The following is a 43,757-nucleotide window of genomic DNA, read 5'->3' on the forward strand; positions in this document are numbered from 1 at the left end:
GAATCGCTGTCAGAGTCTGAGTCGCTGTCGGATTCAGAGTCTCTGTCAGATTCAGAATCGCTATCAGAGTCAGAATCGCTGTCGCTGTCAGAGTCAGAGTCTGAGTCGCTGTCGCTATCAGAATCAGAGTCACTGTCAGAGTCAGAATCGCTGTCGCTGTCAGAGTCAGAATCAGAGTCGCTGTCGCTATCAGAATCAGAGTCGCTGTCACTATCAGAATCACTGTCAGAATCAGAGTCGCTGTCAGAGTCAGAATCGCTATCAGAGTCAGAATCGCTGTCTGAGTCACTGTCAGAGTCTGAGTCGCTGTCGGAATCAGAGTCGCTATCAGAGTCGCTGTCAGAATCGCTGTCAGAATCGCTGTCAGAATCGCTGTCGGAATCAGAGTCGCTGTCAGAGTCTGAGTCACTGTCAGAGTCAGAATCGCTGTCAGAGTCTGAGTCAGAGTCGCTGTCAGAGTCTGAATCGTTATTTAAATTATTATTTTTATCATCACTATCATGTGCCCACCACAAAATTCCTGCTGCGGTTAGCGGTACAGATAACCACGCCCATGGAGATGCAACTCCATCGTGATAAAGAAGCGGTTCTATACTATCAATATAACTATAAGTAATATTTTCTAATAATGCCCCGTTGGCATCAGTAAATTGTACCCAAATTAATTTATGATTGTTATCCTCAAAAACTAAGCTATTATCAGTTGAATAATTACTACCGTTAAAAAAATCAACTATTACTATTTGTTCACCATTTTTTAAAGTAATAATTGCATTTCGACCATCTTGTCTAATTTCGGAAACATCATCTTTATTTACTTTTATTAAAATAACAGATGCTTCGGAAAGAGAGACTGTATCCTTTGTCGTAATTTCTAAGGTTTCATGACTCTCCTTAGAAACCACCCTTATCTCTGACATATTTATTCCCCTTGTACAGGATTATTTAATTAAACCAATCCAATTTAAAGCCCTTATTTTTTGAAATAAGAAGAGCCCAAATTAAGGAATAAACTAGAGAAAACAAAAGCCAACCTCAACGCAAAAACCAATTATAAACATGAATCACGTCACGAAAAATGTGACAAAAATAAGTTTGTTTATTAACCAAATAAAAAATTAAAATAATAAATATTGTTTTTCAAAAACTTATAAATAAATAATACTCACAATAGTGTTTTAATTTTCTTATGTTTTAAAACATAAATAATAAAAACCACATATTTAAAACAAAAATTTTTATTATTAATATCTATATAGCTTTTAAATATTTAAAAGCTATATAGATTTAATTTTTTATCTTTCTCTCAAAGCTTCTTTGGCTTTATTAAATGGTTTAAGTAAGTAATCGAGTATTGTTTTTTGACCAGTACGAATATCTACTGTTGCCACCATACCCGGTGTAATACCAAACGCTTTACCTTCTTTATTGTAAAGTTTATCGGAATCAGTACGGATATAAACACGATAATAGAATTGGTCCTGTTTCACTTCATCACGAATCGTGTCTGGTGAAATAACCGTAACCTTCCCTTTTAAACCACCATAAATTGAGTAGTCATAGGCAGTGATTTTAACCAGTGCGTCTTGCCCCGGACGAATAAAGGCAATGTCACGCGGCAAAATACGCGCTTCAATCAGCAATTGCTCATCAATCGGTACAATCGTCATTAGTTTACCGTTTTGTGGAACAACACCACCATGGGTAGTGACTGCAATTTCTTTGACGACACCACGTACCGGTGCTCTGAACACTGCGCGATCTAAACTGTCACTACGACCCAGTACAATTTGTTGTTGCGTTTCGCTATCCGTATTCGCTTTAGATAACTCTTCACGCGCTTTCACATAGTACTGGTTCTGCGCATCATTCATTTTATTTTGCAAATCATTTGCTTCACGACGTAAACGTAAAACCTCAACCTCACTTGCTGCACCTTTAGCCACCAGCGGTTCTGTCATCGCCAGTTCTTGTTGTACTAACTGTAGAGCTTGCCTAAAACCCGCAAGGGTTTCTTCGAGATTGGCTCTACGAGATGTATACAATGCAGTTTCTTCCTGTACTAACTTTGGTTCTTTCATCACAATTTCAGGAAAAACCAAAGGTGTACCGTTTACTTCCGCACGCAAACGCGCTGCTGTCGCTTGAGCAGAGATCAGTAAAGATCTTGATTCACCAACATTTGATGCAAAACGGGTTGGATCAAGCTGCGCAAGAATTTCGCCCTTTTGAACGATGTCACCTTCTTGTACATTCAGCTTAGTTAAGATACCGCCTTCTAAAGACTGGATGACCTGCTCTTTAGATGATGGAATGACTTTACCTGTACCAGTAGAAACTTCTTCAAGTTTAAATACCCACGCCCAGATAAAGAAAATCACTAAACCAATACCGACAATCCAGATCACTAGACTGGCACGTGGTAAGGGTGGCTCACTATAAGATACATTCATTGAACGGGTGAGTTGTTGTTCTTGTTGTGGTTCGCTCATGAATTACCCCCTTGGCTCACTTGTTTTTGTTGGGCTGTTGATTGATTAAGTACCTGATCTCTTGGACCGTCCATCACGATTTTGCCTTCGTTCACGACAATAATACGGTCTACAAGTTCTAATACAGCACGGCGGTGAGTCGCAACGATCAAGGTCCGATGTGCCAGCCAACCTTTTAAATGATCAATCAGTTGTTTCTCTGCCACGTCATCAATGGCTGCTGTCGGTTCGTCTAACAATAAAATGTTAGGTTGACGAATCAATAGACGAGCCAGTAACAACGCTTGTTTCTGACCACCAGAGAAACCAACACCACCTTCTAAAATCAGGTGATCTAGCCCTTCTTTTTTCTCTTGAACAAAAGGTAATGCACCAGTCACTACTAGCGCACGAAGAATCTCTTCATCCGTTGCAAGCGGCGCACCTAAAGTGAGGTTTTCACGAATCGTACCGTAGAAAAGATGTGCATTCTGGTTAAGTAAACCCATATCACGACGTACATCAGACGGATCAATTAATGAAAGATCGAGACCATCTAAGTGTACTGCGCCTTGAGTTGGAACTTGCATACCCGATAGAAGCTGGAGCAGTGTTGATTTACCTGCACCGTTACGCCCCAATATGGCAATTTTTTCACCAGCACGAATTTTTAAATGACGGATTGCCAAACTTGGTTTCGGGTCTTCTTCGCCATATTGGAATAAGACACTTTTTAATTCGTAATCGCCATTTAAAACTGCTTTGTGTACCAGATGCGAACGGTCTGCCTGATCGATCGGACGTTGCATGAGTTCATCAAGGCTTTGTTTGGCAACTTTTGCTTGCTGTAAACGTCCTAACACACCTGTAATTTGAGCAATCGGTGCCAACATACGTGAAGATAAAATTGAACAAGCCACTAACGCACCTGTAGTCATTTCACCTTCCATCACGGCAAAACATCCGACCAACACCACAAGTGCGTAGGTTAAGCCTTGAATCTTTTGGGTCCATGCCATTAAGGTGCCGACAATTTTACGCTGTCTCATCCCGATATCGGCTGAAACCTCGTTCATGTGGTTCCACTGGTTCTGAAAGCGAGACTCAGCACGTAATAACTTAATGTCTTCAATGCCCTGCACCGCTTCAACAAGAATGGCATTACGGATTGATGACTCTCTCATGCCCTCTTGTGCGAGTTGAGCTAGCTTTTTCTGCACAAGAACACCCGGTAAAATCATAAGTGGCACAACCAGCAGCATCACCCAAAACAGTTTCCCACCAATAATCGCAAAAATGATCAGGAACAAGAAAAAGAACGGGAAATCGGCAATTGCACTAATGGTGGTTGAAGTCACCAGCTCACGAACACCTTCGAGCTCACGAATCTGGGAAATAAAACTACCTGTAGACTTTGAACGGTCTTTATTCTTGATGCGTAGGGCATGGCCAAATACACGGTCAGACACCCGTAAGTCAGCACGTTTTCCAATAATATCGGATAAATAAACTCTAGCTACACGTAAAGTAAACTCAAAAAGCGCTGCAATCAGTACGCCACCTGCCAACACCCATAAAGTCGGGATAGACTGTGAAGGTACAACACGGTCATACACTTGCATTGAGAAAATAATGGTTGCCAGTGCCAACACATTGGCAATCAGTGAGGCAAACATAATGTCAACATAGCGTTTCCAGTCTCTTAAAACAATAGACCAGAACCAGCTTGCTTCGTATGGTTTGATATATTCGTCAATACGCGCATCGGGAATAGACGTTTCAGGGCGCAAAATATAAATATTTTTGACCGTATCTTTCAAAGCACTTAAAGACGCATTTTGCGAAAGTCCCTGATCCCCACTAAACTGGATACTGACATTTCCTTGAGTATCGGCCTTATCAATTACACCGACCTGTCCGTCGTTAAACTCGACCATGACCGGTAAACGCCATGGATTAAGTAAATCTAATGAAAAAGGTACTTTACGCAAATGGAGTCCAACCTGACGGGTCATTAACTGCAAAACATCATCAAGGTTTTGATTTTGGTTCCAGTCAAGTTGTAAACGAATTCTTTCTTCTGAAGGCTCAATTCTATAATGTTTAGCAATCGTTAAGACCGCCTGTAACCAGGGCTGGTAGTTTATTTTTGTCATCATGGTTGTACTTCGAACCCCTGAATTGAAATATTATTTAAGCCATAAGCTTGGCGGGAACGTCCTGTTACTGCAATGTACTGAACAATACTGCTGTAGATGTCATAACGTGCAGTTTCAAGTTCTGAATTGGCACTATGAATCGCCTGTTCAGCATTCAATAAGTCAACCAATGAACGGGTACCGAGTTTGTACTGCTCTTGATAGAGTTCGCGTGTACGAACTGTTGTCGCTTGGCGGTTGGCTAAAACCTGCATTTGACGTTGTTTATTTTCAATTTGCTCACGGCTGGTTCTGATCTGATCGAGCACATCCAGATACACAGAATTCACTTTAGATTTAGCGGCTTCCTCTGCATAACTTGCCATTTTTACTTGGGAAGAAACTGCCCCACCTTGATAAAACTGACTGGTGGCTTCAAGCATGATGGAACTATATAAACCATCATCTTCATTATTGTTTGGGTTTCTTCCGTTAATAGCCTGACTCAAAGAGCCTTTCACTGCCAAAGTCGGATAACGACTCAGTCGGGTCTGTTCCTTTTGGGCTTTAGCCACCTCAATGCCTGCTTGTGCAGCGATCATTTTTGGAATGGTATTAAACTCAGGTTCACTATAAAGACCAGATTGTTTCACTAAATCGTCAGGAATGATCCATGATTTATTAAAAACATCTACGCCTACCAGAGTTCTTAAATGTTGTTGGTACTGACGTAGTAAAGATTGCTGTGCAATAAGTGTTGACTGCGCAGATTCTAAATATGTTTGTGCCTGAACTGGATCAGCTTGGCTACTAATACCAGCGTTTGCACGTAAATTAGCGATTTCCTGAATTCGCTGAATACCCGCAATTTGCTGCTCGGCAATTTTATTTAATTGGAGATAGCGCTGAATATTGATAATCGACTGAGCCACATCAAGTGCAATATCGTCAATACTGACCAACACATTCGCCTGCTCGACTTGGAGTTTAGCCTTCTCAACCGATACACCTGATTTGACTTTACCAAAATCAAAAAGCATTTGAGTTGCAGATAATGTGAGTAACTGCCTTCCCCGCTCACCACTACTCAAGTCACCTGTGGTAATACCACCTGAAATTTGAGGATAATAACCTGCCCTCGCAACATCAATACCAGCATTTTGGCCAGCTAAAGTTGAAATGGCTTGAGAAATGTTAGGATTTCGTTGAACTGCATATTGAACAGCATCAACTAAACTGACTTGATTATTCCACATCGCAGTAGAAGTCGGTAAATAATTCCCATCATTTCCAAACCGTTGAAATTGGTTCTGATCAAACCCTAAATTACTTAATTTTTGGAAGTCGATAGATCGATAGCTTTCATCCGGCGTGGGTTTAAAGAGCTGAGAAACCTTCTTTGTTAAGTTTTTTCCCGAGTTAGCAGACGCGGTCTCTGCTTTTGTGAGTGATATTGATAAACTAGAAGCAATACAAAAATATAAAAAAAACTTCGTACCTGATTTGATTATAAGTTGTAAATCATTGTGTGGAAGAGGCAATTTACTCATTAGAAGATCTAATCTCTTGAAATATTTTAAAACAATCCAAAACTTATTTAAAAGTTATTAACCCCACACATTAAACAAATAATTTTCAGAATAATTTTCTTTAAAAAAAAATAAAGCTAAAAATGATTATTTTTTAAAAACATTAACTAAATAATTAATTTTTTTAAAATTTAAATTATAAAAATAAGTTTTAAACACACAAATTTAAAACCTAATAAAACTATACAACTCAACAGCTATAGTAAAAATTTTAAATAAAAAAAACCTACCCCTTGGGGAAGTGGTAGGCTATAAACTCTAAAAAATCATATATTAAAGATATATCATTTATTTAAAAGCAGCAATAATGATTAATTTAAATAAATTTAAAACATATGATTAAAAACATATAAAATTAATAAAAACACTCCCCCATCTATTTTATAAACACAATATATATTTTGCGAAAAAGGATGCCAATAACAGCCCTTTTTTATATCTACAGATTCATAAATTAATAATATTACGTCAGATCCAAATAACTAAATACAGCCTTTTCAACTCGCTGCTGTAAATGGTTTAAATCACTTTCCCCTGCTATGCCTGCTGCGTTAATCATTCCTTTACTTAACGCAATTACATCTTGTGCGGCTGTCTGCTCATGTGAAATACCAGAACATATAAACAAGTCAGAAATTATGGTTTCAAGTTCGTGTTGAAGTACGCTTTCCTCAACATCTTTTCCAATCAGTTCTGAAGCAAACTCTAAAGTTCGTGCCAACTGCGGACGGCTCAATTGATGTTGCACAGCAGCCTGAATGATGAGTTTTAATTTTTCTTTTAAGTCTGCGGCTTCATGCTGCTGTATGGCTTCAACAATATGGGTTGAAAGCTTGGCGCGTTCACGTCGAATTAACTCGACGATTAAAGCCTCTTTAGATGGAAAGTATTGATATAGGCTACCAATGCTTACGCCAGCAAGTTCAGCCACGGCATTTGTGTTAAATCCAGCAAAGCCTAAAGACTCCAAAATGCGAGCAGCCGCCTCTAAAATAGCTTCAAAGGTAGCCACTGATCGTGCTTGACGTGGGCGTTTACGTGGGTCTGGGAGGGTTTCTGACATGGGTCGAAATGCGAGTATTTAATGTGAGTAATCACTCATATACTGACTGAGTCATGTTGATATGACAAGTAAATGCTGTCTTTTCAATTGAGCTACAACTCGGCCCAGTCATGGAGTGGTTATGTCTAGAACCTATACTTTTTTTATTCATTTAAGAGCTTTGCCTGCTTGGTTGGCGTTACCTCATGAAAAGCGGGCTGAGTTTAGTACACAAAAGCTTGAACCTATTTTTGAGAAGTACCCGACTGTAAAAGTTCGGTGGTATGACGTTGAAGCATTTAGCACTAAAGCCAGTGATATTGCTGTGTTTGAGACGACATCTTTGCAAGATTATTATTTTGTGATTGATGCGATTCGAGACTCTGAATTTTGTACAGTTCCCTACTTTGAGTTTGTAGAGATTATTCCTGCAATTGAAGATGGGTATGTAGAATATGAGAGTTCTTTATAAACTCTATTAATCTAGTTGATTACATACAATCAGTAGATATTAATTCATACTAATCAATGGAAATTTTAAATTTATAAATTTCGCAAAAACAAAAATTAATTAATTTTATAATTTACAAGAATAAATATTTACCAAATAAATAAGACCATTACTTAAATAGTAATGGCCTTATTATGAATAAATTATTTTATTTAAACCAGTGCGAAATCCATATTATAATATCATTAAAGACTTTAGTAATATCATTAAAGACTTTAGTAATAGCATCCCAAGCCATTTTTATCCATTCAACAATATTTTTAATAATACCAACAATATAGTCAACTATCTTAGTCAATAAATCATTAATAAGCTCATTAATTTTTTGTGCTGCAACGAGGATAAGATTTTGAGCTGCTGGAAAATCGTTACCGATCTTTTCTGCTTCATCAAACATTTTATCTATATTATCACTTGCTTTCTTCTTAGCATCCTCTCTAATTTTATTCAGTTCATCTTTAAATTTTGAGTGTAAACTATCAGAATTATCACTGTCTTTCAGTTCTTTAGCAGATTTTTTTAATTTTTCTTCGATAGTTGATGCAGTATTAGTAGCCAAAACCTTTGCTTGATTTCGTAAATCATTCAATTTACTTTGAACAGGATTATCTGCTAATTCACTATCATCAGCGACAAGATACTTATTCGTTGCCTGCATTAAATCTAAAGAATCCTCAACCAAATTAGGATAATATGGTATTGCTACACCAGTATTAATATTATTTTGGTAGTGATCACGCATTTCCTTTAGAACATCTACGAAGTTTGTCATATATTATTCCTATAATACTTTTTAATAATTAGTAAGATATTTATTATGATTAGTATAAAATACTCTTTTCATCACAATATGCAAGAGATTAACATAGTAAACCTATAAGTAAATATCCCATTCCACGTCAATTACAAATAAAAAACAATAAAATTATTATTAAATTAAAATTAAAAGCCATGCAAACATAATTACAAAAACAGTTTAAGTAACACTTTTTTGATTAGCAATTTTAAATATTTAAATAATCTAAACAGTTTTATTAATATTTTAATGTAGCAACCAACTCAAAATACTCATAAATATAGTTTTCATTATTTTCCTCTTTTTAAAATGGGTTCATCTAGTAACTCATTTAATACCCCCCTCCCCCAAAACCTCTCCAACACCACATCCCGTTCATCCACACGATTTGAACTTAAAACCTGTAGCATCAAGCCATCAATTAAGTTTAAAACCATATTGGCATCAGGTTTGAGTTTGTTAGTTTCCAGACTAAAAACTAAATCAAAAATTTCTTTCAATAGCCATTTTCGGTATTCAACTGCCATGCGGTAAGCCCGAGGATAAAGCAGTTTTAATTCAAAAATGGCTTTAAACAAAAGATGGTAAAGGCTATTCACATCGACATGTAAACGGACAATTTCTTTGAGTTTATCGGCTGCGGTTGGGTAGCGGTGTGAATAGACAATTGCTAGTACTTCTTCTTTAAGTCGGCTTTTTTGAAAGATTAGGCACATTTCAACAAGCCGTTCTTTTGAGTGAAAGTAGTTATAAAACGTGGCTTTTTGAATTTTGGATTTTTTGATAATCAGGTCTACGCCTGCATTATGGAATCCATGCGTGGTAAAGAGTTGGATGGCAGTTTGAACAACCTGTAATTTTTTGGAAGATCTTTCTAAAGTTGGCATCGTTTTACCGTTATAAATTCTTGTTGTTTCTAAATGAGATAAAAAGCCTGTGCCCTTTCTGGGAGAAAAAAAGGCACAGCAAAGCCGTAAGACGGTGCTTGGCACATCTCAAGTTTTATTGTTGATATAAGTTTTTAGTCGTGACGAGCTAAAGCTTTAAAACGTATTTTCAATTAAACAGTTTTAAAGATGAGCTAAACGATATCGGAATAAAAGGCTTGGCAATGGTTGCCAATAAAATAGAAATGTTGCGCATGAGCGACTCCTTAGGTAAAAGAAGTCCTACCGCATTACTGTCAAATAATGGTGGCAGAACGAAAGAGGGTTGACAGACTGAACCTAAGAATCAGCACACCCGAGGGTGTCCCCCTTCCGTCCTACCGCAACAAAAAAAGGGGGACGAACGAGTCTACATTAAAAAAACAAGTTTTTTCAATGTACTTAGGTTCTGGCCTGTCAAAGCCAGCTGGCAATGTAGGCCAGCACGCAAAGCATAATCTGAGTGTTTAGAGGTGTCAATGTAGCGTTTATGACAAGTTATTAAATTTCTTATTGTTTTTCATTAGATTAACTTAATTATTATTTTATATATTATATCTAATTGTATTTATTTATTTTTTAAAAAGAGTCAGATACGGTAAGCTAAACCACTTGAATTTTACTTTTTGATTTGGAATATTTTTTAGAACTTTACGAGAACATAAATGAGAAGACTATTTTCAAAGTCCATTTTAATATTAACCACTGGGTGTTTATTGAATGGTTGTAGCCAAGGCCCTCTTCCATTAGAGGTTACACTACATCAAGAGTATGTATGTGCCTTTACCAATAACCCTAAAAAAACGAACTATCCATTTGATAAAAAATTTATTATTTTTGTGGCGAAAGCTGACTATACAAACGGCTACAAAAGCACTTATGAGAAAGAATATTCAAATTTTCCTTTGCCAATAGAAGAGAAAGATTGTGTAAAAATTCCTCTAAAGGCGTTTGAAAAGAATGTAGCTTATGACATTACTTTGGATATATACAAAACTTTCGATACACGTATTTGTGTAGTAGAACATAACAATAAGCTAGAAATCCGAGAGCCTGAACCCGGTGAAACAACTTGTAAATAGGATTGTTCCTAGGCCCTCATTTCGCTATTGCAGAAACAACTAAACGCGTGGGTTTAGACAATCTCGGTCTGCCCCACTTGGTGATAAGCACGGTTAAAATAAACCAAACTTTGGTCATGTTGGCTTTGTTTAATCGCCACAATCGGACATATAAAAATCGTATGTGTGCCGACTTGTTGAATTTGCTCAATCTCACAATCGAAACTTACCAAAGCATCGTCTAATACAGGTGAACCCGTTTCTAACTCAATCCATGCGCCATGTTTAAAGCGCTCTTCTGGTGTGAGCTTAGATGAAAATACTTTTGAAATATGTTCGTGGTGTGCGCCTAAAACGTTCACCGTTAAAATTTTATTATCTAGGAAATGTGCATGCGAACTCGCAGATTGGTTCATACACACCAATAATGTCGGTGGTGTGTCAGTCACACTACAAACAGCAGAGGCAGTAAATCCAAAACGGCCAGACATGCCTGCCGTGGTCACAACACTAACTGCACTTGTGAGTAAAGACATTGCATTTCTAAAGTCTGTTGCTTGAACCATGACATTATTCCTAAATTGAACCGTACCTTGTCCTGTGTGTTTGCTATACCGCCCAACTCCATCAGGAAGGTACTATCGACATGCGATCAGATTAGAGCGACATGTAGTAAGTAAAATGAGGGTTACTTGTTTGATTATCAACTGCCATCAAAAAGTAACCCTTTATACCACTTATTAGTAAATATTAAGCAGTAAGATCATAACCAGTCAGTTCTCGGCGAACGATTTCTGCACCTGCACTTAAAGCATTTAACTTGCCACGTGCCACTTCACGAGAAAGAGGCGCCATGCCGCAGTTTGTGCAAGGGTAAAGCTTGTCAGAGTCTACAAACTGAAGTGCCTTACGTAGTGTATTGGCTACTTCTTCTGGTGTTTCGATCTGGTTAGATGCAACATCAATTGCGCCGACCATCACTTTTTTACCACGAATGAGTTCTAGTAAATCGATAGGCACATGTGAGTTGTGACATTCTAACGAGATGATATCAATGTTAGACGTTTGAAGTTTCGGGAAAGCTTCTTCGTACTGGCGCCATTCAGAACCGAGTGTCTTTTTCCAGTCAGTGTTGGCTTTAATGCCGTAACCATAGCAAATGTGCACCGCAGTTTCACATTTTAGACCTTCAATTGCACGCTCTAAAGTCGCGATGCCCCAGTCATTTACTTCGTCAAAGAATACGTTAAATGCAGGTTCGTCAAACTGAATAATGTCTACACCAGCAGCTTCGAGCTCACGCGCTTCTTGGTTCAAGATTTTTGCAAATTCCCAAGCAAGTTTTTCACGACTCTTGTAGTGACCATCGTAAAGCGTATCAATCATAGTCATTGGGCCAGGTAATGCCCATTTAATTGGCTGATTGGTTTGCTGACGTAAAAACTTAGCATCTTCAACAAACACAGGCTTTTGACGAGACACCGCACCTACAACGGAGGGTACGCTTGCATCGTAACGGTCACGAATACGTACAGTTTCGCGCTTCTCAAAATCTACCCCATTTAAGTGTTCAATAAACGTGGTCACAAAGTGTTGGCGGGTTTGTTCGCCATCGCTCACAATGTCGATGCCTGCAAGTTGTTGTTCGTGCAATGCCAAACGTAACGCGTCTTTTTTACCTTCAACTAAGCCTTCATTTTCAAGTTTCCAAGGCGACCAAAGCTTTTCAGGTTCTGCAAGCCAAGACGGTTTTGGTAAGCTGCCAGCAGTTGAAGTTGGTAATAATTTTTTCATGATCAATGACCCGTATGTTGATTAATTAGGAGCGTAATTAGCAGACCACTGCTCAAGAATCGCTTGGTATGGTTTGATAAATTGCTCTTCAACAAACTTCCCCTGCTCAATAGCCAAACGGCTACGTTCTTCACGGTCATACACAATTCGAGTAAGTGAATAATCTTCGTGTTTCAAGCTTGGTTGATAAGATTTTCCAGCCACTGAATTTGCGTTGTAAATTTCAGGACGGTAAATCTTTTGGAACGTTTCCATCGTACTAATGGTACTGATCAACTCAAGGTTGGTGTAATCACTCAACAAATCGCCTGTAAAATAGAACGCTAACGGCGCAACGCTATTTGGCGGCATGAAGTAGCGAACTTTTAAGCCCATTTTTTGAAAATATTCATCAGTGAGTGAATAGTCTTCTTGCTTGTATTCAACACCTAAAACTGGATGTTCGTTTTCAGTACGGTGGTACTCTTTAGTCGTCGAAACGCTTAAGCAAATCACAGGCGCCTTTTTAAAGTTGGCTTTATAAGTTTCAGAGTTAATAAAGCTCTTAAACAAGTTACCGTGCAATTCACCAAACTTCTCTGGCGTGCTAAAAGTCGACTTGTTTTTGTTGTGATCTAACAACAGCACACTAAAGTCATAGTCACGTACATAAGACGAGAAGTTGTTGCCCACAATACCTTCGATGCGTTCATTGGTTTTCTTATCAACAATATTGGTTTTCAATATTTCGATTAAAGGAAGCCCGCTGGTACGATTTTCGGCATCAATATTCATTTCAACTGAAATGATTTCAAGTTCAACGCCATAGCGGTCGCCTTTAGGGTTGTCCCAATGAGCTAAGGCATTGAAACGATTGTCGATCATCTGCAATGTATTGCGCAAATTTTCTTCGCGGCTCATCCCTCTTGCCAAGTTAGCAAAGTTGGTTGTAATACGTGTATTGTCTGCTGGACGATAGTTCTCATCGAAACAAATACTCTTAATCGTAAATGTAAATTCTTTACTCATTGTGATCAGTACCCTAATTTCTGAGATAAAACCTAAATAAAAACTTTTTGCTCTTTTTAAACTTTCCAGACTTGTCAGATTTGTGCCTTATGGTCTTATCAAAGTGAATTACTGGAGCGCTTCAGAGCATGAATAGATTTATACCGCAATCAGAACATGAATAAAAATGATTTAGTCTCATTACAAACTGAGTGAAATTCATGTTTAGGGTTTAACAAATAAGTATGAAGTTAAATATTTTTCATCTTAGGAAATTTTAGACAGCAGAAATTCAATATACAGCGCTCACACGGCACCTTAATTATTTTAAATATTCATTATTTTTTCAAATACTTATAAACAATTAATTAAGTTAAAAAGAATCAACCTAAAGTAATGTGTGCTGACTCTCATTCATCTCTGCTTTTAGCCATTCTAAAAATATGGTTTTACGTGAATCTTCCTCAAAAGCGCTATGAGAAAGTAAAAAATAGGCTGAATTATCTTGCACAACAGGTGAAATTCTTTTCAGTAAGTTCCATTCAAGCTCTTTTTCAATCATGTAAATTGAGATCACAGTTGCGCCAAGTCCTGCCAAACAACCTTCTAAACATAGATAAAAATGTTCGAGTTCAACTTTGGTGTAGCCTTTCAAATTTTGCTTTAACTCAGCAATGCGACTCATGCTTTTGAAAAAATTCGGTCTAGAGGTCGAAATGAGTAAGTCGTTTGTTTCCGATGGCTTGATTGCTTGAACTAGAGCGATATATTCATCAGCAATCTTTTCGCTATAAATATGCTCTCCCCAATCAAAGTCATTTCTGCGAATTGCGATATCAATATTATCTTTTTCAAAATCGACCACGCCACCTGCGGTAAGTAACACAACCTCAAAATCATGACCGAGCTTTTTAAATTTTGATAACCGAGGAATGAGCCATTTCATGGAAAGCGTCGGTTCACACGACAAGACCAGTTGCTTGTTGTGAGTTTTAGGCTGGCTGAGTTCTATTAAACATTCATCGAGTTGACCAAACACCTGATGGCAACAACTCAATAAAATTTCGCCCTGCTCGGTCATCACAAGTGTTTTATTTTTACGATCGAATAAAGTCGTATTTAAAGCTTCTTCCAAATTATAAATCTGTTTACTGACCGCACTTTGCGTCACAAATAATTTCTTTGCAGCTAAAGTCACACTGCCATACTTCGCCACAAAATAGAAAAATTTTAGTGAATTCAGCGATATTCTTTCAATCATTCCAAAAACTCATAAATATGTAGTCGTTTTTATCGATTTTTATTTTTAGATTTCTGTTCAAAATAAAAATCATCTTTATTAAACCCCATTTTAGATGATGAAAAACATATTGGATATCGATATCTATCTTCCCAAATGTAAAGCCCCTATCTTTCTCACGAAAAGAATAACAGCTTTAAGCAAAACAGCTCTCCTCTCAAATACATTCCAAAAAGTACAGATTAATCCCCTTGTTTTCAGTGAAGGGGCAAAATAATGGCAGAGTTCATTGCGGTTATTCTAATCACGATTTTGGCGGTGGTTAGCCCCGGCGCTGACTTCGCGATCGTTACGAAAAATAGTTACTTATACGGCAGAAAAATAGGTGTGTTCACTTCACTCGGCATATCGCTTGGCGTGTTGGTGCATGTGACCTATACGCTAGTCGCCGTTGCGTTTGTGATGACTTATACGCCACAAATTTTGAATATTGTTAAGTATATTGGCGCGCTTTATCTGATCTATATTGGCTATAAAACTTTTACTCAAAAACCAGTTTTAGACACTGCTGCTTTAAATTCTATAGGTACTTTGCAAGCCATAAAATACGGCTTTTTTACCAACGCCCTGAACCCTAAAACCACGCTATTTGTGATTAGCACCTATACGCAAATTGTGAGTTTAACTACACCTAAAACTATTCTTTTGGCTTATGGCTTTTTTATGTCTTTTGCCCATTTTGTATGGTTTTCACTGGTTGCTGTACTATTTTCATCCATGCTACTGAGACAGAAAATGTTAGCTAAGCAAGTACAGATTAATAAGGTGATTGGCTCTATTTTATGTGTATTAGGCGTGATTTTGCTTTTTACTAAGTTTCAGTAGAGCCGTTTAATTTTTTAATAATCTTTAGGGTGAATTTATAATTAATGGACTGAGTGCTTTGTACAGAACTCAGTCCATTTGAGCGAGATAAAAAGCTATATTTTAACTTTTTGACTCTGATAAATCATTTACGTTCCAACGATTTGCTCTTTTAAAAGTTCCGACATCGTTAAACCGTACTCCCATATCACGCATGACTTTATGGGCAACTGGTGCAGTCATTTGGCGAATGTAGAATGGTTCTTTCACCACAAAATGGTGGATGGCATGTGTTGAACCAAAGTTAAAGCAAAACAATTGGAACGGCATCATCCACCACGGCGTTAATACTTGAGTTTGTTGAATGACATTACCCAATTCGACATCACCGTAGTAATGCATATTACTAGTCACAAAGTGCAAGCAGAAGGTACGCAGCACATTCGGTGCGACCCAAACAACAGTCAAAATATTAACCACATGCATAATATTTAAAGTGGTAGCTGACCAAGCAATCGGTGCATTCGCCCAACCTGCAACAACATCAACTACATGAAAACCTAAAAAGATATACCACAGCGACCAGTGAATAATTCCTAACGGGAAATAAGCCATAAATGCACGTTTAAAAATGACTTTTTTAACCGTCCAATTGCTTGCAGAGATAATACGGAACAAGACCGCCAAGCCGTTATCACCAATCGCGATGAGTCGGCGTATGCTCCATTGCTCTCCATTGGTTAAAGCTCTTTCTTCTAAATCAACTTCGGTGCCCGAGTTTTTATGATGGTTAAAATGCAGCTCACGACGTTTCCACGGGTTAATGGTACTTGGTCGAGCTAACCAGACTAAGCTCATCATTAAATGATGTGCCCATGGTTTCTTTCTAAAATACATCCAGTGAATCAGGTCATGCTCTAACTCATGGGTGAGCGATGCAAAAAAAGCAATAATTGGAATTGCAAACCAAGCTGAAAGTTGATGATTTATATAGAGCACGGCAGTCGCTATCATGCCGACCAAAGATATAAATAGAATCATCGCCCCAATGGCATTTTGATGGTTCAAAATAGGATGGCGTTTGCGTAAAGCCACACCTTCTGCTGTTACTACTTTTTTAATATGTTCCGTTTTTTCGCTATCGGTCATTCCGGCAGGATTTTTATAAATATAAGTCATCCGTTATTCCTCAGTTTTTCATGCCCCTACTTTATTTAGATCACCCTAAGTGTGCTTAGCTCGAAACGCCAATCTATTGGCTATGGATGCCAAAATAAAAAGATTCAAAACAAACAAAAGATTTTTTAGTTTTGAATCTTTTATACTGTTCACAGGAATATGAATCACAAGTTATAGGACATAACATGCCACAGACAGCAACGGCACTGGCTAGCTGGGTGAAAGCGATTCAAAAAGCGCTCGAAAAAGCCGGTGTTGATAGTCAACCTTTATTAGAACAAGCAGGTTTAGATATTCAGGCTCTGAGTAATCCTGATGCACGATATTCATTAAAACAAACAGCAAATTTATGGAAATTAGCAGTTCAGAAAACTCAAGATTCATGTTTTGGCCTTAAAGTTGCCAGCCAAGTCAATCAAAATACTTTTCATGTGTTAGGACATTCACTGATTACCAGCACCACCCTAAAAGAGATGTTTCTAAGAATTATTCGTTATTTTCGTGTGGTTACGGATATTCCAGAGCTAGAGTTTTATGGGCAAGGAAATAATCATTATTTTGTTATTCATGTTCCCGACGAAGTTCAGCCCGAGTCAATAGATGCATTTATTTCCGTTTTTATTCGCTCAAGTCGTGCTTTACAAGGCTCTGTTTTTTCGCCATTACGCATTGAACTTAGACGTTCAGAACCTGAAGATTTAGAAACATTCCAGAGTATTTTAAAAGCTCCGATTGTTTTTAATGCAGCCAAAGACATGATTGTGTTTGACACAGCAACCATAGAACAACCACTAGAAGGTGCAAATCCTACTCTCACCCAAGAATATGATGAAATTATTAATCGTTATCTGGCACGGTTCGATAAAGAAAATATATTGGCACGTGTGAAAGTAAAATTAATCGAAAAATTATCTACAGGTGATTTCCAACAACAAGACGTTGCGAAAAGTCTGGGCTTAAGCATACGGAGTCTGCAACGCAAACTTTCTGCCGAAAACACCTCTTATAGTGAGTTACTTGATCAGACTCGGCATGAACTCGCCTTATCGTATATTAAAAACTCAAACCATAATATTACTGAGATTGCTTATATTCTTGGCTTTACTGATGTCAGTAGTTTTACCCGCGCATTTCGCCGCTGGACCGATTTATCACCTATCCATTATCGAGAAAAATATCTGGCTTGCTCTTAACTTTTAAAAAATTTAGGCAAAAAAGATGCATGTAAGTGCATCTTTTTTTTATGAGTAACTTATTTTTTAGTAAGTAGTTCTAGCATCGAAACTGTAGTGACTTTGGCTCCCACTGGTAAAGCTTTTAAGTCAACAATGTAGTTTGGACTATGTGGAATATAAGGCACAGGTTTGCCTTGCTTGACTGCATTTGCAAACACCACTGGGTCTGCCACACCAATAAACATAAAGTTAAAAGGAATGTCTTTTTGGTCGCCTAATAAATGATGAACATCTTCTGACCCCATAACCGCAGGATACTCAGTTAGAACATGTTTATCGCCCAATAGTGCTTTTAAAGGCCCATTTAAACGTGCCGAAAATTCTTTATTGTTAATTACAGGTGTGCTTGAACCTTTAAAAGTAAAGGTCGGCATTTGGTCTTTACCCATCCCCTGCATTTGAGACGCGCCTTCACTCATAGACTTAATGTTATTTAACATGGTTTCACGCACTTTAGGATCAAACCAGCGCAAGTTCATTTTGACCAATGCTGTAGAAGGAATCACGTTATTCGAATTTCCAGCCTGAATTGAGCCTATCGATAACACTGCCGCTTGTTGCGGGTCAACTGCGTTACCCATAATGGTTTGATATTGATTTACTGCATTGGCCGCCATGCTAATCGGGTTTTTGGTGAGCATCGGTAATGAGCCATGCCCACCCACACCTTTAAATAAAACATCAAGCTGATCGGTTCCCGCCATACGTGGCCCCGGTGCATTGATGACTACGCCTACAGGTGCAGGTGTGGTATGCACTGCAAAGAAATAATCAGGTTTTGGCAAGTTATATTTTGTCCATAAGCCATCGGTCACCATAGCTTTTGCACCTGTGATCGGCTCTTCGGCAGGTTGCGCGACTAAAATAATAGTTCCGCTCCATTCCTTTTTTAAAGCGACTAATGTTTTTGCCATGCTGAGCATCCATGTCACATGTGCATCATGACCGCACATATGTGCTACAGGTGTTTCAGTTCCATCATCAAGTTTTACACGCACTTTACTCGCGTATGGTAAACCAGTCGCTTCTTCAACAGTGTTGGCATCCATATCGGCACGGTACATGACTGTTGGCCCTTCACCATTTTTTAAAATGCCGACTACGCCTGTTTTGGCTATTCCCGTTTTAACGTCAAAACCCAGTGACTTAAGTTCTTTGGCAACAATTGCTGAAGTACGCGTTTCCATAAACCCAAGTTCAGGGTGTTCATGAATGTCTTTATAGACCTTATTTAACCACTCTGTTTGCCTATCAATAATGGTTAAGGCTTTTTGCGAAACCGCCGGCAAAGTTGTTGGACTTGCTTCCGCATGAAGGAGAGTTCCATAACCTGCAATGAAAGTCGATAATCCTAAAAATAGGCTGTCTTTAAAAAATTTGTTCATTATGTATGAAGCTCCGTTTTAATAATCTTTGCAGTTAATTAATAATTATTTTGTTTTTAGCTAAATCTTTCTTTTCTAATTGATTTAATAAGGTACCAAATAAAGTGGCCATTATGTACATCAATATTGAATACACAGCTGCTGGCATTGCTGCATCCGAACTTGACATCACAGTTAAAGCAATCGTTAAAGCCAAGGTACTGTTATGAATGCCAATTTCAAATGCACATGCTTTGGCTTGAAAGCTGTTAATGCCAAATAAACGTGGCAACCAATATCCAATTGCAAGACTACAAACACAGAAAAGTAAGGTTGCTCCGCCAACGAGTCCAATGTAATCGAGAAGTTTTTGATAGTCTTTAGCAATCGCGAGTGCAATAATAAAAAGTAAAAATACAATGGCAAACACACGAACGGGTTTATTTAACTTTTCTGCAAATTTTGGTGAGAAATGTCTAATCAACATTCCAATGATGACTGGAAATAAAATAATAACAAATACTTGAATTATTTTGGAAAACTGCAATCCAACGTGTTGTTCACTTGCCACAAAATGTAGTAATGCGAAGTTCACAATCAAGGGTAGTGTAAAAGCAGCGAGCACTGAATTTATCGCCGTTAAAGTAATATTAAGGGCAATATCGCCCTTATATAAATAGCTAAATAAATTTGCAGTGGCCCCGCCTGGTGAAGCTGCAAGTAACATTAGCCCAACAGCAATCATTGGTGGTAAAGCAAAGACCTTACAAATCATGAAAGCAATAGCTACTAAAATAATGAGCTGACAAAACAAAGCAATAAATACGGCTTTGGGATGCTGGCGAACACGTTTAAAATCCTTGAGGGTCAATTCCAACCCCATACCTGCCATAATAATCGCCAAGGCTATGGGTAAGAATACGGTAATTACCAATGAATCCATTCTCTATTTCCTCTTTTAATTTTTGTATTGTTTAGAATTTATATCCAATTTTTAAGCCATAGCTGACTGAGTGATTATCCTTAAACTCACCTACATAATAGTCACTACCCGCCTGTGCACCAAGCTGAGCTTTTGCATCGCCTAACCAGTAATACTTCACGCCACCAGAAATAAAGTATTGCGATGTCGGGCTATATTGAGCACCCACGCCCAAGTTGTAATATCCCTTGCTTGGGCCACCCGTTGAGACTTTATCACCTGCTCCCGAGTCCCATCCAACCGACACAGAGCCTAACCATTTAGGTGAAAAGCGTTGTCCAACCCCCAAATTTAAAGACCATTGGTCGTCATAATAACGAACCAAATTAAAACCTTCCGGACGGCTTGGCGTTGATAGTACGCCAACAACTTTTGAGATCTCACCAAAGCGATAAGGCTGTAGAGCGAGATCACTCCAATTTACCCAGCGTAAACTACCAAACATTAACGTTCCCTGACGAAGTCCGGTCTGGAACTCCAAATTCACTGAATCAGGAGATTTAAATTTTGTTGTACCTGTATCTTCTTGTTCTGGCAAATTGGCAATAATCTGGTTTAAGTAAGCTTTCTTTTGTGAAGTCATCTGACCAATAGAAATCATGTAGTCTAGATGCTGATTAACTAAATCACGACCTTGTTGAGTGCTTAACATCTCAATGAGTGGAGCATTTTCAGTCGCGTTTAGTTTGTGAGTAATGGCTGAACGGTAGGTTAATGAGACTTTCACAGCTTTTTCCGGAATCTGGTAGGCAAGCCCTGCTAACCATCCCAAGTCATCTACAGTTTTGGTGTGAAAGTCATAGCCGTTGTAAAGACTAAATACATTACCTCTTAATTCAACCTGACTTTTAAAGGTTTGATAGACTGGCCCCGCATAAAGATTCCAGTTTTTTGTGGGTTGATATCCCAAAATAAAGCTTAAATTTTGTATATCAAATTCTGATTTTGCATTTCCTGTAGGAGCCTGACCAGAAGTAACATTGGCAAGTCCTGCTGTTGTAATGCCGGGTAACATAACCGTGTCTTTTGGCGTTGCGACAAAGCCATTTAGGCCTGAATATTCTGTGTCGGCACCAAATGGTTGATCGTAAAGCAAGCCAAATGAATACTGCGGTGCTAACTGTAGTTTTAATGCTGCGGTAGGTCGATAATCGGTGTTAGCGATATCTGAAATTGAATGATGTGACGGGTTTGTGCCCGACTCTACACCACTTAAATCGGCATCTGTGATTCCTAAACTTGCTTCAAAATAGTTACCCGGTTGTAAAAATGCCGCTACAGACTGCCCTGTTTTATCAAATGCAGCCGCATGCAAGGTGCTTGTGCAAATTGAAGTTATTCCTAAAATCAATATTTTTTTATTTACAACAAAACTCATGGATCCATCCTGGATATTTTTTATTTTGATTCCTCACTTTATGTAGATTTGAATGCTTCTGCTTAGCTCCAAACGCCAATGATTTGACCGTAGATGCCATATTGAAAAGTTATCGTTTGTGTAGCAGCAAACACAACAAAGTTTTTATATTAAAAAGCTCTTACTTTTTAGATTTAAAAAATAATTGCAGACTGTATTGATAAAAAAAGCGTGTAGTGAGAATTACAAAAATTAATCTTGAAAGTTGGAAAGAAACGACGATGGGTACTGCGAGTCCGAGAGCTTTAGCCATCAGTGACATTTCTGCGATGCCTCCGGGTGAAAGGCCTAAAATCAAGATTTGTTTTTCTGTATGACTTAAATTAACCAGTAATAAAGCAACGCTGATCGATAACACTAAAGCCAGTAAATTGAATATCAGTGTGATTCCAATAAATTTTTTATTCTTTCTTAAAAAGCTAAATGGAAATTTGCTACCTAGTGCCCAGCCGATACAAACTTGACCAAAGGCAGTAAACCATTCAGGCAATTTCATCTGAAGTATTCCGCAAAATGACAATAACCCGATAATGGCGAGTGGCCCCAAAATCCAAGCATTCAAAAGATTAAAAAATTGAAAAACCTGACCAACAAACAGAGCTAGACAAAACAGCAATACAACCTGAAAAAAGCTAAATTGATCCGACACTGGTATCTTTAAACCAGTCCATTCGACATGAAAATAAAGCTCCATAAAAATTGGGACCAGCACAACCAGAATCACAATTCTTAGGCTATGAGCGGCAACGACTTTATCGACTTGAGCTTGGTGTCGCTCTGCAATATTCACCATTTCACTGGCGCTACCAATGGCCGAAGAAAACCATGCAGTTGCCCAATCCAAGGCATTAATTCGATATTGCAATCCGGCCAGTAATGTACCCAACACAAGTGACCATGCCAAACCTATGAGGATAAAACCCCAATATGCTGCCACTGCCTGTACCAAAGCTGGTGAAAAGTATAGGCCTAAAGCCATACCAATAATAACCTGCCCTATGCGTCGCCACTGGGGGTCACAGGCAAGTGGATGACCAACACTACCGAACAATAAGGCCGTCAATAGAGGTCCAAGCAACCAAGGTAAGGGAATATGCAAATATTTGGCAATTAAAGCTCCGACCAGAGCAATTGCTAATCCTTTGAGATTTGAGCTTATTTTTTCCATAATTCAGAGCAATAATAGCCAACCAATGCTGACTATTATTGCTGTCCTATTAAGCTTGCTGTTTTTTGATAAACAAGTATTTACGAACGATCGGCAAGATCAATAATAATCCTGACATGATCCAAAGTCCTATACTAATGTTACTGCTCCATAAGACATCAAGTTCCCCTTGAGAAATTGAAAGTGCACGGCGCAGATTCGATTCCATTAATTCGCCAAGTACAAAACCAAGAATCAGTGGTGCTAAAGGAAAATCAAATTTTCTGAGAATATATCCACATACACCTAAGCCCATACATAACAGCAAGTCAAAGATATTGCTATGAATAGCATATACACCAACAAAACTCACACTTGCGATGATCGGAATCAGAATGTAATTAGGAATACTCAGCATGCGGGCAAAGAAGCCTACCAATGGCAAGTTTAATACCAACAGAATGATATTGCCTACCATAAGCGATGCAATCAGTGACCACACCAGTACAGGTTGCTGAACAAATAACTGTGGACCTGGTGCGATGTTGTACATAAGCAATGCGCCCATCATGACCGCAGTCGTTCCCGAACCCGGCACACCGAGTGTCAACATGGGTACAAATGAACCGCAAGCCGCTGCGTTATTCGCACTTTCTGGTGCAGCAAGCCCACGTAAATCACCTTTACCAAACTTGCTACTATCCTTTGCCATTTTTCGCTCAGTGGTATATGCCATCGCACTTGCAACGGTTGCACCTGCTCCTGGAAGAATACCTAAGAAGAAACCAATCACTGAACTGCGGATAATAGCAACTAACGAGAAAAAGAACTCTTTAAGATTAAAAAGAGAACGCTTTCCTTGTTTTAAGGCAACTTGACCAATTGTCGTACGTTCGAGCATTAATAGGATTTCGCTTACACTAAATAAGCCAATAACCAAAGTAGTAAAAGCAATACCGTCACTTAAACCCACACTGTTAAAGGTAAAGCGATATACACCTGTAATTGCATCCATTCCCACAGTTGAAAGTGCTAGGCCCATGAGTGCCATAATTAAAGTTTTAAAAGGCTGCGTACTGACCAGACCAGTTAAACAAACAATGGCAAAAACCATCAGAGCAAAATATTCAGCGGGACCAAACGCAATTGCCCATTTCGCCAATATAGGAGCAAACAACACAATCCCAATAAAGGCGACCGTACTCCCAACAAAGGAACTAACCGATGACAAAGACAATGCAATTCCTGCCTTTCCTTGCTGTGCCAATGGATAACCATCTAAAGTAGTCATAATGGCTCCAGCATCTCCGGGTACGTTTAACAGAATCGCTGAAATACGTCCGCCATATTCACAGCCCAAATAAACTGCTGCCAATAAAATCAAGGCACTATCTACAGGTAAACCCAAGGCGTAAGCAAACGGCAATAAAATTGCCACCCCATTAATTGGACCTAAACCCGGTAATAAGCCAACAATCGTTCCAATAAATGCGCCAATCAAAGCAATTAAAAGATTCTGTGGTTGTAAAGCAACCTCAAACCCCATCATTAAAAAACTTAATACATCCATATCGGGTCATCCTTAACCAAAAAATCCAAGTGGTAATGGCACATCCAAGAAACGGTCAAACATATAGTAGGTACTCATGCTCAGTACCAAACCTGTCACCAAAACCGGTATGGTTTTGCCATGGAAAAGTTTGCCCACTGCAATGGTCATCAACAGGGTTGCAACAATAAAGCCGAGCCATTCAAAAACTAATGCATATAGCGTTAAAGCCACCGCGCACAACGCTAACTTAACGATTAAATGTTTTGTCCATCCCAACTCAACGGGTTCAAACATAATGGCTGGTCGAATAGTGAGATATGCTGCACTCGCTGTAATTAAGCCCATTAATAAGATAGGAAAAGCTTTAGGGCCCACTGGATCGTAGGAAATTGGGGCTTCAAAATTGCTCGCATAAATCAACAAAAATAACCCGCAAACCGTAATAATGGCGGTAAGAATCCGTTCAGATTTCATCATCTATCCTCAGAAAAAAACTGAGCTGAAAAATAGCTTCTCAACCCAGTCGATTTGTTATTGTGATAATTTATATTCTTGCGATAACTGCCGCATTTCCTCAGTTTGTTTATAAACATAAGCTGTGAGTTCTTCACCTGTCAGCTGAAATGGGAGTAGATCCTGATTTTCACGGACTACATCAAATTTCTGGTTAGCCATCATTTTATCGAAGGCATTTTTCCACCAACCATAGGCTTCATCACTGACCTTTGGTCCCATATAGAAACCACGGATGACTGGCCACTCAATGTCATAGCCTTGCTCTTTTGCAGTAGGTAATTTTGAGAACTTCCCATCTAAACGCTTGTTAGCAAAAACTGCCAAAACTCGAATATCACCAGACTCTAGGTATGAACTGACTTCACTAATATTGCCTACCCCAACTTGAATATGCTGCCCCAGTAATGAAGTCAGCACTTCCCCACCGCCTTCAAGTGCAACAAATCTTAAATCGGCAGGACTAATACCTGCTTTTTTTGCCAACATTGCTGTTTGCATCCAGTCTTGACCACCTACACTTCCTGCACCACCAAAGCTAAGTGCTTTTGGGTTTTCTTTGAGTGCTTTCATCAAGTCATCAAGGTTTTTCAATGGTGAGTCTTTATGTACCGAAACCAAACCATAATCGACGGCGACCCCAGACAACCATTTCACATCTTTTTCAGTGAAGTGTCCGAATTTTCCTTGTGCTAAGTTCAAGAGTGAACCAGTGGAAAATGCAACCACGGCATTATTATTCGCAGGATCACTGTTTACGATCTTGTTATAGGCTACGGCACCTACCCCACCCGGCATATAGGTTACGCGTATTGGATCTTTGAGCTGGTCTGTTTGTTTAAAGCCAGATTGAATCAATTTACAGGTCATATCAAACCCGCCACCCGGCTTAGCTGGGGCTATACATTCCGGCCGTTTTGGCTGACCCGCCTCTTTAGAAGCATTTCCTGAACCACACCCAGCCATTGTCACACTGACGCATGTTAATGCCAGTAAAGTTAAATTTTTCATGTTACATATATCCTTATAACGTTTGCTCTATTCATATTTTGATTTTTACCAATCTCCATAATCGACCTCCTTGGCACGATCATGCTTATTGGTTTTTAGTTTTGGTCTTATGTTTTGAAATGCGCTTTTTCACAGCGAACTTCATTAATGCAGCGTTACTATAAAAATTACGAATCAATCGACTGAAAGAAATAGCTAAGGAGAGGGAAAGTTAGGACAATCACCAGATCTATAATGAGAATTAAAACCTTTGCAAAAATATCTAAAAATGCTTCGGTTAAATAATACTGATGAATAACAACAAGATAGTAAAAACTTAATCTATTGAGTTGTCTTTTGCATATCCATGCTATGGGTAACGTTAATATTTAAATAAATAAACCTGTTTACCCAATCTTCCCTTCTGATCAAATGAGCTAAATACTCATATATTTTTCCAATAGTTATTTAATCAATTACTCTTCTTCATAATTTGAAAATCCATCATATTTTTTAATGCATCATGCATTTAATGTGCTCCCTTTTTCATTTGAAAAGATTAAAGCACAGATCAAGAAAACATCGTGATACCAATAAATTAAAGGGGGCATTAGTAAAATTAAATAGGTTAAAATTCTAAGAATAGGGAATGTGAAAGACTGAAAATCTAGCGGTAAATTTATCGTAATAATAAATAAAAGTTAGAGAATAAATTTTAATATTAAAGTTGAAAAAGATCGTTTTATTGTTTTTAGAATATCAAATTAAAGATCTTTTTTATGGATTGCTGTTAATATTAAAGCGCATGATAGATTTCCCAATCCTTCATATCTGTGCAAATTAAATCAAGGATGATGAGCGAACACATTTATTATGGAAATCAAACAAATAAAGTATTTTTTGACTGTGGTTGAAGCGGGCAGTATTGGTAAAGCTGCCCAAAAACTTGATGTGGGCGCTTCTGCAATTAGCCAGCAAATTAGTAAATTAGAACAAGAGCTAAGCATTCGCCTATTACAGCGTAATGCCTTTGGTGTCACTCCTACTCCCGCAGGTCTCGCCTTTTTAAAACATTCTCAACTTATTTTACGTCAAGTGAACTTCGCAGTAGATGCTGCTCATTCTGCACGACTGTCTGGACATGTCAGCCTTGGTTTTCCACCGACCATTACTGCTTTGATTGGCATCCCTTTAATGAAACTAATGTCTGAACGTTACCCAGATATTCGTTTAGAGATTGTGGAAACGCTATCAGGTAATCTGATTCAATCTATTAACTCGCGTCAGCTCGATATCGCGATTATTTTTACCAATGAAATTGATAAACAGTGGTCGATTCAACCCTTGGTACGCGAGCAAATGTATTTAATGGCACGCAAGGAAGTGCTAGAAGAATATGGTCTTGCCGATTGCATCAAAAGTGGTGTGATTCAGTCTCAACAAATTGGAGACCTTCCTTTAGTATTACCACGCCAGCGCCATAGTTTAAGAAAGTTACTTGAGCACAAGATTGGTCAGCTTAACGTCGTCTATGAAATTGATGGCCTACACTTACTCATGGATAGTCTAATTCATCTCGACCTTGCCAGTGTCCGCCCAGGCAGCGCTTGTCTGCAAGAGTACAAACATAAGCTTCAATTGCTCAAGTTAGTAGAACCTGAAGTTGAACGAATCAATTATTTGGTGAGCCTCGCCGAAGAAGAATTATCACCTGCTGCACTTGCTGCAAAGTCAGCCATTAAGGCTTGCGTGAAAGATTTGATTCAAAACCAGATTTGGCCATGTTCGGAAATTATTTTATAAAGAGTCATTAATTTTATTAAATACCTAATTAATTTTGCCCTCTCACTCCCTCCTGCTTTTTGAGATTACATTTTCGTCCGAATGATAAGTGGTTTTCTGCTTATCGAAATATAGATGTGTAGTTTGAACTGGAAACAAGGCATCACATTTTCTGCAAAGGACCTCACTAAATCTCATCTCTAACCCATTTGCTCTTTAGATTTATTGATTGAATCAATTTAGGTCCAGCCTCGAAAATCGTGAATGTTTCCATTTTGTCAGGCCAAGGAGGTCTCCAATGGATGTCGTGAATAACCGTAGGGCTACTTTTAAAAAAATATTAAATGTAACGAGTGGCAACTTTTTAGAGCAGTACGACTTTTTTCTTTTTGGTTTCTATGCCACTTATATCGCGGCAAAATTTTTCCACTCTGAAAATGAATATGTCTCTTTAATGATGACATTTACCGTATTTGCTGCGGGCTTTCTTATGCGTCCTCTCGGCGCTATTTTCTTGGGCGCTTATGTCGACAGAGTTGGTCGACGCAAAGGTCTCATTGTTACTTTAAGTCTTATGGCCATCGGAACCATCTTAATTACCTTTGTACCAGGTTATGAAACCATAGGTATTATTGCGCCGATTTTGGTGGTGATTGGACGTCTATTACAAGGCTTCTCGGCAGGTGTTGAATCTGGCGGTGTTTCTATTTATCTAGCAGAAATTGCAACGGATAAAAATCGTGGATTTATCACAAGCTGGCAGTCTGGCAGCCAACAAGTTGCTGTTGTGTTTGCCGCATTACTTGGCTACTGGCTCAACACCATCTTAACTACTGCTCAAGTGGGTGAATGGGGCTGGCGTATTCCGTTCTTAATCGGTTGTTTGATTATTCCTTTAATCTTCTTGTTCCGTCGTACTTTAGAGGAAACTGAAGACTTTAAATCGCAAAAGACTCATCCTTCAACAAAAGAAATTTTCAGCACACTGGCAAGCAACTGGCGCATCGTCCTTGCAGGCATGATGATGAGTGCCATGACCACAACCACGTTCTATTTCATTACGGTTTACACCACAGTATATGCAAAACGTACTTTAGAAATGTCAGTAACAGATAGCCTTTTAGCAACCGTGTTTGTTGGTTTGTCTAATTTCTTCTGGTTACCAATGGGTGGTTTGCTTTCAGACAAAATTGGTCGCCGCCCAGTTCTAGTCGGCATTACCACACTTGCTCTCTTTACAAGTTATCCGGTTTTAAGTTGGTTAGTGAGCAACATTAGCTTCTCAAACCTTCTAATTACGCTTGCTTACTTCTCGTTCTTCTTTGGTATGTACAACGGAACCATGGTCGCAACGCTTGCAGAAGTGATGCCGAAACGTGTACGTACAGTTGGTTTCTCTTTAGCGTTCAGCCTTGCAGCCGCTATTTTTGGTGGTATGACACCAATGGCTTGTACCTTCCTTGTCGAAAACACAGGCAACCCAAGTACCCCTGCTTTCTGGCTCATGCTTGCTGCGGTCTGTAGCCTCATCTCAAGCTTGTATCTATGCCGCGGTTCTAAACAGAAAAATACTGACGCGATTGCTGAACCTGCAAAGATTAGCGCTTAAAACAACTACTACTTAACCTGAAATTTTAATGAACAGTACGGCAGATCTTAAATCTCCGTACTGTGTTCTCCTGTCATTAAAGCGAGATACTATGAAAAAGTCCCCTATCTTCATGACCATTTGCCTAGCTGGTGCTGGCTTAGGCTCAACTCTTACTAACGCAGATACAATCGAAGTGATTAGCTCAGGTGGTTTTTATTCATCTATGGAAAAACTCATTCCATTATTTGAAAAACAAACTGGTCACACGGTTCACCTCTCGTCTGGTTCATCAATGGGTGCATCACCAACTGCAATTCCAAATCGACTCGATCGTGGTGAACGTTTTGATGTCGTTGTGTTGGCTGCACCTGAACTCAACAAGCTTGCAGAAAAGGGTTATGTAGACCCCAATTCACAAAGTGCTTTAGTAAATTCAAGCATTGGCATGGCTGTCCCTAAAGGTGCACCAAAGCCAGATATCAGTTCTGCAGAAAAATTTGAAAAAGTTTTATTAAATGCCAAGCACATCGGCTATTCAGCAAGTGCGAGCGGTACACATCTTGAAAAAGATGTTTTCCCAAGCTTCCCACCTGTCGAGTACAAAGTAATTTCGAGTAAAGCAGAAAAAGTGGTAGGCGACCGCGTTGCAAAACGTATTGCCGAAGGCCAGTTTGATATTGGTTTCCAGCAAATTAGTGAAATCAAACCTTTTACTGGCAAATATGGTCAAGTTGAATTAGTCGGCCCAATCCCTGCACCGTATCAAAAAGTGACGGTATTTGCGGCAGGCATTGGTAAAAACTCGGAACATGCAAAAGTCGCAAAAGAGTTAATTAAATTTGTGAAATCGCCACAAGCAACACAAATTATTGAAGAACAGGGTCTTGAGCAGGTTAAAGAATAAAAGCTCTAAAAGGCAACGTCTTGAGGTGATGCTGCCTTTTCTCTTTTAGTGGTTTACTCAAAGCAATAGAGTAAAAACTATAGCGACAAACCAGTGTAGAATTAATCCATAAAGGTTAATGTAGTATTTGCCGTGGAACTGAAACAATTAAAGTATTTTATTGCAGTGATCGAGTCAGGAAGCTTGGGTAAAGCTGCAAAAAATCTCGATATTGGAACTTCTGCATTAAGCCAGCAAATCTCAAAATTAGAAAGCGAGCTTTCTATTCGTCTTTTACAACGTACCGCTTTGGGTACGGTTCCTACCCCTGCGGGCTTAGCTTTTTTTCAACAAGTGCAACTGGCACTTAGACACCTAGACCATGCCGTAGACTCTGCGCATTCTTCACGTTTAAGTGGCCACGTCACCGTCGGTTTTTCACCGAGTGTTGCGGCTGTTATTGGCACACATTTTTTAAAACTCATGAGAAACCGTTACCCCGACATTAAAGTCCGTTTAATTGAAGGGTTATCGGGGGACCTCAAGGCCTTAGTGAATGCAAGGCAACTCGATGTTGCCATCATCTTCAGTGACGATGTCGACCCACAGTGGGCCATACAGCCTTTAGTCAAAGAACAGATGTTTTTAATCTCGCCTAAAGAAGTGTTGAGTCAGTACCACCTTGAAAGCTGTATCGACACTCAGACCATTAATCATTCACAGCTTAAAGAACTTCCCCTGATTTTACCGAGTCAACGACATGGGCTGCGCTTGTTGCTCGAACAGAAAATTCATCAACTTAAAGTGGCCTATGAAATTGATGGGCTGCATTTGTTAATGGAAAGCATTAGTCAACTCGAAATGGCAACCATTCAACCTGCGGGTGCATCGTTAAACTCAAGGCAAGACTTGTGTTTGCTACGCGTTGTAGAACCTGCCATTGAGCGTATTAACTATTTAATTAGTCTCTCTGAAGAAGAACTCTCCCCAGCTACTTTAGCTACGAAAGTGGTGATTCGTGCCTGTGTAGCAAACTTGATTAATGAAAAGCGCTGGCCCGGTGCGAAACTCATAAACACTTAAGCTGTTAGTGTTTATTTTTACTAAACACCCATTCAAGCCTAGCCTCTCACTTCATCTTCCCTTTTAAAGCTACATTAGCCCTAGCTGAGAAAGGGAGAAATCCATGCATGATGTGATTGTAATTGGTGGTGGGAATGCCGCACTGTGTGCCGCACTCACGGCAAAAGAAAGTGGCGCTTCTGTACTGGTAATAGAAGCAGCACCTAAAGAGTGGCGTGGTGGTAACTCACAACACACTCGTAACCTTCGCTGTATGCATGATGCTCCTCAAGATGTATTAGTCGATGCCTATCCCGAGGAAGAATATTGGCAAGACCTACTTAAAGTGACTGCGGGCAAAACCAATGAGCACTTAGCCCGTCTGGTCATTCGTAGCACGGCGACCTGTCGTGACTGGATGCGTAAACATGGTGTGAATTTTCAGCCGCCACTATCGGGTGCTTTACATGTTGCACGTACCAATGCCTTTTTTATGGGTGGTGGTAAAGCCCTCATTAATGCGTATTACCGTAGTGCCCAAGAACTTGGTATTGAAATTTTATACAACACAAAAATTAAAGATCTAAAGTTAAATCAAGGACATTTTGAAGCTGCAATTGCTGAAGATGGACGTGTATTTAAAGCAAAAAGCTGTGTATTAGCCGCAGGTGGTTTTGAGTCAAATCTTGAATGGTTAAGAGAAGCATGGGGACAAAATGAAAACGGCGAATGGCCTGCCGATAACTTCATTATTCGTGGAACTCGCTTTAATCAAGGCAACTTACTCAAATTTATGATAGATCAAGGCGCCGATATTATTGGTGACCCATCACAATCACATTGCGTAGCCGTAGATGCAAGAGCACCGTTATATGATGGTGGTATTTGTACTCGCATTGACTGCGTTTCCTTGGGAATTGTGGTCAATAACAAAGCCGAACGTTTTTACGATGAAGGCGAAGACTTCTGGCCAAAACGTTATGCGATTTGGGGCCGTCTTGTTGCTAAACAACCCCAGCAAATTGCTTATTCGATTATTGATTCAAAAGCCATTGGTCGTTTTATGCCACCTGTATTTGCGGGTGTAAAAGCAAATAGCATTCAAGAACTGGCCGAAAAAATCGGGCTAGATGCCAAAACCTTATGCCATACCGTAGAAGAATTTAATCAAGCCTGTGTGCAAGGCACCTTTAACCATACTGTTTTAGATAACTGCACCACCGAAAATATTGTTCCCAACAAAACTCATTGGGCCGTTCCTCTCGACCAGCCACCCTTCTATGCCTATGCGCTTAAACCCGGCATTACCTTTACCTATTTAGGTTTAAAAGTCGAAGACGATGCTGCGGTACGTTTTAACAATAAAGCCAGCCGCAACCTGTTTGTCGCAGGTGAAATGATGGCAGGTAACGTGCTTGGTCAGGGTTATACCGCAGGCGTTGGTATGTCGATTGGCACGACCTTTGGACGCATTGCCGGAAAAAATGCAGCCCACTATGCACTTTCACAAGGAGTTGAACATGAATGCTAATAGCAAAGCCCTAATTCCAGTTGTTCAGCTCTCTGACCATGAGCAAGAAGTCCAAAGAGCCCTACAGATTTGTAATGCTTGCCGCTACTGTGAGTCTTTTTGCGCTGTTTTTGCAGCCATGACCAAACGCCTTGAGTTTAACCAAGCCGATATTCATTACCTCGCAAACCTGTGCCATAACTGTGGTGCGTGTTTACACGCTTGCCAATATGCCCCACCGCATGAGTTTGGGGTAAACATTCCAAAAGCGATGGCACAAGTACGTTTAGAAACTTACCAAGAGTTTGCGACCCCGCAGCCTTTAGGTCGACTTTATAAGTCTGTAGGTATTCCTTTTGTCTCGGTGTTAACACTTATTTTCTTTTTTTGCATGTTAGCTGTGGTGTGGTACAAAGGCACCGACCTGTTTGCAGGCTATCAAGGTAATTTCTATGCGATTTTCCCGCATAACTTTTTAGCTCTATTATTTGGAGCGACCTTTACAGTTGCAATTGTTCTGCTCGGCATTGGAATTGGCAAATTCTGGCGACAAACCTCTAAAGTCATTCATGGCAAAGTTGAGAAACCCGATCTGGTTCAAGCTACCCAAAATGTCTTAACGCTTAAATATTTAGATGGTGGACATGGCAAAGGCTGTAATGAGCAAGATGACCGTTACACACAAATCCGCCGTGTGTTCCATCATCTAACTTTTTACGGCTTTATGCTCTGCTTCGCAGCTACGGGTGTAGCGACTTTATATCATTATTTTCTTGACCTACATGCACCTTATCCTTACCTAAGCTTGCCTGTGATTTTAGGCACTTTAGGTGGAATTGGCTTAGTTGTCGGGCCTGCTGGCTTACTCTATTTAAATCTTAAACGTCATCCGTTGCATGGTGACCGTGAGCAAAAACCTGTAGATCGAGGCTTTATTTTCCTTCTACTTATCGTTAGTGCTTCAGGGCTAGCACTCATGGCATTTCGCAATACCCCTTACATGGCACTTTTACTGATTTTCCATTTAGCCACAGTCATGACATTCTTTATTACCATGCCATTTGGAAAGTTCGCACATGGTTTTTACCGCAGTGCTTCTTTACTCAAATTTGCCATCGAAGAACGTATTTCCAAGAAATCATAAGTTCATTCAAAAGTATTCACTATCTTGGCGTAGTGAATACTTTCATTATTTTAAGCTCAAAACACTTCATGCCATCCCTACTTTTTACTGTTTAAAATTCCCAAGCCATACATTGGCCACTTGGTACTCGCTTTAATATTATTAATGAGCATCGCCACTAAAACTAAAGACACTGCACCAACCAAAACAGGGAAAATTAAGAAACTCCACTGGTAATGTATGCTGCTTGCAGTGAGTAAAATAACCAAAGGATTAGCTCCAGCAGGTGGATGAACACATTTAAAAACCTGCATGAGCGCAATGGCACAGCCCACTGAAAAAGCAATTGTAAAAATGGAAACACCGACAAATTTTAGAAAAAACAAACCTACAAAAGCCGAAATAAGATGCCCAAATATAATATTTCTGGGCTGTGCCAAAGGTGACTGCGACACGGTATAGAGCAATACACAGGTCGCACCAAACGGCGCCATGATAAAGATATTATGTGTGAGCTTGCTCAACCACAGAAGTATAAAAATACTGACCGTCCCCCCAATAAGGCTTCTTAAAATATCAACTTTAGTGGGCGATGGAGCCAGTTTTTCTTTGCCATAAAAGATCGAGAACATGATTTTTTTCCTCAAACAAAAATTTGCTTTTTAAAAAGCATATAGATAAAATTTCAAATAGTACAGATCTGTACTATTTTATTTTTTGGAAAAGTTTTATGTCAAAATCTGCCTTAAAAATATTAGATACAGCCGAGAAGTTATTTAATGAAAATAGTTTTGTCGGGGTTGGCGTTGACTTGATTCGCGATGAATCTGGCTGCTCTAAAACCACCATGTACACCTACTATAAAAATAAAAATCAACTGGTTAAATCTGTACTCGTTGCTCGTGATGAACGGTTTAAGCAAAGTCTTTTAGGCTATGTGGGAGATGCAACGGGGTTAGAGGCCATCAATAAAATTCTTGATTGGCATACCAATTGGTTTAGGCAAGATTTTTTTAAAGGCTGTTTATTTGTAAGAGCGGTCGCTGAATCGAACCAAGATGATCAAGACATTATTTCTATTTCTAAAGCTCATAAACAATGGATTAAAGTGTTGATTGCACAAAACTGCAATATACCGAATGGTGAAGCTTTATCTGAGCTGATCTATACGGTGATTGAAGGGCTAATTAGCCGCTTTTTAGTCGATGGTTTCGATGAAACACTTGCGACAAACATGAAAAACTCTATTAATCAATTATTTAATATTCATAAACATTAGCATGAGAACTTAAAATGGAAGTGGACCATATTTTTATTTGTGTACAATCAGGCGCTCCCGAAGCTGAAACTTTAAAAAAATTCGGTCTAACAGAAGGTTCATCCAACAAGCATCCGGGTCAAGGTACAGAAAACAGACGCTTTTTCTTTAAAAATAGCTTTATCGAATTAATCTTTTTAAATAACCCAGAAGAAGCCTCAAGTGATCTCACCAAACCTACTCTGCTTTTTGAGCGACTAAGTACTCAAAATAATATCGCGTCCCCTTTTGGTATTTGTTTTCGCCCTAAAAATAAAGATGATAACGGTGCAAAATTTCCTCATTGGGTGTACAAGCCAAGCTATTTACCAGCCAGCTTAGAAGTAAATGTTGCCAAAGATTCTGTGGTATCTGAACCGATGTGGTTCTTCCTTTCATTTGCTTCACGACCAGATCTTGCTGCAAAAGAAAAACAACAACCACTTGTGCATAACAAAGGTTTATCAGAAATCACCGCGATTAAAGTTTCTATTCCAAACCTTGAAGAGCACCCGACTTCATTACTGTTCAATACAGTTGATAATTTTGAAGTGACTAATGGATCGGAGCATTTAATGGAAATTAGTTTTGATCATGAGCCTCAAGGAATGATTCATGATTTCAGACCAGAGCTGCCGCTTATTTTTAAATATTAAGAGTCTTATTTTCTAATGAGAAACTGTGATTTATTGCGAATCACAGTTTTCATTTAAATTGAATCACATTAAAAGCGGCAATAGCTTAAGCAATTTTTCCATCAATAATGCCTTTCTCTTTTAGCGCAGCCAGTTCTTCTGCTGTTTTAAATCTCGATAAGATCTGAGCAGTGTGTTCACCAAGCTCTGGCGGCGCATGATGATATTCAACTGGAGTATCAGACATTTTGATTGGTGAACCAATCGTTTGAAAGTATTCATTTAAACGATGAGGAATATTGACCACCAAATTGCGATGGACGATTTGTGGTTCAGCCAAAGCATCTTCAATAGAGTTGATAACACCTACGGGTACTTTAAGCGCATGAATCATGTCGACCCATTCTTTAGCAGTTTTCTGTAAAAAGTGCTCCGACAATAAAGGAATCAGTTCATTTCGATATTTTACGCGGTCCTGGTTGCACACAAATTTTTCATTTTCGAGTAACTCTGGATAACCAATCGCAACACACAGATCTTTAAACTGTTTATCGTTACCGCAAGCAATAATAAATTCTTTATCTTTAGCCTTAAAAGTTTGATACGGCACAATACTCGGATGTTGATTACCCATGCGCTGCGGGGCTTTACCTGAGGCTAAATAGTTCATTCCCTGATTTGCCAGTGCCGAGACCTGCACATCAAGGAGTGACATATCAATATATTGTCCACGTCCTGTGTGTGACCGTGCAATCAAAGCTGCCTGAATCGCGATGGTTGAATACAATCCCGTTTGAATATCTACAACAGCCACACCAACCTTTTGCGCACCGCCGCCTGCCACATCATCAGGCTCACCAGTAATGCTCATTAAGCCGGACATACCCTGAATAATAAAATCATAGCCGGGTTCTTCTGCACGTGGGCCATCTTGCCCAAAACCGGTAATCGAGCAATACACAATGTTCGGGTTCAGCACACTTAATGACGCATAGTCCAAACCATATTTAGCCAAAGACCCTGTCTTATAATTTTCAATGACCACGTCAGCAGTCTTGGCAATTTCATAAATTAAGGCCTGACCATCAGGTGTGGTAATGTCCACCGCAACTGAATATTTATTGCGGTTGGTACACTGAAAATAGCCAGATTCACGGGTCATGTTTCCGTCTTGATCGGGCATCCATGGCGGTCCCCACATACGAGTGTCATCACCTACTCGAGGACGTTCAATTTTAATGACTTCCGCGCCAAGGTCTGCCAAGATCTGTCCGCACCACGGCCCTGCAAGCACACGACTTAAATCTAAAACCCGAATTCCTTGTAATGCACCCATAACGATACCCTTATCTTTTTAGAAGGTACTCAACGCACCTTCTTGTCATTGTTTATGATTGTTTTTGCGGATCGTACTGACGATCTTTAATAAATAAGCCCGGCAATACACCCGCCACAAAATACGCAGCGCCCATCACAATAAAGGCCATGGTAAACGTACCGCCCGATGCCAAGAAACCAATGGTTGCTGGTGCAATCGCTGCCCCGACACGACCAATGTTATAAGCCCCGCCAATGGCTGTTCCGCGTACATCGGTTGAAAAACTTTCAGCCATATAAGTCGCGTTCACACCGTATGGAATGCCATATAAAAAGCCAAAAGTGATTAATAAATACAGAATATTGTCAGGGGTATTGAAGAAAATAATGATTGGCAAAAACACGGCGCTCGCAATTGTGCCAAACACAAAAACAGCACGGCGGTTAAATTTATCAGCAAGATAACCCGCTAAAATTTTGCCTAGAATCATTGCTGTATATGAACCCACCATATAACTGGTTAAGTTTTTAAAGTTCATATGCACTTCTGTTTCTAAATAACTTGGCATCCAGTTGTTAATGCCGTAATAACCAAACTGTAAGAAAAATGCTGTGGTCATCCACAACAAAAACATTTTACGGTGCTTAAAGTTATTAAAGATTTGTTTGTAGATACTGCTACTTTTTGGCTTTTCAGCTACTACTCTTTCTTTAGGCTGTCTGTTGCCTTGCAAGCTTTCAATTTTGGTGAGCTGCCAAGATTTTGGCTCTGGTACAAACCGTTGCAGGAAAATATTAACGAAAGCAGGTACTACGGTCAGGAAGAATAAAACGCGCCAGCCATGATCTGGAATAATTGCGCCAGCTAATAACGTCGCCGCAATATAACCTACGGTCTGACCCGTCTGTAATGTACCCAATACCGTTGTACGATAAGTGGTCGGCACATATTCAGCCATTAAAGTATTACAGGCCATATAAAGTGCTCCAATACCCAAAGCACCAATAAAACGTAAAGCCATAAATTGCTCGAAGCTTTGCGTAAAGCCCAATAAACAGGTCGCTACCGAAAAGAAGGTTACAGAGTTGGCAATCGTTCGTACACGACCAAACTTATCACATGCCCAACCACCCAAAATACCGCCAATACCCATACCCGCCAAAGAAGCACTGCCTAATGCACCCGCTTGAAAGGTACTTAAACCAAACTCTGCCTTTAAACTGGTCAAGCTATAAGACAGCAGCATAATATCAATGCCATCGACCACCATCGCGAAATAGGCAAATAACAACGCCCATTTCCATGTATGAGGGCCAATTCTTTCGTATGTTCCAAGGTTACTTGGAAATGTAGTTCTTAATTCTTTCGATATTACTTGAACATCATTGTTCATCTTTAGTTCCTCATTTTCCCAAATGAGTCATCGATAGCTTACTTATGTTTTCTGTATGACTTAATCTTCTATATTTTCATCATCTTACATTTGGTTTTAAGTACACAGAGGCATATCTTTACATGAGTATCCTTACGATGAATCTTGTCATTATCCATAAATTTTTGAGTAAAAATCCCTAAAGGTGCTCTCGAAAGAACACCTTTATCTTTTAAAAATTAATGAGTTAGTTACTAAATGCGGCTATGCCTGTTTGTGCACGACCTAAAATCAAAGCATGAACATCATGTGTGCCTTCATAGGTATTCACGACTTCAAGGTTAACCAAATGACGTGCTACGCCAAACTCGTCACTAATACCATTTCCACCCATCATGTCGCGCGCCATACGAGCGATATCAAGCGCCTTTCCACAGTTATTACGCTTAATTAAAGATGTCCCTTCAACTGATGCAATACCTTCATCTTTCATACGGCCAAAACGTAAAGCTGCCTGTAAACCCAAAGCAATTTCAGTTTGCATATCTGCCAGTTTCTTTTGAATCAACTGATTTGCAGCCAACGGACGACCAAATTGTTTGCGGTCCATGGTGTATTGATGTGCAGTATGCCAGCAGAACTCGGCAGCACCCATTGCACCCCATGCAATACCATAACGGGCGCTATTTAGACAGGTAAATGGGCCTTTTAAACCTCGAATTTCAGGGAACACATTCTCTTCAGGTACAAATACGTTATCCATCACGATTTCACCTGTAATTGATGCACGTAAACCAACCTTGCCATGAATGGCAGGTGCAGATAGACCTTCCCAGCCCTTTTCTAAAATAAAGCCGCGAATATCACCGACATTGCCTTCAGCAGAAACTTCTTTTGCCCAGACTACAAATACATCGGCAATTGGACTATTGGTAATCCACATTTTTGCGCCAGTCAAACGGTAACCACCATCAACTTTTTTAGCACGGGTAATCATACTGCCCGGGTCTGAGCCATGATCAGGTTCTGTCAAACCAAAACAACCAATATATTCACCCGTAGCTAGTTTAGGTAAATACTTTTGCTTTTGCTCTTCGGTACCAAATTCATGGATCGGAACCATGACCAATGAGCTTTGCACGCTCGCCATAGAGCGGTAACCCGAATCGACATATTCAATTTCACGCGCAACCAAACCATAACTCACATAGTTCAAACCTGCGCCGCCATATTGCTCAGGAATGGTTGGCCCCAGTAAGCCGAGCTCTCCCATTTCACGAAAAATAGATGGATCTGTTGTTTCATGACGAAATTGTTCAAGTACACGTGGTTGCAAACGTTCTTGGCAATAGGCGTGAGCAGCATCACGAATCATGCGCTCATCTTCGGTAAGCTGTTGCTCAATTAAAAATGGGTCTTGCCAGTTAAATTGAACTTTTGCTTTTTTTGTTGTCACCATGTGATTCATCGCATCCTCTGCTTGATTTGATCTTCTTTATTTAACTCGATGTTATGCGTGAAAAATTCAGTAATCAAACGATAAATGTTCATGCAGATATGCGACTTACGCATATTTAAAATAAGAAGGTTTAAATTTTGATATTTAATTCGTTGTATTTCATTAGAAATAGCTTATTTTTATACTAAACTCTGCTCTCTGCATTTAGGTCATATGCTGTTTTGAAATATGACGACAAATAAAAGGATTTATTTATGCGAAGAAGTATCCCATCCATTCAGGGCCTGATTTGCTTTGAAAGTGCAGCAAAACATCTAAGTTATACCTATGCTGCGCAAGAGTTATGTATTACCCAAAGTGCAGTCTCGCGCCAAATTCAGCAGTTAGAAGATTTCTTGGGCGTTGAACTCTTTATACGTACTCGGCATGGTGTTGAACTCACCATTGCAGGTCAGCAGTATTTTAAAAGCATTAAACCTTACTTGTTAGGACTAGAGAAATGTACAGCCGATGTGATTTCTCATAAAGGTTTAGGTGGCACACTAAAGTTAGGTGTAGTACCTACCTTTGCAACGCGCTGGTTGTTACCCAAGCTTCATCTTTTAAATCAAAAACACCCTGAAATTACGGTTCACTTAGAAACCAGTACCAAGCCCTTTTTATTTAATGACAATATTTTTGACGCTGCTATTTTTGCAGGTACTCAGCAGCAAATTGACCACTGGCCCGGTATACAAGCACATTATTTAATGGATGAAGAAATTGTACCTGTGTGCTCACCAAGACTCATCGAAAAGTATTTTCCAGATGCAGTCATGATCAATGAAAATACCTATGATCTAAGCTCGGAAGATTTGCTGAAAATTCCCCTACTGCAACAAACCACTCGACCTAGTATTTGGCAAGAATGGTTTCTGACCCATCACATGCAGCACCCGAAACCTTTTGATGGACAGCGCCATGAGTTATTTTCAATGCTTGCTGTTGCTGCTAGCCATGACATGGGAATGGCTCTAATTCCACAAATGTTGATTGAGTCTGAACTACAAAAAAAGGAACTGGTGATTGTTTCTAATAAAAAACTAAAAGGTAGCCGAAAATACTATCTCATTCACTCAAGCCAAGACATCTCACCGACTATTCAAAAATTTGTTGAGTGGATTTACCAAGAACTAGAACAACTAAAAAGTAATACAAATTAGCTGAGCCACTTTGTGCGATCTATACGCATAAAAAAAGATTGTGATTGATAAGATCACAACCTTTTAGTTAAGCATAAATAACTTTGAAATTAATGACTCATTAATTGAATATCTGAACCGCTACGTTTCGGGTCAATCAAGATTTTGGCATGCTGTTCAGGATCACGTAATGCTTCAAATGCACTCGTAACCCCTTCTAGGCCAACAACACCCGTAATCAGTGGTGAACAGTTCACTTTCCCTTCTGCAATCATGTGTAGCGCATCTCTAAACTCAAGCGGTGTATAGCCCAACACAAACTGAATTTCTAGCTCTTTATTAATCGCAAGTGCGGGTTCTATTTTGTCACTTTGCATGCACACGCCCACCCCAACAATTCGGGAAAACAAAGGTGCACCTTCAATAATTTGCTGCAAAACACCCGGTACGCCTACACACTCAAAAATAACAGGACGTTTTGGTAGAGCGCCTAATTTGTCAATCATGCGCCATCCATGCCACCAAGGTAAGCGTGTCGCTTGCAACTTATCAAACAGTCCCATGCCCATGTTAATTGCATCAGAAACATTGCCAAGCAAACCAAACTCTTTCCAGTTGGCAAATGGCGATGTCTCTTTAGGGTCTACCACAATATCCGCACCACATTGCTCGGCAAGCTTACGGCGGTTTGGTGAAAAGTCGCTGGCAACTACAGTTTTAACCCCAGCTGCTTTAAGCATTAATATGACACCTAGCCCGACAGGACCACAGCCAATCACAATCGCAGGTTCACCAGTTTTCACACGGCTACGGCGAACAGCATGCAATGCAACCGCCATAGGTTCAGTCATGGCAGCACTATCGGCATCTAGACCGTTGGGTACTTCAAACATCAAGCTCGATTGAGCCAATACTTGCTCGGCATAGCCACCAGATGCATTTGGTGAAAGCCCTGTAGACAAGTAACCATGCTGATCTACATTTAAAAGAGGCATTGCACAGACAAGTGTATCGGCTTTAAATTTATGACGTGTTTTTGGGCCGTAGTCTAAAACCTTGCCGCAGAATTCATGTCCTAGTACAAACGGGTCTGTAGACTTCGCTAAACCATTAAACCCGACACGTGCAGCCAAATCATGCATGTGGTCGCAGTGATGCTGCATATGCAAATCAGAGCCACAGATCCCACATCGCACCACTTCCAATAAAACCTGTCCTTTAGCAGGGGTTAATTTTGGTTGGTCCACCACTTGCAATGTTGCTTGATGACAAAGTACCGACTTCATTTGAGCGCTTCCTATTTCTTCTTTTTCATTTACTTGCCAGAAATAGATTTCTACAGATAAATTAATCGCTTTATCAGTTTGGTCTTTAGCAAGCCTTTATTCATCTTTACAAGTAAAAGGCAAAATACCAATGACCATTCTTCAGCCAATCTATTGTTGAAGAGTCAACAAAAAACAGGCTCAGCGAAATTAAAAACAATAAAAATCTTGGTGCTCGTATCTTACACAGACTGCGTTGTCTTCTTAGGCCAGAACAATGTCATCAAAATTAAAACTTATACAAATATAGTAAGTTCAAAAAACTCAACTCAACGCTTTTCACAAAAACATAGCAAATCCAAACTTTTATCAGCGCAACTAAACAGGCATGATGAATTAATAGCAACAGATAAGAAGAAATTTATGATTACTAAAACGCTTCCACTTACAGATATACACCGCCACCTTGATGGCAACATCCGCATTCAAACCATTTTAGACTTGGGGCAACAATACAATTTAGATTTACCTGCTTACGACATTGAATCTTTACGACCCCACGTACAAGTGATGGATAACCAACCAGACTTATTAAGTTTTTTATCTAAGCTCGATTGGGGCGTAAAGGTATTAGCGAGCCTAGATGCCTGCAAGCGTGTTGCTTTTGAAAACATGCAGGATGCAGCACAGCAAGGCCTAGACTATGTAGAACTGCGTTTTTCCCCGGGTTACATGGGTATGACCCATCAACTCCCACTTGAAGGCGTAGTTGAAGCTGTGATTGCTGGTGTAAAAGAAGGCAGTCAGGCGTACGGCGTAAAAGCGAATTTAATTGGCATTATGAGTCGTACTTTTGGCCAAGAAGCCTGTGAAAAAGAATTAAATGCCCTACTCGCCCATAAAAATGATATTAAAGCGTTGGATCTTGCTGGAGATGAGCTTGGTTTTCCGGGCAATTTATTTATTGATCACTTTAAAAAAGCACGTGATGCAGGTTGGCACATTACCGTACATGCAGGCGAAGCTGCCGGCCCAGAAAGTATTTGGCAAGCCATTGAAGAATTAGGCGCCGAACGGATTGGACATGGTGTTAAAGCAGTTCAAGATTTAAAACTTTTAGATTATTTGGCAAAACATCAGATTGGTATTGAATCTTGCCTTACCTCAAATATTCAAACCAACACAGTGCCTTCTTTAACAGAGCATCCATTAAAGACTTTTTTAGAACATGGTGTACTTGCCACCATTAATACAGATGACCCAGCAGTTGAAGGCATTGAGATACAACATGAATATTTAACTGCTGCCCCATTGGCAGGTTTAAGTCCTGAGCAAATTTATACAGCTCAAGAAAATGGTCTTAAAATCGCATTTTTATCAGATCAAGAAAAAGATGAGTTAAGGCAGAAATATCAATAACGGAGAACGGAGAACGGAGAACGGAGAACGGAGAACGGAGAACGGAGAACGGAGAACGGAGA

At 39.5% G+C, this 43,757-nt stretch carries 37 protein-coding genes and 1 pseudogene; 14 read left to right on the forward strand and 24 right to left on the reverse strand.

The genetic code is table 11. The features are described from left to right. The 5 genes from RMB06_RS18250 to RMB06_RS03985 form a co-directional block, all read right to left on the reverse strand. Positions 1-920: BapA/Bap/LapF family prefix-like domain-containing protein (locus tag RMB06_RS18250; protein WP_404976471.1), on the reverse strand; the 920-nt coding region annotated here is incomplete at its 3' end. A 375-nt stretch (positions 921-1,295) separates the two neighbouring features. Further along, positions 1,296-2,492, reverse strand: a complete 1,197-nt coding sequence (locus RMB06_RS03970) for an HlyD family type I secretion periplasmic adaptor subunit (protein ID WP_311078450.1) — start codon at positions 2,490-2,492, stop codon at positions 1,296-1,298. Next, complete coding sequence (locus RMB06_RS03975) at positions 2,489-4,630, reverse strand: type I secretion system permease/ATPase (RefSeq protein ID WP_311078452.1); 2,142 nt, start codon at positions 4,628-4,630, stop codon at positions 2,489-2,491. Before RMB06_RS03975 ends, RMB06_RS03970 begins: the two co-directional genes overlap by 4 nt. Next, positions 4,627-6,159: a TolC family outer membrane protein gene (locus RMB06_RS03980; protein WP_311078454.1), complete on the reverse strand. Its 1,533-nt coding sequence runs from the start codon at positions 6,157-6,159 to the stop codon at positions 4,627-4,629. Before RMB06_RS03980 ends, RMB06_RS03975 begins: the two co-directional genes overlap by 4 nt. 502 nt (positions 6,160-6,661) lie before the next feature. Next, positions 6,662-7,261: a TetR/AcrR family transcriptional regulator gene (locus RMB06_RS03985; RefSeq protein WP_002122095.1), complete on the reverse strand. Its 600-nt coding sequence runs from the start codon at positions 7,259-7,261 to the stop codon at positions 6,662-6,664. Positions 7,262-7,382: 121 nt separating this feature from the next. On the opposite strand from RMB06_RS03985, the gene RMB06_RS03990 reads away from it, so the two are divergent. Continuing rightward, positions 7,383-7,712, forward strand: a complete 330-nt coding sequence (locus tag RMB06_RS03990; protein ID WP_311078458.1) for a darcynin family protein — start codon at positions 7,383-7,385, stop codon at positions 7,710-7,712. A gap of 187 nt (positions 7,713-7,899) precedes the next feature. On the opposite strand, the gene RMB06_RS03995 is transcribed toward RMB06_RS03990, so the two are convergent. Both RMB06_RS03995 and RMB06_RS04000 read right to left on the reverse strand, forming a co-directional pair. Then, positions 7,900-8,523: a hypothetical protein gene (locus RMB06_RS03995; RefSeq protein ID WP_311078460.1), complete on the reverse strand. Its 624-nt coding sequence runs from the start codon at positions 8,521-8,523 to the stop codon at positions 7,900-7,902. Positions 8,524-8,837: 314 nt separating this feature from the next. Continuing rightward, complete coding sequence (locus RMB06_RS04000; protein WP_311078462.1) at positions 8,838-9,434, reverse strand: TetR/AcrR family transcriptional regulator; 597 nt, start codon at positions 9,432-9,434, stop codon at positions 8,838-8,840. 704 nt (positions 9,435-10,138) lie between these two features. Between RMB06_RS04000 and RMB06_RS18255 the strand changes: the two genes are divergently transcribed. Next, positions 10,139-10,555, forward strand: a complete 417-nt coding sequence (locus RMB06_RS18255; RefSeq protein WP_057062527.1) for an NF045616 family extracytoplasmic (lipo)protein — start codon at positions 10,139-10,141, stop codon at positions 10,553-10,555. Between the two features lie 53 nt (positions 10,556-10,608). Here RMB06_RS18255 and RMB06_RS04010 read toward each other — a convergent pair whose 3' ends face one another. The 4 genes from RMB06_RS04010 to RMB06_RS04025 form a co-directional block, all read right to left on the reverse strand. Further along, positions 10,609-11,100, reverse strand: a complete 492-nt coding sequence (locus RMB06_RS04010) for a flavin reductase (RefSeq protein ID WP_017402931.1) — start codon at positions 11,098-11,100, stop codon at positions 10,609-10,611. Between the two features lie 184 nt (positions 11,101-11,284). Beyond that, positions 11,285-12,328, reverse strand: coding sequence for a methionine synthase (locus RMB06_RS04015; protein ID WP_000735359.1), 1,044 nt, complete (start codon positions 12,326-12,328; stop codon positions 11,285-11,287). A 21-nt stretch (positions 12,329-12,349) separates the two neighbouring features. After that, positions 12,350-13,336: a DUF1852 domain-containing protein gene (locus tag RMB06_RS04020; RefSeq protein WP_000031350.1), complete on the reverse strand. Its 987-nt coding sequence runs from the start codon at positions 13,334-13,336 to the stop codon at positions 12,350-12,352. A 367-nt stretch (positions 13,337-13,703) separates the two neighbouring features. Beyond that, on the reverse strand, positions 13,704-14,576 hold the full coding sequence (locus tag RMB06_RS04025) for a LysR family transcriptional regulator (protein WP_017402932.1): 873 nt from the start codon (positions 14,574-14,576) through the stop codon (positions 13,704-13,706). A gap of 255 nt (positions 14,577-14,831) precedes the next feature. Here RMB06_RS04025 and RMB06_RS04030 point away from each other — a divergent pair, with 255 nt between their 5' ends. After that, entirely contained in the window at positions 14,832-15,440 is a 609-nt protein-coding gene (locus RMB06_RS04030; RefSeq protein WP_017402933.1) for a LysE family translocator, read from the forward strand. 102 nt (positions 15,441-15,542) lie between these two features. On the opposite strand, the gene RMB06_RS04035 is transcribed toward RMB06_RS04030, so the two are convergent. Continuing rightward, positions 15,543-16,568 (reverse strand): fatty acid desaturase, encoded by a 1,026-nt coding sequence (locus RMB06_RS04035; protein ID WP_079381061.1) that lies wholly within the window; start codon positions 16,566-16,568, stop codon positions 15,543-15,545. A gap of 215 nt (positions 16,569-16,783) precedes the next feature. Here RMB06_RS04035 and RMB06_RS04040 point away from each other — a divergent pair, with 215 nt between their 5' ends. Then, the gene (locus RMB06_RS04040; protein WP_078224231.1) at positions 16,784-17,791 is read left to right on the forward strand and encodes an AraC family transcriptional regulator; all 1,008 of its coding nucleotides are present in this window, start codon (positions 16,784-16,786) and stop codon (positions 17,789-17,791) included. Between the two features lie 59 nt (positions 17,792-17,850). Here the strand turns inward: RMB06_RS04040 and RMB06_RS04045 are convergent, their stop codons facing one another. From RMB06_RS04045 to RMB06_RS04075, 7 genes and pseudogenes are all read right to left on the reverse strand, one after another. Then, positions 17,851-19,218 (reverse strand): amidohydrolase, encoded by a 1,368-nt coding sequence (locus RMB06_RS04045; RefSeq protein ID WP_311078468.1) that lies wholly within the window; start codon positions 19,216-19,218, stop codon positions 17,851-17,853. Positions 19,219-19,252: 34 nt separating this feature from the next. Then, positions 19,253-20,140 carry a bile acid:sodium symporter family protein gene (locus RMB06_RS04050; RefSeq protein WP_057067986.1) on the reverse strand — a complete coding sequence of 296 codons (888 nt, stop codon included), beginning with the start codon at positions 20,138-20,140 and terminating at the stop codon, positions 19,253-19,255. A gap of 31 nt (positions 20,141-20,171) precedes the next feature. Continuing rightward, positions 20,172-21,557, reverse strand: coding sequence for an outer membrane protein transport protein (locus RMB06_RS04055; RefSeq protein WP_284108862.1), 1,386 nt, complete (start codon positions 21,555-21,557; stop codon positions 20,172-20,174). 160 nt (positions 21,558-21,717) lie between these two features. Next, entirely contained in the window at positions 21,718-22,764 is a 1,047-nt protein-coding gene (locus tag RMB06_RS04060) for an AbrB family transcriptional regulator (protein ID WP_284108861.1), read from the reverse strand. A gap of 49 nt (positions 22,765-22,813) precedes the next feature. Next, entirely contained in the window at positions 22,814-24,313 is a 1,500-nt protein-coding gene (locus tag RMB06_RS04065; protein ID WP_000382837.1) for a tripartite tricarboxylate transporter permease, read from the reverse strand. Between the two features lie 12 nt (positions 24,314-24,325). Then, positions 24,326-24,772 (reverse strand): tripartite tricarboxylate transporter TctB family protein, encoded by a 447-nt coding sequence (locus RMB06_RS04070; protein WP_080612898.1) that lies wholly within the window; start codon positions 24,770-24,772, stop codon positions 24,326-24,328. Positions 24,773-24,826: 54 nt separating this feature from the next. Continuing rightward, positions 24,827-25,878: pseudogene (locus tag RMB06_RS04075) on the reverse strand (Bug family tripartite tricarboxylate transporter substrate binding protein). A gap of 793 nt (positions 25,879-26,671) precedes the next feature. On the opposite strand from RMB06_RS04075, the gene RMB06_RS04080 reads away from it, so the two are divergent. The 6 genes from RMB06_RS04080 to tcuB all read left to right on the forward strand — a co-directional run bounded on the left by RMB06_RS04080 (position 26,672) and on the right by tcuB (position 33,770). Then, on the forward strand, positions 26,672-27,601 hold the full coding sequence (locus RMB06_RS04080) for a LysR family transcriptional regulator (RefSeq protein ID WP_068613069.1): 930 nt from the start codon (positions 26,672-26,674) through the stop codon (positions 27,599-27,601). Between the two features lie 277 nt (positions 27,602-27,878). Next, on the forward strand, positions 27,879-29,189 hold the full coding sequence (locus RMB06_RS04085; RefSeq protein WP_017387501.1) for an MFS transporter: 1,311 nt from the start codon (positions 27,879-27,881) through the stop codon (positions 29,187-29,189). A 91-nt stretch (positions 29,190-29,280) separates the two neighbouring features. Further along, a complete protein-coding gene (locus RMB06_RS04090; RefSeq protein ID WP_017402936.1) occupies positions 29,281-30,075 on the forward strand; it encodes a substrate-binding domain-containing protein in 795 nt (264 codons plus the stop codon). Positions 30,076-30,207: 132 nt separating this feature from the next. Then, positions 30,208-31,137: a LysR substrate-binding domain-containing protein gene (locus RMB06_RS04095; protein ID WP_039767101.1), complete on the forward strand. Its 930-nt coding sequence runs from the start codon at positions 30,208-30,210 to the stop codon at positions 31,135-31,137. 103 nt (positions 31,138-31,240) lie between these two features. Beyond that, on the forward strand, positions 31,241-32,647 hold the full coding sequence (gene tcuA / locus RMB06_RS04100) for an FAD-dependent tricarballylate dehydrogenase TcuA (RefSeq protein ID WP_311078480.1): 1,407 nt from the start codon (positions 31,241-31,243) through the stop codon (positions 32,645-32,647). Further along, on the forward strand, positions 32,637-33,770 hold the full coding sequence (gene tcuB, locus RMB06_RS04105; RefSeq protein ID WP_032056948.1) for a tricarballylate utilization 4Fe-4S protein TcuB: 1,134 nt from the start codon (positions 32,637-32,639) through the stop codon (positions 33,768-33,770). The genes tcuA and tcuB overlap by 11 nt, the downstream gene beginning before the upstream one ends. Before the next feature lie 77 nt (positions 33,771-33,847). Here tcuB and RMB06_RS04110 read toward each other — a convergent pair whose 3' ends face one another. Beyond that, positions 33,848-34,381, reverse strand: coding sequence for an HPP family protein (locus RMB06_RS04110; protein ID WP_016804365.1), 534 nt, complete (start codon positions 34,379-34,381; stop codon positions 33,848-33,850). A 98-nt stretch (positions 34,382-34,479) separates the two neighbouring features. Here RMB06_RS04110 and RMB06_RS04115 point away from each other — a divergent pair, with 98 nt between their 5' ends. Both RMB06_RS04115 and RMB06_RS04120 read left to right on the forward strand, forming a co-directional pair. Continuing rightward, positions 34,480-35,028, forward strand: coding sequence for a TetR/AcrR family transcriptional regulator (locus RMB06_RS04115; RefSeq protein ID WP_032042435.1), 549 nt, complete (start codon positions 34,480-34,482; stop codon positions 35,026-35,028). A gap of 14 nt (positions 35,029-35,042) precedes the next feature. Next, entirely contained in the window at positions 35,043-35,702 is a 660-nt protein-coding gene (locus RMB06_RS04120; protein WP_311078484.1) for a VOC family protein, read from the forward strand. 85 nt (positions 35,703-35,787) lie between these two features. Here RMB06_RS04120 and RMB06_RS04125 read toward each other — a convergent pair whose 3' ends face one another. The 3 genes from RMB06_RS04125 to RMB06_RS04135 form a co-directional block, all read right to left on the reverse strand. Next, complete coding sequence (locus tag RMB06_RS04125; protein ID WP_311078485.1) at positions 35,788-37,017, reverse strand: CaiB/BaiF CoA-transferase family protein; 1,230 nt, start codon at positions 37,015-37,017, stop codon at positions 35,788-35,790. A 52-nt stretch (positions 37,018-37,069) separates the two neighbouring features. After that, complete coding sequence (locus tag RMB06_RS04130; RefSeq protein WP_311078486.1) at positions 37,070-38,392, reverse strand: MFS transporter; 1,323 nt, start codon at positions 38,390-38,392, stop codon at positions 37,070-37,072. A 226-nt stretch (positions 38,393-38,618) separates the two neighbouring features. Next, complete coding sequence (locus RMB06_RS04135) at positions 38,619-39,839, reverse strand: acyl-CoA dehydrogenase (RefSeq protein WP_262463004.1); 1,221 nt, start codon at positions 39,837-39,839, stop codon at positions 38,619-38,621. A 245-nt stretch (positions 39,840-40,084) separates the two neighbouring features. Here RMB06_RS04135 and RMB06_RS04140 point away from each other — a divergent pair, with 245 nt between their 5' ends. Then, on the forward strand, positions 40,085-41,032 hold the full coding sequence (locus tag RMB06_RS04140) for a LysR substrate-binding domain-containing protein (RefSeq protein ID WP_016802768.1): 948 nt from the start codon (positions 40,085-40,087) through the stop codon (positions 41,030-41,032). Between the two features lie 89 nt (positions 41,033-41,121). On the opposite strand, the gene RMB06_RS04145 is transcribed toward RMB06_RS04140, so the two are convergent. Then, on the reverse strand, positions 41,122-42,297 hold the full coding sequence (locus tag RMB06_RS04145) for a zinc-binding dehydrogenase (protein ID WP_311078487.1): 1,176 nt from the start codon (positions 42,295-42,297) through the stop codon (positions 41,122-41,124). Positions 42,298-42,699: 402 nt separating this feature from the next. Here RMB06_RS04145 and add point away from each other — a divergent pair, with 402 nt between their 5' ends. Continuing rightward, positions 42,700-43,695 carry an adenosine deaminase gene (gene add, locus RMB06_RS04150; protein WP_311078488.1) on the forward strand — a complete coding sequence of 332 codons (996 nt, stop codon included), beginning with the start codon at positions 42,700-42,702 and terminating at the stop codon, positions 43,693-43,695. Positions 43,696-43,757 lie beyond the last annotated feature (62 nt).

Origin of the sequence: Acinetobacter sp. V104_13 (assembly GCF_031798995.1) — a bacterium.
Classification (GTDB): Bacteria; Pseudomonadota; Gammaproteobacteria; order Pseudomonadales; family Moraxellaceae; genus Acinetobacter; species Acinetobacter pittii.

What these genes read in the sequence shown, in the direction of transcription:
- RMB06_RS04020 (WP_000031350.1), bottom strand. Translation starts at nt 13,336, where the DNA reads ATGAGTAAAGAATTTACATTTACGATTAAGAGTATTTGTTTCGATGAG.
- RMB06_RS04025 (WP_017402932.1), bottom strand. Translation starts at nt 14,576, where the DNA reads ATGATTGAAAGAATATCGCTGAATTCACTAAAATTTTTCTATTTTGTG.
- RMB06_RS04080 (WP_068613069.1), top strand. Translation starts at nt 26,672, where the DNA reads ATGGAAATCAAACAAATAAAGTATTTTTTGACTGTGGTTGAAGCGGGC.
- RMB06_RS18255 (WP_057062527.1), top strand. Translation starts at nt 10,139, where the DNA reads ATGAGAAGACTATTTTCAAAGTCCATTTTAATATTAACCACTGGGTGT.
- RMB06_RS04045 (WP_311078468.1), bottom strand. Translation starts at nt 19,218, where the DNA reads ATGAACAAATTTTTTAAAGACAGCCTATTTTTAGGATTATCGACTTTC.
- RMB06_RS04035 (WP_079381061.1), bottom strand. Translation starts at nt 16,568, where the DNA reads ATGACCGATAGCGAAAAAACGGAACATATTAAAAAAGTAGTAACAGCA.
- RMB06_RS04115 (WP_032042435.1), top strand. Translation starts at nt 34,480, where the DNA reads ATGTCAAAATCTGCCTTAAAAATATTAGATACAGCCGAGAAGTTATTT.
- RMB06_RS04055 (WP_284108862.1), bottom strand. Translation starts at nt 21,557, where the DNA reads ATGAGTTTTGTTGTAAATAAAAAAATATTGATTTTAGGAATAACTTCA.
- tcuA (WP_311078480.1), top strand. Translation starts at nt 31,241, where the DNA reads ATGCATGATGTGATTGTAATTGGTGGTGGGAATGCCGCACTGTGTGCC.
- RMB06_RS03985 (WP_002122095.1), bottom strand. Translation starts at nt 7,261, where the DNA reads ATGTCAGAAACCCTCCCAGACCCACGTAAACGCCCACGTCAAGCACGA.
- RMB06_RS04050 (WP_057067986.1), bottom strand. Translation starts at nt 20,140, where the DNA reads ATGGATTCATTGGTAATTACCGTATTCTTACCCATAGCCTTGGCGATT.
- RMB06_RS04000 (WP_311078462.1), bottom strand. Translation starts at nt 9,434, where the DNA reads ATGCCAACTTTAGAAAGATCTTCCAAAAAATTACAGGTTGTTCAAACT.
- RMB06_RS04085 (WP_017387501.1), top strand. Translation starts at nt 27,879, where the DNA reads ATGGATGTCGTGAATAACCGTAGGGCTACTTTTAAAAAAATATTAAAT.
- RMB06_RS03970 (WP_311078450.1), bottom strand. Translation starts at nt 2,492, where the DNA reads ATGAGCGAACCACAACAAGAACAACAACTCACCCGTTCAATGAATGTA.
- RMB06_RS04030 (WP_017402933.1), top strand. Translation starts at nt 14,832, where the DNA reads ATGGCAGAGTTCATTGCGGTTATTCTAATCACGATTTTGGCGGTGGTT.
- RMB06_RS04130 (WP_311078486.1), bottom strand. Translation starts at nt 38,392, where the DNA reads ATGAACAATGATGTTCAAGTAATATCGAAAGAATTAAGAACTACATTT.
- RMB06_RS04110 (WP_016804365.1), bottom strand. Translation starts at nt 34,381, where the DNA reads ATGTTCTCGATCTTTTATGGCAAAGAAAAACTGGCTCCATCGCCCACT.
- RMB06_RS04140 (WP_016802768.1), top strand. Translation starts at nt 40,085, where the DNA reads ATGCGAAGAAGTATCCCATCCATTCAGGGCCTGATTTGCTTTGAAAGT.
- RMB06_RS04040 (WP_078224231.1), top strand. Translation starts at nt 16,784, where the DNA reads ATGCCACAGACAGCAACGGCACTGGCTAGCTGGGTGAAAGCGATTCAA.
- RMB06_RS04120 (WP_311078484.1), top strand. Translation starts at nt 35,043, where the DNA reads ATGGAAGTGGACCATATTTTTATTTGTGTACAATCAGGCGCTCCCGAA.
- RMB06_RS03990 (WP_311078458.1), top strand. Translation starts at nt 7,383, where the DNA reads ATGTCTAGAACCTATACTTTTTTTATTCATTTAAGAGCTTTGCCTGCT.
- add (WP_311078488.1), top strand. Translation starts at nt 42,700, where the DNA reads ATGATTACTAAAACGCTTCCACTTACAGATATACACCGCCACCTTGAT.
- RMB06_RS04090 (WP_017402936.1), top strand. Translation starts at nt 29,281, where the DNA reads ATGAAAAAGTCCCCTATCTTCATGACCATTTGCCTAGCTGGTGCTGGC.
- RMB06_RS03975 (WP_311078452.1), bottom strand. Translation starts at nt 4,630, where the DNA reads ATGATGACAAAAATAAACTACCAGCCCTGGTTACAGGCGGTCTTAACG.
- RMB06_RS04015 (WP_000735359.1), bottom strand. Translation starts at nt 12,328, where the DNA reads ATGAAAAAATTATTACCAACTTCAACTGCTGGCAGCTTACCAAAACCG.
- RMB06_RS03995 (WP_311078460.1), bottom strand. Translation starts at nt 8,523, where the DNA reads ATGACAAACTTCGTAGATGTTCTAAAGGAAATGCGTGATCACTACCAA.
- tcuB (WP_032056948.1), top strand. Translation starts at nt 32,637, where the DNA reads ATGAATGCTAATAGCAAAGCCCTAATTCCAGTTGTTCAGCTCTCTGAC.
- RMB06_RS04135 (WP_262463004.1), bottom strand. Translation starts at nt 39,839, where the DNA reads ATGAATCACATGGTGACAACAAAAAAAGCAAAAGTTCAATTTAACTGG.
- RMB06_RS04070 (WP_080612898.1), bottom strand. Translation starts at nt 24,772, where the DNA reads ATGATGAAATCTGAACGGATTCTTACCGCCATTATTACGGTTTGCGGG.
- RMB06_RS04145 (WP_311078487.1), bottom strand. Translation starts at nt 42,297, where the DNA reads ATGAAGTCGGTACTTTGTCATCAAGCAACATTGCAAGTGGTGGACCAA.
- RMB06_RS04060 (WP_284108861.1), bottom strand. Translation starts at nt 22,764, where the DNA reads ATGGAAAAAATAAGCTCAAATCTCAAAGGATTAGCAATTGCTCTGGTC.
- RMB06_RS03980 (WP_311078454.1), bottom strand. Translation starts at nt 6,159, where the DNA reads ATGAGTAAATTGCCTCTTCCACACAATGATTTACAACTTATAATCAAA.
- RMB06_RS04065 (WP_000382837.1), bottom strand. Translation starts at nt 24,313, where the DNA reads ATGGATGTATTAAGTTTTTTAATGATGGGGTTTGAGGTTGCTTTACAA.
- RMB06_RS04125 (WP_311078485.1), bottom strand. Translation starts at nt 37,017, where the DNA reads ATGGGTGCATTACAAGGAATTCGGGTTTTAGATTTAAGTCGTGTGCTT.
- RMB06_RS04010 (WP_017402931.1), bottom strand. Translation starts at nt 11,100, where the DNA reads ATGGTTCAAGCAACAGACTTTAGAAATGCAATGTCTTTACTCACAAGT.